Source organism: Pseudomonas sp. Root401, from assembly GCF_001425105.1.
Taxonomy (GTDB): domain Bacteria; phylum Pseudomonadota; class Gammaproteobacteria; order Pseudomonadales; family Pseudomonadaceae; genus Aquipseudomonas; species Aquipseudomonas brassicacearum.
Genome location: NZ_LMDO01000023.1, coordinates 300874 through 357726 on the forward strand (window position 1 = coordinate 300874; position 56853 = coordinate 357726).

Sequence of the window (56853 nt, forward strand, 5' to 3'; positions counted from 1 at the left end):
CTCCATGAACCGCTCGAGAAACGCCTGCCGGGGGGCTTCGCCCATGCCGCGTGATTGCGTCCAGAGCGCAATTTGCGGGTACCGCTCGGCAAACAGCCCAGCCACTTGCTGCAAGTAATCGAAGCTGCTGAAAAAAGCCAGGTAGTTGCCCGGGCGCTCGCTGAACTGGCGGGCCATCAACGCGGCAATGGGTTCCAGGGACGCCTGGCGATGGGCAAAACGGGTGGAAATGCGGCTGACAACCTGCACGTCCAGTTGTTCGGCCTTGAACGGCGATTCCACGTCGATCCATACCGTGTCGCCCGGCGTCCCCAACAAATCTGCGTAGTAGTGCCGGGGGCTCAGGGTCGCGGAAAACAGCACCGTGCTGCGGGCCGCCGTCAGCCTGGGCCGCAGGAACGCGGCCGGCACCACGTTGCGCAGGCACAGTGTCGACAGGCTGCGCTGACGACCGAGTTCGCGCTTGTGGATGTCGAACAGGAAGTGCTTGTCGAAGGCTTCCGCCACCCGGCCAAACTGCAACGCGTCGAAGTAAAACGTCTGCAATCCACTGTCCAGGCCCTGGGGGTTATCGTTGAGGTAATCGCCGATAGCCGTCGTGCAGGTGGCCAGGGCCTGGAGCAGTTTTTCCGGCAGTTTTTCATAGGCCTGATAGGCCGCTATCTGGGGCGTATGCAAGGCGTTCCACTGGCGATTGACCCTGTCCAGGGATTTCTTCAGCGGTTCGGGGGCGGTTTTGCGTACGCTGCTCAACGTGGCCTGATCGAGGGTCGCGCTGTACATCTGCCGCCCGCGCTCCACCAGGTTATGGGCTTCATCCACCAAGGTCGCGACAGTCCAGCCGTTGGCCTGGGCCAGGCCGAAGAGCAACGCGCTGAAGTCGAAGTAATAGTTGTAGTCGGCCACCACCACGTCGGCCCAGCGGGCCATTTCCTGGCTGAGGTAATACGGGCAGACCTCATGGGCCAGCGCAATCTCGCGCAACGCCGCCTGGTCGAGCAACGTGACCTGGCTCGCCGCTGCCCGGGCACCCGGCAAGCGGTCGTAGAAACCACGGGCCAGCGGGCAGGATTCGCCATGGCAGGCTTTGTCCGGGTGTTCGCAAGCCTTGTCCCGGGCGATCATTTCCAGCACCCGCAATGGCATCGACGGCGCGCTGCGGGTGATCACGCGCGCCGCATCCAGGGCCAGCTTGCGCCCCGGGGTTTTCGCCGTGAGGAAGTACACCTTGTCCAGTTGCTGCGGCGTCAAAGCCTTGAGCATTGGGAATAAGGTACCGACGGTCTTGCCGATGCCCGTGGGCGCCTGGGCCATCAGGCAGCGGCCGGTACTGACCGCTTTGAACACTGATTCGGCCAGGTGCCGTTGCCCCGGTCTGAAACCCGCATGGGGAAATACCAGCGATTGCGCGCCGAGGTTGCGCGTCTGTCGATGGGCCATTTCCTGTTCGGCCCAGGCCAGGAACAACGCGCATTGCGCTTCGAAGAAGGCTTGCAACTGCGCCGCTTCGAAACGTTGAGTGATGCAGGTTTCCTTTTCGCTGACGATGTCGAAATACACCAGGGCCACGTCGATGTGCGGCAACTGCAGTTTCTGGCACATCAGCCAGCCATAGATTTTCGCCTGGGCCCAATGCAATTGGCGATGGTTGGCCGGTTGTTTGCTCAGGTCGCCGCGGTAGGTTTTCACTTCTTCAAGGCACTGGCGGGCCGGATCGTAGCCGTCGGCCCGGCCTTTGACTTTCAGTGTCTGGTAATGACCGTCGAGGGCCACCTCGGCCTGATAACCCTCGTTGCGCCGCGAGGCGACGGTGCGATGGCCGGCGATGCCTTCCAAGGCTGTCGGCGAGGGGGTAAAACGCAGGTCAAGGTCGCCCACCTTGGCGGTGAACTCACACAGCGCCCGTACGGCGATGCTGTAGCTGGGTGCCGGGGTCATGGGGCCCCATCGCGAGCAAGCTCGCTCCCACATTTGATCTGTGGTGACTCATTCCCTGTGGGAGCGAGCTCGCTCGCGATGGCTGACTCTGCCCATTGCACATAACAAACGGCAACGGGCATCTGGTGTTCATGGCAGAACTCCAGCCAGCGCAGTTGGTTGTCTTGCAGGCGATCACCGGGGCCTTTGACTTCGATCATGCGGTAGGTCTTGCGCTGCGGCCAGAACTGGATCAGGTCCGGCATGCCGGCGCGGTTGGCCTTGATGTCCAGCAGCAGACGGTCAAACCAGTGCTTGAGATGCGTGGCCGGCAGGCAATCGAGGGCTTGCTCCAGCAAGGGCTCGGACAGCGCGCTCCAGAATACGAAAGGTGACTGCACGCCCCACTTTTCGGCATAGCGACGGCCGATGGTCTGCCGATAGCGGCCATCGTCCAACTCTGCCAGGCAGGCCGCAAACAGCTCGGCGCGACGGGCATGGAAATCTTCGTTGAGCAGGTCCACCGGCCCGCGTTGGAACGGGTGGAAAAACGCGCCCGGCAACGGCGCGAAGATCGCTGGCCAGCACAGCAGGCCGAACAGCGAATTGATCAGGCTGTTCTCGACGTAATGCACTGGCGCGGTGTCGTCGTGCAGGTGGGCCTGGACGTGGTACTCCACCGACAAGGTCGGATCGACGCGCGGCAGTTGCAGCTCCAGGCGCTCCACTTCCCGGGCCAGGCTCCGTGGCACCGGTGGCCCGCCCAACTTGCGTCGAAGACGGGGCACGATCCGCAGCAAGGCCTGGGTTTCAGCGGCACTTTGCGGTGCCTGCATCGCCGCCTCGCCCTGTTCAAGGGCCAGGGCGTATTCGCCGATGCGCTCCAGCACCCGGACCATCCGCAACCGCGCGCCCGGGTAAGCGCAATCGCGATAGATCCCCAAGGCCAAGGCGAAGTCGCCGATACGTTCGCCGTGCTGGCCAATCTGGAACAACAACTTGCCCCGGCGCCGCTCCAGCCACGGGTTGTCCAGAGACAGCTCGTTGACCTGGGCGACGATCTCTTCCAGGGGCTCGCCAGCTTCGAAGCGCTGCTGGCAGTCGTGCAGGAACAGGCAGGCATCGACGTCCTCGCGGCTGCGCAAGCCCCGTGACTCGGCGCTGAACTCTACGGTTTCGTAGGTGAAGATACCCAGGTCCGCCAGGACGAATTCCGACCAATCCTGGTAAAGGTTGCCGAAAAACATCAACCGCAGCCGGTCGCACAGACTCATGATCGTCAGGCTGTACAGCCGGTCGTCCAGCTGCGGGCACCAGACATCGAACGGCTGGGGCGGGTTGAGGCGTTCGTCCAAGGCCTGGAGCCATTCGGTCTTTTTCGCCTTCGGCTGTTCGATCAGATGGCCCAGGCACAGGAGGATTTCCGGCTTGAGCAGCACCTCGAACAGCTCGACGAGCCCGATGGGGGCCTGTTCATCGACCCAACCCAGCGCCAGCAGTGGCGCAACGGCGGCGCCGATGTCGCCAATTTCCGGGTAATGCAGCTTGCTATGGCGGAACCGAAGCCCCTTGCGCATCACCATCCGCACCAGCAAGCCTTGGGCGCCACGCGGCAGCGCGGCGAAGTGCTCGATGAAGCGCTGCTCGTCGGTGCTGAGCACATCGGCATAACGCTGCGTCAACCAAGCGAGCACCTGCTGGAAGTTGTTCAGGTAGTAAAACGGATCGTCGAGGGAACGGACTGCCACGGAAAGAACGCCAAGGATATCGGATACTGGTTATGCATACAGATAACAGCTGTAAACCAGCCAGGCAACAGCAAAAGATGAACGGTCTCCTATATTTAAGGTGAAATCCTTCAGCCAGCGATGAACTTTCCTACGACAAGCGAGACCAATGGCGGTTAGCTAATGTGATGGCGCGGTCGAATCAACTGCTCCGTGTCCTTTTGATTGAGAGGTTATGGTTATGAACATCAGGTTTCTGGGCCTGCCCATGGTCGCCGTGGCATTTCTGGCTCTGGCTGGCTGCGCGTCGCCAACCGTGGTGACCTTGCAGAACGGTACCCAGTATTTGACCAAGGACACCCCCAATACCCGCACCGCTGACGGTTTCTACGAGTTCGAGGATATTTCCGGCAGGAAAGTCCGGGTGCGCGCCGATGATGTGGCAACCATTCGCAAGGAAGACTGATTACCAGTGATTCGCCTGCCGCACCGCCATCGCGAGCAGGCTCGCTCCCACAAAGGCTCGGTGGTGAACACCAATCCAGTACACACCTGTGACCCACTGTGGGAGCGAGCTTGCTCGCGATAGTGGTGAGTCAGTAGCAGCGGGGTTGGATGTGCCGGCCCAATCGCGAGCAAGCTCGCTCCCACAAGGTTCGGTGGTGAATACAAATACTGCATACACCCGAGATCCATTGTGGGAGCGAGCCTGCTCGCGATGGCGATATCAGGCGAACACGATCCCTTCGCCCCCCACCTGACCCAGACCAACGCCCACCAGGGTCACGGAACTGTCGCCGACCTTGAGCAGTGTGTCATTGCCCACTTGTGACAGGTACTGGCTGTAGTCATGACCTTCCCCGGCGCCCGGCACGCCGAGGAACACCAGCTTGTCCCCCGCATCGTAACCGCTGATCCGGTCGTGGCCGAAGGCGCCGTTGAAGAGAAAGGTGTCAGTGCCGCCTCCCGCTTGCATCTGGTCATTGCCCGCACCACCGACGAAGGTGTCGTTACCCGCGCCGCCCACCAGCACATCGTTGCCGTCCTGGCCGAACAGCCAGTCACCCTTCGCTCCCGCCACCAGGGTGTCGTTGGCCGTGCTGCCCTTGATCGAGGAGGCATACGCCGTCAGGTTGGCGCCGGCCACCAGGCCATTGGCAGTGACGCTGTGGCTCACCTCATCCTTGAGCAGCCCCCAGAACAACCCGGACTCCTTACTGACCAACGTGCCGATGTCGCGGGTGATGCTGATCGCGCCATGAGCGTCGCGCATATACAGCGTCCCGGCCCCGTCATGGGCGAAACTGAAATCCTTCACCGACTGCTGCAATTGCAGGCTGTTGCTGCCCTGCCCGCCCAGGATCACGTTGTAGCCACCGCCATCGCGAAAGGTGTCATTGCCGGCGCGGCCTTCCAGGTAGTCGTTGCCCCGGCCGCCCTGGATCAGGTCATTGCTGTCGCTGCCGATGATGAACGTGCTGCCGGTGTGGGTTTCAGCATTGCGGTTGAGGTCTTGCACCCAGGTATTGGCGCGCGCAGGGTCAGACAGGTTCGCGACGATGATAGTGGAGTCTTTTTCGGTGAGGTCGTAGAACACCGAGCCCATGATCCGGCCCATGCCGTCGCCATAGCCGGTAGGCAGGTGGGAAATCCAGGTGGGGATGTTGAGAATGGAAAACGGCAACACGTTCCATGCCGTCGAAGCGTAGTGGTCGTTGAAGCTGACGATATTGTTAGTGGCCGATTCCTGTTGCCCATCGTGTACACCTACCGACGCGAGGTTGAACGTCGAGCCGTCCAGGGCGCGGAACACCGGATCGTTCTCGTAACCGATGTTCAAGACCTTGTCGGTACTGCTCTGGGTTGGCGAGGCGTAGGCGATGTAGTTGGCATCGGCGTAGAACCCTGACCATTGACTGGCGCTCAAATCCGCCAGGCTGTTGACCGCCAGCCCGCCCAGGCTGTGGCCACTGACCAGCACGTCGTTGCCCGTCAGGCCATGGGCCTGGGCGAACTTCGCGACGTCCCCCAGCAGGTTGCCAAAGGCTTCACCGGCGTAGTTTTTCGCATAGTCCTTGGGCCCCAGCGCGGCCATCAGGTCGTTGATCACGTCGCCGATGGAATCGCCAATCAGGTTTTCCCGAGGGCCGCTGGTGCCGCGAAACGACACGCCGATTTCCTGCAAGTGACCCTCGGCGTCGTACTTGCCGAGGATCTCTACCTGCGCGGTGGTATAGCCGGCCTTTTCACCGAAAAACGTCCCGCGGCCATCCACCTTGCCGGCGTAACCCAGTTGCGCGGCGCTGATGGGCGTCCAACCGGCCTTCTGGACTGCCTCCAAGGCCAGTTTTTCCGAGTCAGGGTTCCACGGCACGCCGGGAATCACCCCTTGGGAATCGGTGCTGCCCAGCAGCGCGGTCACCAGGGTCGCCGGCAGGCCGGCACCGAAGCCGTTGTGCTGGTAACCGGCGGCAAAGCCGTTGTCGAGGTTGTGGTAGGAATACAGCATGATCGCCATTGCGTCGCTGACCAGTGCCTTGGATTCGGTAGTGCCGAGGTTCTTGTAGTCGTAGATACCCATGGTTGTTGCTCTCTTTTTGTTGTTGGAATGCTAAAACCGGGTGGGCTGCGCCCTGTAGGAGCTGCCGAAGGCTGCGATCTTTTGATCTTTTGATCTTTCGCTTGAGACTCAAGTGAATGGGGAAAGATCGCAGCCTCGTTGCACTCGACAGCTCCTACACAGCTCCTACACAGCTCCTGCACAGCTGATACACAGCTGATACACAGCTGCTATGCGCCGCAGAAGTGCGTGTTGAGTTCCTCCTTTTGATCAGAACTGCCAATCCAGCGTCAGGCCCACGCCGTGGGTTTTATCCCGGGAGCCGATCAGGCCGTTGTAATCGAGATTGACCCGCACATCCTTGGCGACCGCGAGGCCGGCACGGGCACCGATCACGGCGGCGTTGCGGTCCATGGACACGCTCTGCACCGCGAAAGTGTTGCTGCTGCCGGCAAATGCCAGGTCCTGTTCGGACGTGGTACTGCTCAGGTTGTGCTGCCAGCCGAGGGAGCCGGACAGCTGCAGTTGCTGTTGATCCGACAGGGCCAGGGTATGGCTGGCCCGCACGCCCAGGGTCGAGAGCACGGCATCGCGACGGTCGTCGCCAGCGTGCAGGGCTGCGTTGTCGCCTTTCTCATGGAAACTGTCGCTGTCCAAGTGCACATAGGCCAGGTTGGCAAACGGCTCCAGGGCAACCGGTTGCAAGTCGAGGCGATACGCCGCTTCGGTGAAGAATTGGGTGGTCCGGGCATCGCGCTTGGTTTTCTCCCGGCCGCTGACGTCGCCCCATTGCAGGTCCCGCTTGACGTCGATGCGATGCCAGCTGTGGGCACCGCCGACGGTCAGGCGCAGCGCGTCGATTTCATGCCCCAGGTAGACGCCCAGGTGATAGCTGTCGGCCTTGGCCGAGGAATGGGTGCCGTCGCCCATGCTCAACGAACTGTCGCTGTAGCCAGTGACGAAGCCCAGTCGCGTCTGGTCGCTGATCAGGCCGTCGACACCGGCCAGCAGCCCGCCGATGGAGCTGGTCGTACCGGCGTGATCATGTCCGCCATCGCTTTGCCCCCAAGCTCCCAGCACCTTGAACCAGGCATTGCCGCTGGCATCGGTCGGCGTACCGGCGTCGTACAGTGCGCCCTGGCGCAGGCGATCCCCCACGGCGTCGCGCAATTGCCGGCTGTCGTTGATCAGCAGCGTGCCAATGGCCGGATGGATTTCACCAGACAGTTGCTGGAATGCCTGTTGCGCCACGGCGGCGCTGGGCGAAAGGAGCAAGGCTTCGTAGAGCCCGTTGCCCGCGCCCAGTTGTTCGGCGGCCGAGGCGACGGAACGCTGGTTAGGCGTCAGGCCGAGGCTGGCAAATGACGCATCGTTACGCTCGACCGCCAGTTGAATGCCGCTGGCGCTGTACGCCAGGTCGCCCCCCAGAAACGCATAGTTGGGCAAGACTTCAGCGAAGCGCCCGTCAATACCATCGGCGGCCTGCAGGATATTGAACTGCCTGCCCAGCAGGCTCTTCACGTCGCCGGCCGTCAGCAGCGTCGGACTGTTTTCCAGGGACAACGACACCGTCGCCCCGTCAATGGAGGCCTTGCCGCCGGCCACGATCAGGTCGCTGGAGGTCGGCGAGACTTCCACCGCGTAGTTCGAGCCGGGCTGGAACGTCACATCGCCGGCCACTTGCAAGGTGCCGATGGAGTTACCGGGTGCCACGCTGCCGCCGCGGTTGGCGGTGAGGCTGGCGATGCGCCCGTTGCCGCCGAGGATGCCGCCGTCATTGACGGTAACGGCCGAGACCAGCGAGCCATTGATTGCCAGTCGTCCTTGATTGACCAGGGTTGGCCCGCTGTAGGTGTTTGCGCCGGTGAGCACCAGGGTGCCGATGCCCTCCTTGGTCAGCCCACCGTGGCCGGCGATGTCGTTACGCCAAACGTCCAGGCCACATTGGATGCCACTGCACACCCGCTCCGTGGATTTGCCGGCATCGATGATCGCGCCAATACCCGGCAGGTCCGCCACGAACTGACCGGAGCCATAGGCGCCCTCGATGCGAAATTCCTCGGGGATGTCCTGTTCGGTCACCAGCATCGCTGGACCGTCGATGGCCTTGCCCAGGTTGATCATGCCCCAGCCATACAATGCATCGACACCCGGCGCCCCCATGTCGGTGGCGGTGGTGCGCAGAACACTGGCGACCTGGGCACCGGTCATGTACGGGAAACGCTCCATCAACACCGTCACGCTGCCGGCAACATGGGGCGCGGCCATGGAGGTGCCGCTCTTGTTGGCGTAGCCGACGGTCAGGTCGTCGGCACTGGTGCCGCCGATCACGGCGCTGTAGACCCGGGTGCCCGGTGCCGACACGCAGAAACTGGCGGTGTAGCCGCAGCGCGACGAGAAGGTGCTGATGGTGTACGGATCGGCGCTGGCGGTGTCGGGGTTGACTTGCAGCGCCGCCACGGTGAGCCAGTTCGGCGCAATCTCCGGCACAAAATACGCCAGGCCCGCGATGGCATCGGGGTTATTGAGGTTGTAGTCGTTGCCGGCGGCGAAGATCGTCACGATCCCGCTGCGAGCCGCGGCGATAGCGCCCTCGTAGGCGCCGCCGGGCTTGGTGCCCAGCAGCGGCTTGATCTGGTCGAATTGCAGTTGCGCGTCCTGCACGGTGAAGTGCGGGAACGCCGGATCGCGGCCGCCCTGGTCGAAACGATCGGTGATGCCGATGCCCCAACTGTTGTTGATGATGCGTGCGCCGCTGGCGATCAACGCGTCCCAACCCGCCTTGTACACCGCGCCATCGTTGCCCAGGATGATGCCATCCTCGGGGCCCGGGTCACCGTTGTCGGCGCTGATGATCTGCGCGTCGTACGCCACGCCGTGCATCGGGCTGCCATCGCGACTGCCGGCAGCGATTCCGCCGACATGGGTGCCGTGGGAACCCAGCTTGCCATCGGAGCCGACGGTGGGTGAGCCGTCGTAGCGGAACGCATCACCGGCCTTCACCGGAATGTAGGGGTCGGTGTACTCACGGATGCCGCTGGTGACCAGGGTCACGACTTTGCCGGTGCCGGAGAACTCCGGGTGCGCCGCATAGACCGGCTGGTCGAAGATCCCCAGCTTGACGCCCTTGCCGGTATACCCGGCGGCGTAGGCCTGCTGCGCGTTGATTGCCCCCAGCCCCCATTCGGCGTTGAATTCACTGCTGCGCCAACTGTCCGGGTTGCCCGCCCTGCCGCTCTCGACATAAGGCGCCGCCTGGGCCGTCCCCAAGGTCGCCAGGGCGCAGAGCACGGCGTGGCTGAGGGCCTTGAGCAGAAACACTCGGCCCGTCTGTCCGGGCTGTTTTTTGTTATCGACTTTCATCACGAACCATCCTTAGTAACGCGTTTTATGAATTGCTGAAAATACCTTCTGTGGCGAGGGGATTTATCTGTGGGAGCAAGGCTTGCAAATCCCCTCGCCACAAAGGCAACGCGCCGATCATTGAATTGGCGCCCGGGACACAAACGCCTCATCCACCTTCGCCAGGTCCTGCGGGCCGAGGGTGCCGGCGTAGTAATGCAGCTTGGTCCAGGCCATGAGGTAGTCGTAACGGGCCTGGGCCAGGTCGCGGCGGGTGGTGTAGAGCTGTTGCTCGGCATTGAGTGCATCGAGGTTGACCCGCTCGCCGCCAAGGATGCTTTGCCGGGTCGAGACCACCAACGCTTCAGCGGAGCTCAGGGCCTTCTGATAAGCGCGCAGTTTGTTCACCCCGGACACGCAGGCGCTGAACTGGCGGCGCAATTCGATCAGCGTCTCGCGGGTCTTGGCATCCAGCTCGTATTCGGCCTGTTCCATATTGCGGCTGGCCTGGCGGGTCGACGCCGAGACCCCGCCACCGGCGTACAGCGGCACACTGACTTCCAGGCCGATGGTGTTGGTGTCGTAGCGCTGGTTATAGGTATTGCCACTTTCCGATTCGTTCTGGCGCATCGTCGCGTAGGCGCTGACCTTGGGCAGGTGTCCGGCGCGGTTGCGCTCCACCTCGAAACGCGCCACGTCCACGGCTTGACGCTGGGACGCCAGGCTGGGGTTATTGCTCACCGCCAGCTCGTGCCAGGTGTCGAAACTGGCCGGCTGCAAGGCAAAGGTCTGGAAGGTGTCGTGCAACGGGGCCAGGTCGCCGATATCCAGGGCCGGGACGCCAATCAGCGAGCCCAGCTCACGCAAGGCGGCGTCCTGCTCATCGCGCGCCTCGATCTCTTCGGCGATTGCCAATTCATAGCGCGCCTGCGCCTCGAGGATGTCGGTGCGCGTACCTTCGCCCTGGCGAAACAGATGCTCGTTCTGGTGGAATTGCTGCTCGAACGCCTTTTTCTTGGCCAGGGCAATGTCGATCTGGTCCTGGGCGAACAGCGCCTGGGTGTAATAACTCAGCACCCGCACCAACAACTCCTGGCTCTTGCCACGAAAATTTTCGTCGGCGAACAGCGCCTGGGCCACGCCTTTTCGGTAAGCCGCATAAGCCTCGTAGTCGAGCAGCGGTTGTTGCAGCGTCAGGCTGGAGCCGTAGCTGCTGTAGTTGCGATCGTCATGCTGGCTGGCGCCGCTATCGTTGAGGTACGTGACCTTGGACTGGTTGCGCCCCTTGTTGTAGCTGTAGCCCAGCTGCGGCAACAGCCCGGCGCGGCCAATGGCGCGGTTTTCCAGGCCCGCATCGCGCTCCTTGATCGCGCCCAGGTAGACCGGGTCATTGCGCAGGGCCCGCTCGTAGAACTCGAAGGGCCCCATGGCCCAGGCGTTGTTGCCCACGGAAACGGCCAGCACGGCCACCCAATAGAAACGCTTCATACCGCCGGGCATCCTTATTCTTCGGTCAACGCAGAGCCGGCTCGGTCGAGCAGCGGTTTGAACAGGTAGTTGAGCAACGAGCGTTCGCCCGTGCGCACGAACATCTCGGCCGGCATGCCGGGCTTGATCACCAGGCCGTTGAGCTTGTCCATCGCCACGTCGCTGACGCTGCTGCGCAGGACGTAATACGGCGCACCGGTCTTCTCATCGATCATCTGGTCGGCGGAAATCAAACTGACTTCCCCCGGCACCCTTGGCGTGCGGTTCTGGTTGAAGGCGGTAAACAGGATGTCCACCGGCAAATGCGGGCCGACCTTGTCGATCAGGTGCACCGGCAAATGCCCTTCCACTTCCAACCGCGTGCCCTGGGGGACGATTTCCAGCAAGGTATCGCCCTGGCGCACCACCGCGCCCTCGGTGTGTACCCCCAGGTTGACGGCGATGCCATCGGCGGTGGCGAGGATTTCGCTGTGTCGCAGCTCGAAGCCGGCGGATTTCAGTTGCTCTTGCAGGGTTTCGCTCTTGAGCTGGGCGTCGGCCAATTGGCTGCGCACCTCTTTCTGGTATTCCTCGTTGTGCTGCTGCAGCTTCAAGCGCGACTCGACGATCCCCTGCTCCACTCGCCCGCTTTCGCCACTGTTCTGCGCCAGTTCCTGCTGCACTTGCGACAGCTGGCGTTGATAGTCCAGCAGGCGGTTGCGCGGGATGTAGCCGTTATCCGCCAAGGGCTGCAGGTTGCCCAGTTGCAGGCGCAGGGATTCGGCCTGGGCGGTCAAGTCGCCGCGGGCCCGACGCATGCCCGCCAATTGCGCCGTGGCACCCTCGATGCTGGCGCGCAACGCCGCCTGCTCCCGGGCGAAGGCTTCGCGGCGGCTGCTGAACAGTTGCCGCTGGCCTTCAAGCACCAGGGCCAGGCGTGGGTCGGGATCGCGACTCAGCTCAGCCGGGAAACTCACCTGCAACAGGTTGTCCCGCTCGCTTTGCCAACGCGCCAGGCTCGCCCAGGTCATCCGGTACTGCGCCTGCAGCGATTGCACATCGGCGGCGGCCTGTGTCTGGTCCAGGCGGAACAGCGGCTGGCCCTGCTTCACCACTTCGCCTTCGCGCACCAGAATCCGGCTGACCACGCCGCTGCTCATCGACTGCACCGCCTTGCGCTTGCCTGAAACCACCACGGTACCTTGCACCGGGATGCCCTGGTCCAGCGGTGCCAGGCTGGCCCAGGTGAAAAAACTGCCCGCGCCAACGAGCGCCAGTATCCAGCCCATGCGCGTAAAGAAACGGGCGTCGCGCTCCGGGTACTCAACGTCCTGAGAATGTTCGAGATTCATGTCGAGTTCCTTGCTCATGCGCCACCGGGTTTGCTGGCGGCCTGGTACTGGCGACTCATGCTCAGCCCGTTGGGGGTCACCTGGGGACTGTTCGGCGGTGAGCTGCGCGACGCGTTGTCCTGTGAGCCCGGCTGGCCGGAAAGCGCCCGCAACACTTGCTGGCTTGGGCCGAAGACTTGTAGCCGGCCTGCCTCGAGCACCAGCAACTTGTCAGCCTGGGCCAGTGCCGATGAACGATGAGTGATCAGCACGACGCTGGTACCCTGGGCCTTCATCTGCGCGATGGCACTGGCGAGCGCCGCTTCGCCAACCGTGTCGAGGTTGGAATTGGGTTCGTCGAGCACCACCAGGCTCGGCCGGTCATACATCGCCCGGGCCAGCGCAACCCGTTGTTTCTGCCCGCCGGATAAACCACCGCCGTCCTCCCCCAGCACCGTGTCATAGCCCTCGGGCAGGCGCAGGATCAGCTCATGGACCCCGGCCTGCTGCGCGGCGGCGACGATTTTTTGCGGATCGGCTTGGCGAAACCGGGCGATGTTCTCGGCAATGCTGCCGCTGAACAGCTCGATGTCCTGGGGCAGATAGCCGATGTGCGGGCCGAGTTGTTCGCGATTCCAACGATGAATGTCGGCGCCGTCGAGGCGCACCGTGCCCGCGAAGGTCGGCCACACACCCACCAGGACTCGGGCCAGGGTGGACTTGCCGGAACCGGACGCCCCCAGCACACCCAGCACTTCCCCGGCAGCCAAGCTGAAGCTGAGCTGCTGCAGCGTCGCGTTGCGTTGTCCTGGTGGTCCCGCGCTCACTTGTTCGAAGCTCACCTGGCCCTTGGGCGCCGGCAGCGTCATGCCGTCATCCTGGGGCGCAAACGCCTGCAACAACGCGTCGAGACGCCGATAAGCAAGCTTGGCGCCGCTCCACTGCTTCCACACGGCGATCAACTGGTCGATCGGACCCAATACCCGTCCCATCAGGATCGAGCCGGCAATCATCATCCCGGCGGTCATCTCGCCCTTGATCACCAGCAGTGCGCCCAAGCCCAACACCAGCGATTGCAGGCACAGGCGCAGGGTCTTGCTCAAGGAACTGATTACCGCGCCGGTGTCGCTGGCCTGGTTCTGCAGGCCGAGAAACCGTGAGTGCACGGAGAACCAGCGACTGCGCAGCGCGCCGAGCATGCCCATGGCCTGGATCGTCTCGGCGTTGTGCAAATGACTGGTAGCCAGTTGACTGGATTGTTGCGAGTAGACGCTGGCCTGCCCCAAGGCTCTTTTGGTCATGGCCTCGTTCAGGCAGGCCAGGCCGATCAGCAGCAGCGTGCCGACGGAGGCAAACACGCCGAGCCACACGTTGAACAGGTAGATCACCAGCAGATAGATGGGAAACCACGGTGCGTCGAAGAAAGCGAACAGCGCCGGCCCGGTGAGAAATTGGCGAATATGCGTGAGGTCGCCCAGGGATTGCCCGGCGTTGCCTTCACCCTGGCGCAGATTGCGCTCGAACGCGGCCTTGTAGACCTGGAGATTTAAACGTCTCTCCAACTGACTGCCGATGCGAATAACCACGAAGCTGCGGACCATTTCCAGCAGCCCGATGAATACGAAGAAGCCGACGACCATCAATGACAACATCGCCAGTGTGGTCTCGTTCTGTGATGTCAACCCGCGGTCATACACTTGGAGCATATAAATCGAAGGCGCGAGCATCAGGACATTAATCAACGCGGTAAAACATCCAACACTGATCAGAATATTTTTATAATCGCCCAGTGCTTTAAACAGCGGTGCCGCAGCAACGCTCCTTACTCTATTCATGATTGTCCTTGCTATTGGCTTCGCCAGCGAACGGGCCGTTATTCAACTTACCAATCTTTTTTTCGATTCGGTCCACACCGAAACGCACGCCTGCTTGAACAAGTACACTTCGATCAAGGCTCAATTATACTCATTCGTTAATGAGCACTCTGGGATTTATTCCGCTCAAACCTGAGTAGCATACCGGACTTCAACGTCATTTGATAATGACCTCCCTGACGCAGTCCCAAATGAGTCCTGGAGTCTTGTTTGCCAATCAGGGAAAGTCCGTCGGGTTCGGTGAACCAACGAACCGGCTCATCCCCCAGCCAGTGGCCCAGGCAATCGGTTTGCCCGCCCAGGGTCTGGTCCGCCTTGAGTTCGACCAGGCAACTGTTGGACGGTTTGTCCTGCATCGCCTGGGTTTGCGCATTGTCCTGAGGGCTCGACAAAACAGCCTGCCACTGACCGGCCAACTGCGAGGGTTCTGCTAACAACAGGCTGCGCGCCATGGCGACTTCTCCACAAAACATCATCAGCGTAGCGAGCAACCCGGCGGTTGCCTGAACGCTACTGGGCATGAATTTTCTACGCATTTTTTTCATCCTGGCCGGGATCCTGTAGGCGCTGTCGAGCGAAGCGAGGCTGCGATTTTTCCCCTACCACTTGAGTCTCAAGCGAAAAGATCGCAGCCTCGCTTCGCTCGACAGCTCCTACAGGGGTTTTGGCATTACGCCACGATATCCGAGACCGCTGCCTGGCCAACGGTGCTGACCAGGAAGTCAGCCACGCCGTGCCCGGAGAAGTCCACCGACAGCAGGCTGTTGCCACCCGATGTCGACAACACCGCGTCGCCCGCCACACCCGTGAATGCGCTCACGAAGTGCAGGCCCGCGCCCTTGGTGATACCGGTCAGGTCGATCTTGTCCAGGCCGCTGACGAAATCGAGGATCTGGTCCGTCGCTCCCGGCCGCGAATCGGAACTGGCGGCGAACACGAACGTGTCCGACCCCGAGCCACCCCAGAGCTTGTCTGCACCGCCGCCCCCCCAAAGGATATCGTTGCCCGCGCCGCCCTTGAGCTCGTTGGCCACCGTGTTGCCGATCAGCAGATCGCTGCCCGAGCCGCCGATGGCGTTTTCGATGATGGCACCCTTGGCGATGGAGACGTTACCTACCATGCCGCCAACGTCGGAGAACGAGGCATCATTGATGTTGATTTTCTGGTTCTGGGTGAAACCGGAAAAATCCAGGGTGTCGCGGCCGCCCGCATCCCATACCGAAAACACCACTTTGTCCGACGACGAAGACGCACTGAGAAAATCGCGACCAGTGTTGGAGTTGAAACCGTAGGTCGAATCGCCGGTACGAGTCGTGGTGTTGGCACCGTAGAGCTTCTGGATGGCCGCGATGTCATCCATCAGCGGACCGGAGGCGTAGGCTTCGACGCCACCCTTGCTGAAGTTCTGGTCGGTATTGCTTTCACTCCAGTAGCTCATGAGGCTGTAGCCACGGGTGTCCTGGCCATAAGTGGCGTCATCGTAGGTCGGGCTGCCTTCACCAGCGTTGTAGTCACCCGGGTGGGCCAGGCCGAGGGTGTGACCGATTTCGTGGGTCAGGGTCTGGCGACCGTAGTTGTTCAGGTCCGGGTTCTTGTTCTGGGTGTAGCTGCTGTTGATCAGGTACCAGGAGGTCCCGTCATAACCGGCACCCGTCCCCGGCAGATAAGCGAATGCCGCCGCGCCATCCTGGCCGCCGCTGTAGTTGCCGAAGGTCATGTGACCGTCGCCGCCGCTGGCTTTTTCGGTGAAGGTGACATTGGCCACGTCTGCCCAGGATTGCATGGCCAGGGCCGCCTGGCCTTTCTGCTGTGCACTGAACTGGCTGAAGCCGCTGATCCCATGCTTGTTCATGGTGCTGGAAGAGGCGGAAGTCAGGAAGGTGTAGGTCAGCTCGATCTTGCCGCTGCCGTCCCGGTCCTGGTACGCCGCGCCGTCGCGCAGCAACTGAGTGGCCGCCTCGTCGACAGAGTACGACGGTTTGCCGTTGACGGTCAGGTTACCGCCCCGGTCGTATTGATGGCTGAAACTATTGATCTGGTTGAACGCACTACTGGCAGCCGCCAATGATTGCGGCGCCCAGAGGAGTTGCTCGGCAGAATCAATAGCGCTGCTTTTGACTTTCGACATAAACATACTTCCTTGTTTGCAATGGAACAGTTTTAGTCAGACAGACAATCTCTGGCGAGATCGTCCTATCACTCGCCCAATGAGGACGTAAGAAACCTGACACAATTGGAAATCAAACGTCTAGCAATTTTTTTCGTTCAATTTCACGCCCCACCGTTAACACCCATAAACAATAGGGTTCCGCCTCGTTAGTGCCTACGTTCAATTACCCGAGTTGCGGATTGTCGGACAAAATTCTATTTAAATATTAAATATCGATAATTAGCAATTTGCGCACGGCGTCGCACTTTCGCCAACTAAGTGCCAGCGAAATGCTATTAATGAATATCTACTAAATCTCTAGGTTTACGTACACATACTTCCCGCAGACAACCCCGAAGCCAACGATGCACAGGATCGGCGTCCATCCGCGGATGCCAGAGCATGGCAATCGTGAATCCAGGCACGGGAAACGGCAGCGTAAAACTGTGCAGGCCGGCCCGCAGGCTCGCGGTGTAGCGCTCAGGTACGCTGGCGATCAGGTCACTGGAGCGGGCCAGTCCCAGCGCCGAGGAAAAGCCCGGCACGGTGGTGACGATTTCCCGGGACAGGTTCAGAGCCGCCAGGGCCTGGTCGATGAGGCCATGATCCAAGCCGCGCATCGACACACCGACATGCCCACCTGCGGCATAACCGGCCGCGCTCACCGTTGCCTGGCTCAGCGGGTGTCCCGCGCGCACCACGCCGATCAAGCGGTCGCTGAACAACGCCTGGGTTCGCAGTTCCGGGCTGGTGTCCTTGTCCACGACGGCGGTCTCCAGGTCCACGGTGCCTTCGCGAAGCGCCGTGCTGTCGCGGTCGGTCTTTTCCACAAAGCGTAGCCGCACACCGGGCGCTTGCTCGTGGAGGCGAGCGATCAGGTCGATGGCAAAGTTTTCCACGAACCCTTCGCGGGTGCGCAGCGTGAAAGTGCGGCTCAAGCGGCCAAGATCCGGGGTCGTCACTGGCCGCAGCACCGCCTGGGCCTGCTGCACCAGGTGGCTGACCTGTTCGCGCAACTCCAGCGCACGAGGTGTCGGCACCAGCCCTCGCCCGGCCCGAACCAACAGCGGGTCACCAGTGGTTTCACGCAACCGCGCCAGTGCCCGGCTCATTGCCGACGGACTGAGCTGCAAGCGCCGGGCGGCCCGGGCCACGCTGCCTTCCGAGAGCAGCACGTCAAGGGTGACGAGCAGATTGAGGTCAGGCGAGGACATAGCGGTATCTCGATTGGAATAGATGGCGTTTGCTGCAGCTATAACGTGCAAATGCTGCGTCTTCCGCCATGTTATGCCCAGGCATAACGTTCTGACAGCTCCGTTTCGAGCGCCACGGATACAGGTGATACGATGAGACCCGTCAACACGCAACAAAACCGGCCGGCAACCGCGCCCGTACATCGGCTTCTTTCACCCCGCTGGGCCCTGGCCAGTCTTGCGCTCTCGACGCTGCTGGCCTCCCTTGGCGCCAGTGTGGCTGCGGTGGCGCTGCCGACGCTGGCCCAGGCGCTCGGAGCCTCTTTCCAGCAGGTCCAATGGGTGGTGCTGGCCTATCTGCTGGCAATCACCACGCTGATTGTCAGTGTCGGTCGCTTGGGAGACTTGATAGGCCGGCGCAAGTTGCTATTGACCGGTATCGCCCTGTTCACCTTGGCATCGGCGGTATGCGGCCTGGCCCCCTCGCTTTGGTTGCTGGTCGCAGGTCGGGCGCTGCAAGGCCTGGGGGCGGCCATCATGATGACGCTGACCCTGGCGCTGGTTGGCGAAACGGTCGATCAGGAAAAAACCGGCAGCGCCATGGGGCTGCTGGCAACGCTGTCGGCAGTGGGCACAGCCCTTGGACCGTCCTTTGGCGGCATGTTGATCAGCGGGTTCGGTTGGCCGGCCTTGTTCCTGGTCAACATCCCCCTCGGCCTGCTGGCGCTAGGGCTGGCGTGGTACTCGCTACCGGTGCGTGAAGTGCCGCCGAAGCCCGAAGGAGCCCGCTTCGATGTGACCGGTACATTGCTGTTGGCAATGACGCTCGCCGCCTATGCCTTGGCCATGACCTCCGGACGCGGAAGCTTTGGCGGATTGAATCTTGCGCTACTGCTGATCGCGCTCGTGGGCGGCGGACTGTTCATTCGGGCCCAGTCCCGGGCCTTATCGCCGCTGATTCCCTTGGCAGTCTTTCGCGACAAGTCATTGGTATCAGGCCTGGCGACGAGCGCCCTGGTCGCGACGGTCATGATGGCGACGCTTCTGGTCGGGCCTTTTTACTTGTCCATCACCCTCGGACTGCCGGCGGCCCTCGGGGGGCTGGCGCTGGCCGCAGGCCCATCTGTCGCGGCGTTGGCCGGAGTGCCTGCAGGACGCCTGGCGGATCGCTTTGGCGTGCAGCCCATGCGGCTCGCCGGCCTGGCGACCATGGTCCTCGGCTGCCTGATGCTGTCACTGGTTCCCCCTGCCCTTGGCACCGTCGGCTACCTCACGGCTATCGTGGTGACGACCCTCGGCTACGCATTCTTCCAGACGGCCAACAACACGGCAGTCATGGCTGATGTAGCTGCCCAGAGGCGAGGCGTCATCGCCGGGCTGCTCAACCTGTCGCGCAACCTGGGGTTCTTCACCGGAGCCTCCGTGCTCGGCGCGGTGTTTGCGGCCGCGACGACGACGAATGACATCACCCGCGCCAGCCCTGCGGCCGTGACGAACGGTCTGCACATGACCTTCGCCGTCGCCTTGGCGATGATGACCCTGGCCCTGCTCATCGCCTGGAAAAGCCGCGTGCCAGAGCCATTGCCCAAGCCTCGGGACAACCCCGGCCAAGCGTGATGGCACTCTGGAGATTGCCGCTTAAGTCGTGATCCAGATCAAAAAAAGTGAACCAATCGCAAAACGGACTGAAAAAATCCACATGAGCTTCATTTTCAGGTGCTATTTTTAGTTCTCACTGGTAGAGCCATGATGGCTCTTCCTTCCTGACATGAGCAAAAGGAAGCGCTCGATTGAAGAAGGCGGGCAACACATGAATAAAGGATCTTTCAGCAAGGTTACGTTCCCCAACGCTTGCCAGTTGATGCGCTGGCACTTCCATCCCATGGGATTCGAAGCGAGCATGGATGCGCCTGGCAGCATGGTTGCCCGGCTGTTTGACCGTGCCAGCGGCGAGACCATGATCGCCATTGCGGGTATCCCCTGCGCAACTGTGATGAATGCCCCGGATGTTGAACGAATAATCGAGGCGGTGGAGGCGGAGCTGGAAGCCTTTGTGCCACCGGTGGGGTTGCGGCGGTTTGCCTCTTAAGTCCACTTCATGTGGCAATACCGTTCACCCAGGCTCCAAAAGCGGCACCTCCCTTTCTCCAAGGGGAGGTGCCGTTTTTTTTTGAGGGGGCTCGGGATTTACTTGCTTTGGTGTGTATATCCGTTTTTGCGGTAACGGCGGCTTATGGTTCCGCCCTTACGGCGGGTCACTTTCGAAAAGCCCGGAAGCCGGCCCAGTCGAAAGTAACCAAAGCGCTCATGCCCCACCACTCGGTGCCTCGCTTAGGCTCAGCATGCCCACTCCACAATGCCTGCGTTCGGCCATCGTGGTTAACGGGGCTCCGAGATCAACGTCCACGCCGAGGCGGCCTAACAGCCGACCTGGTTCTTGGTGATCGCGTTTCTCCTGTGGGAACTTCTCCTGTGGGAGCGAGCTTGCTCGCGAAGGCGGTGGGTCAGTTACAGGGATGTGGGGCTGCGGGCCTCATCGCGAGCAAGCTCGCTCCCACAAAGGAACACCGGGAGCACACGAATATTGTGTCTGCCGAAGATCCAATGTGGGAGCGAGCCTGCTCGCGATAGCGGTGACTCAGTCACATGGATGCCGTACATGCCCCATGCCCCGCTCTTGCTTTGCTTTGGATCTTGATCTTGATCTGAGAGCCCCGTTAAACCACGCTGGCCGGAGTGAGGGCATGCCGAGCCTAGGCGAGGCATCGAGTGGTGGGGCAAAAGCGTTTTGCTTACTTTTGACTGGGCCGGCTCCCGGGCTTTTCAAAAGTGAGCCGCCGTCAGGGCGGAACCCTAAGCAGCCGTTACCGCAGAAACGGATATGCCCTCCAAAAAAATGCACCTAAAAACGAAAAAAAACGGCGCCTTTCATTTCTGAAAAAACGCCGTTGTTTGTATGTGAACAGCATCACGCCGAAGCGGGCTTCTCACCCATCACGAATGCAATCAGTCGTCACGCCCCATCAGGCCGAACAGCTGCAGCAGGCTGACGAACAGGTTGTAGATCGATACATACAGGCTGATGGTGGCCATGATGTAGTTACGCTCGCCGCCGTGGATGATAGCGCTGGTCTGGTACAGAATGCAGACCGACGAGAACAGCACGAAGCCGGCGCTGATCGCCAGTTGCAGGCCGCTGATCTGGAAGAAGAAGCTGGCCAGCGTCGCCCCCAGCAACACGAAGAAACCTGCGGTGATGAAGCCACCCAGGAAGCTCATGTCCTTGCGGGAAATCAACACATAGGCCGACAGGCCACCAAATACCAGCGCAGTCATTGCGAAGGCCGAGCTGACCACTTCGGCGCCGCCCTGCATTTGCAGGTAGCGATTGAGGATCGGGCCGAGCAAAAAGCCCATGAAGCCGGTCAGGGCGAAAGCGGACACCAGGCCCCAGGCCGAATCACGGAGTTTGTTGGTGAGGAAGAAAAGGCCGTAGAAACCGATCAGCACGACGAAGATGTTCGGGTAACCCACCCGCATCTGTTGTGCGACGTAGGCCATCACACCGCTGAAAGCGAGTGTGAGGGCCAGCAAGCCATAAGTGTTGCGCAGGACGCGGCTAACCTCTAGCTGCTCAGCCTGCACGCTGTTGTTCACTGCGTAATCCTGTTCGCGCATGGCGACACTCCTCCGGTTTTGAAACATTCAGTGGCAAGGATCATAACAGACGCTCTGTAACAAGCTACGTAGAGAGTTTGACAGTGTGTTTCATTCGGGTATTATGGCGCCCGCAACGCAATACGGAGGTGTGGCCGAGTGGTTTAAGGCAACGGTCTTGAAAACCGTCGACTGTAACAGGTCCATGAGTTCGAATCCCATCGCCTCCGCCATCTTCTAACGTAAAAGCCCTGATTATTCAGGGCTTTTTCGTGTCTGGCATTCAGAATGCCGATTGCAGCTTCAACAATGGACACAGCTATGGCAAACCCTCCCCAGCCAATCAAGGAAAGAAAAGTGACCAGTAAAACCATCGGCTCCATCGTTGCTGCAATCGCGGGCATCGTCCTGCTGTGCGTGTTCTTTGGCAGTTGGTACACGATCGACGAAACCGAGCGTGGCGTGCTGCTGCGAAACGGGGCGCTGGTCGGCGTCATTGAACCGGGACTGTCCTTCAAGACGCCATTTATCGAGTCGGTGCGACTGATCAGCGTCCAGAGCCAAGTGACGGCTTATGAAGACCTCCAGGCCTACAGCAAGGACCAGCAGTCCGCCCAGCTCAAGGTGTCCGTGTCCTGGCATATCGCGCCTTCCGATGTCGCGAAGGTCTATACCCAGTTCAAGGACCTTGAAGGTATCCGCGACCGGATGATCAGCCGCCAAGTGCCTACCCAGGTGGAAAACGTATTCGGCAAGTTCAACGCCGTGGCTGCAGTGCAGAACCGCGTCCAACTGGTCAACGATATTTCCACCGCCATCAAGGCCACCATTACCGGCCCCGTGATCATCGACAGCGTCCAGGTCGAGAACATTGACTTCAGTGATGCCTACGAAAAAGCCATCGAAGCGCGCATGGCTGCGGAAGTCCAGGTCAAGACCCGCGAACAACAGCTCGCCACCGAGCAGGTGCAAGCACAGATTCGCGTGACTCAGGCCCAGGCGGAGGCCGATTCGCAAGTGGCGCAGGCCAAGGCAGACGCACTGGCGACCGAGTTGCGCGGCAAAGCCGAAGCCGAAGCCATCAAGGCACGGGCCCAGGCCCTGGCCAGCAACCAGAACCTGGTGGAACTGACCAAGGCCGAGCGCTGGAATGGCGTCTTGCCGACTACCGTGCTACCAAACGGTGCCCTGCCCTTCATCGACATCAAGTAACGCCACGGGCGCGGCCTGCCCGGCCGCGCCTGCCCCAGCAGCATCGCCCCTCTCGTTAGCGCTACACTCCCATGAACCCGATGTTCATCGTTAGCAGGGAGCTCAACGTGCACCCAGGCCACAGCAAACCGGCACACCAACCCGCACGGCGTTTACCTTTTCCCCCTTTCGGCTTCCCCCTCGAGCCTCCCTCCCCCCTCGGGAATTCACCGACTCCTTCGATAAGTGCCCTGAACAGGAGAATAGCGTGACCACTATTATCAAAAAATATAAATGGCCTGCCCTATTGGCCGTCGCGCTTGTCGTGTTTTCCGCACTGGTATTCTTTTTAATCAAGTCCTACACGTACGACTCATCGACCTACTTCGAATCCCGCGACTTCATTCGCCAGCTCAAGCAGGCCGACGCTAACTGGAACGTCAAGATCCTCAGGAAAAAGATCGGCGTGAACAATAACCTGTCGCTGGCGCCGCCGCTTGAGGCCAACAGTCGATGGGAGCAGTTGGAGCAGCTCAATAATGCTGGCCCCCTGGCGACTCTTTGGGCATCCAGACGCAACGGCTATATGGATGCGGTCAAGAACAAAACGGTACTGGTCGATCAATTCCAACAACACAACGCCAATCTACGCACCGCCCTGGATGCGTTGCCGATGGTCGAGGACGGTATTCAAACTTTGCTAGCCGAGATGAGCACCGAAAGCTCTACGGAACGCCTGGCAAAAGCCTCCAATGTTCGTGAGCTGACACTGACAACGCTGGAGTACGCACTTTATGTCACCTCAGACAAAGCCGAGGAAGTGCAGCGCCAATTGAGTGATCTGGAAAAATACGTCGACCAACTGCCCGCGACCAGCCGGCCCCTCTTCATTGCCCTGACCCAGCACGTCAAATCCGTTATCCAGGAACAACCGATCGTCAATGATCTGCTGGACCGCATCAGCGTGATTCCGGTGGCCCAGGAACTGGACAGCATCAACGAACTATTGAACGAGACACAGCGCAGGACAGCCGCTGCGGACCGTCAATATCATATCTACCTGGCTGTGTGCGCCAGTCTGATGGCACTGTTGCTGATCTACCTGGCGGTGCGGCTGGTTCGCAGTTACGCCGTCATCAACCAGATCAACCAGCAGCTGCAAACGTCCAATGAACGGCTCGAGGAACGCGTGCAGGAGCGCACCCGAGAGCTGATGGAGGCCGAGCGCGAACTGGTGGATGCGGCCCGAATGGCGGGCATGGCCGAAATAGCCACGAATGTGTTGCACAACGTCGGGAATGTGCTCAACAGCGTGAACATTTCAGCCGAGCTCGTGACCCGCAAGCTGAGGAGCAGCAAGACGATCGGGCTCACCAAGGCGGTCAAAATGATGAATGAACACGCCGAGGATCTTGGCCAGTTCATCACCCTTGATGAAAAAGGCCGGTTGCTGCCGCGTTATTTCAACGAACTGGTCGACTCCATCGCCGCGGAACAGGCAGTGCTTATCGATGAGCTGGCGCAGCTGACCAAGAGCATCGATCACATCAAGGAAATCGTCACCACTCAACAAACCTATGCAGGGGCCGCCAGGCTGATCGAACCGCTCAATGTCAGCGATCTGTTCGAAGATGCACTACGTATGAACTCGGGCGCGCTCAGTCGGCATCACGTCACCGTCATCAAGGAATATCAAGACGTTCCTGCGATCATGGGGGACAAGCACAGGTTGCTGCTGATCCTGATCAACCTGATCAGCAACGCCAAATTCGCGATGTCGCACATCAGTGAGCACCCAAGGGAAATGACCCTGGGAATCCGCATCCTCGACGAAACGACACTGAGCCTGAGCGTCAAGGACCGGGGCGAAGGCATTTCCCCGGAGAACCTGGCCCGCATCTTCAATCACGGTTTCACGACCCGCAAGGACGGCCATGGGTTTGGCTTGCACAGCTGCGCCCTGGCGGCGGTTGAAATGAATGGCCGCCTCTATGTCCATAGCGACGGACCGGGGCAAGGCGCTCTGTTCACCCTGGAAGTCCCGCTGGAATTGGCCCGTATCTGATTAGCGTGACGGGCGCAGGCTGCCCCGCGGCCATCGCGAGCAAGCTCCCACAGGGAATTATTGGTGAATACCCGGAAAAACTGTGGGAGCTTGCTCGCGATAGCGGTCTACCTGTCACCGAGAGGTTGGCTGTACCGCCCCCCACCTATTTCGTGTTTACAGGCCGGCCGCTACGAGCTCTTCGGGTCGGCAACGCGGCGGCATAGGCCAGCGCTTCCTCACGGGAAGCAAAGGAACCCAAGCGGTCAGCCTGGGTACAGACCCTCCACGGGCCGCTGTTTACGCTAAGCACGTCATAACCGTTGATGTGCATTTTCGTCAGCATCGCAGTACTCATTGGTCACCTCCGACTTTAACCAAGGGTGCACGGCCTACCATACACGCTGATTACGCCGGGCGGCCAACCGAACGTCGCGACACCCGCCGCATTCATGGCGCCCTCAGTGGGAATCCGAATCCCACAACCAGTCCCACAGCCCCGGCAAATGCACGGGCTCGGTGCTGTGATCGACCGTCCGAGCCAAGGCCGCTCGCTCCAGCCCCTGGTGGTCATCATAGAACGGCTTGGCGTCGGTCCTCACCCCGGTAGCCTTGGCACTGTCGAGCAGGATCTGCAGGTATTCGCGAGCATGCCGGGCGGTATAACGATTGATGTCGTGAAACGTCACCACCACCGGAATAACCCCATCCACCGCTGGCAGTTGCCCGGCTGCGATGCGCTCGCGCACTTCGGAAAGTTGCCGGGTCAGGTTGATCCGCCGCCGCGGGCTCATCGTGATGCCCCATACTTTGCCGTCATTTGCACTCAGGTCGGTCAACAGAATGTGCAGGCCGTGCTGTCGGTAGGCGGCCGCGGTGCGCTTGTCGAAGCTCCAGAATGGCGGTCTCACCAAGATCGGTGCCGCACCGCTAATGGCAGCGATATCGCTCCCACCATTGCCGAGCGATTGCTCCAGCTCATCAGGACTCAGCGACCGGTGATTGGTGTGCCAGTAGGTCGCCGTATGAAAGGCCAGCACATGGCCTTCCTGCTGTTCACGGCGCATTACCGACCGACCAATACCACTGCCACCGGCGCGTGGTGAGCGGGTCTGCAGGAAAAACACCGCCTTGATGCCGGGCTGTACCGGATTGTCTGCGAGTGCGTCGAGCACCTCCAGGCTAGGGTTCCAGATAGACGAGGCGCTGGGCCCATCATCGAATGTCAGCAGGAAACGGATCGGGGGTTGTTCGCGCAAGCGTTGCTCGGTTTGCGGCGTCAGTTCGATGGGGGCGCCAATGCAGCCTGACAAACCGATGGCGAGGGCTGCGATGAACAGCACCCTGGCGATGTTTTTCATGTTTTGCCTTTTGTTGATGCCGCACTGCGTCGCCTTTGATCCCTGGCCTAATGTGTTGAAGCTCACCTTGGAGAAGGGTAACCGGGTTTGGTTCCTTGCCGTGAGTTCCAGCTGTTTTGCCGTTGCTCGGTGCACGGGCCTGAGCGGTATTAATTTGACCGTCTGGAAATTCGATGGAATTTTCCGAATGCCTTTGTATCCATCCGTATAGGACTAATTAGGGAGGATTTATGGGCGGGCCATCGCTTTACATCATTGACTACATACTCCATGGCGAACCCAAGTCATTCATTATTCGCGCGGAAGTGATGAATAACTCCGAGGCTTGGCATTGGGCCAGTTGCGACGCGGGGGTCGGGCGCATACCGAAATTCGGGAGAGAAAAGGTCAAGCGGGTCTCCAAGCCCCTTGCTGAAAAATACGGTATTACCGACGTACGCTGGCGGGCAAGCGTCACGCCGTCCTGGGTCAAGGAGTCCAGCTGACACTACTCGCATTGTTTCCGGCGCACCGGCTGTCTAGCCGGACGCCGGATTCTTCGACAGACCTGAAATAACTCAACTACGCTTAAACCACGGCGCAGCCCGCCCCCTGGCGGGTTTTGTGCTGCCTCATCAACCCCTGAATGGAGGTGTGACATGTCCGAAAAAGAGTCCATCACCACCCTGCTCACCTTGCTCGAATCGCGTCAAGCCAGGCTCACGGCAGCCTGCAAGGAAATCGCCGACTGGGTCGACCACCAAGGCGGGCATCCCACCGCAGTGCGCATCCGGGACCGGCTCAACGACATCGATAAGGACGCTCCGTCGATCCAAAGCGCGCTAACGTCGCTCAAGCCTACTGAACCCCCTCTGCCAAAGTTTCGCTGACGCGCTGCGCCAGACCCGTTTCTCCCTGAGTTCTACCGGTTGGAAAACTGATGGAACGTGGGCTTTTTTTGCACCTCGAAATTGATAGGCACCGGTGCAGAAACCGCAAAGGGAGAAACTCATGAATGCCAGAATTCTGCTATTGATCGTTTGCGCAAGCCCCGCCGCCGTCTTGGCCCAAGGCTGCGACGTCATCACACGATCCCAGAGCCAAGCCGTTCCAGTGATCGAAAGCCACAGCTGCTACGAATACAAAGGCATGCCCGCCGAAGCCCTCGACTGGTCTTGCAGCAATGAAAGCAAGGGAACGCTCACGACCCAAAAGCGTAAAGTCGAGCGTTGTGCCGAGGGATACGTGGCGACATGCCAGGCGAAGCCGACCCAGGAAGCGTTGGCCAACCCGCACTCAACCAGCAAGGACAAGCGCGGTGGGTCGGCCACCCTTCCCGATAATGCAAAATTGACGTGGTACTACTATGGCGTCGAGCAGTTGCAGCAGGCCCAGGAAGACTGCGAAACCACTGGCGGCAATTGGATAAACCAGTGAGGCGGCTCCCACAGCCGCTTCCTGGCTAGCCCTTGCTGTGCTCCGGCGATGACGGACCTTCCTTGACCCCGCGTGGCCCAGCTACACCCCAGATGACCAGGCCCAGCACTGGCAAAATGATCAGCAGCAGGGCCCAGCCAGCCTTGGTGCCGGCCGACTTGTCGCTTCGAAAGACACTGACGATCGCCCACAAATCGACGAGCAGCAAAAGCACCGCAACAGCGATCCAGAAATAACTGGCTAATTCAGACATGGCCTAATCCTCTTGTCGGTTCAAGGATTAGGCAGAGCCGTTGAGGCGCCGTTCAAAGAATTTGCATCCACGGGACGCGCATTGGCAGCTATCCCCGCTCGTTCAGATAAGCGACCCACTGCTCATAAGCTTCATGCTGGCGCTGGACCGCCTCATCCCAAGTCGATCCACTCATTTGATGAACACATATGAGCTTCATCATTTCCGATGTTGCCGTATCGAGCTCTGGGATTTGATCTTGAAGTCTTCAACGGTGGTCATTTCTCGCTTCCTTCCCCTATCGGGGCCGGCCAATGCACCCAACATGGATTCATTTTTTTGAAGCTGATTCATTTGAGGCGATAACCGGTCGACAACCTAGTGCTAGCGGTCGCAGAGATGGAGTGAAGCGATGGCAGGCACAAATAAGCTCAGTGTTTTCCGCTCCGTCGCGGTCATAGTGGATAAGACCTTGAAAAACCCGACATTTGAACGAAGCAGCTAATGCCAGGCTCAAATATTGCAGTTATATTTCACTTTAATGACAGTCACAGATCGAGCAACGGCCATGAAAATTCGAGCGACCGTCATCTGCGAGGAAAATCGCCACATCCTCCTGGTTCGCAAAGCCAACAGCCGCTGGGCGTTGCCAGGCGGTACCGTCGAGCGCGGCGAAACCCACGCCGGGGCAGCCATCCGGGAATTGGCAGAGGAAACCGGCCTGGACGTCGAGAACCTGCTCTACTTGATGCGAATCAGTGACGGGCAGACCGAACATCATGTGTTCGAAGCATCGGTCAGCGACTCGACGGCGGCCAAGCCACAAAATGAAATCAGCGATTGCCTCTGGCATCCGCTGGACGCCATTGCCCAGTTGCAAATGAAAAAAGGGATGCGGGATATTCTCGAGGCGTTTCGGCGGCGGTTGTGAGGCACCGGCACTGACACCAATACCGAATAGATTGCATGAGATATATCATGCAACCTATTGTTTTATAAGTATTTAGATAGTCATAAAAGTGCCAGGAAAGCTGCCATCAAGCCGCTGGGGGCAACGGGCTCACTTTTTCTGCCAGGCGGTACTGATCGGATTGACCACGGTATTTTCTTCCTGCGTATAGGTCCCGTTCTGCTGGGCTATCGCCTCGCCGGTGTCGACAATTGCGTTCTGGATAAATACGTTTTGTGCATCACCTCGAATAAAGGTGAGCTGGTGATACGCCGTTTTATTGCCCCAGTCCGGGGAAGGCAGGGAGATGAACTTCACGGTGTATGTCTCGTCGGTGTGCTGGCCCTGCAAGACGTAGACACCGTAATGATTTTCTCCCTGAGAGATGATTTTGTACAAACCGTTGCTGTAGTAATAAATTTCCGCATCGGGAAAGGGCTTCTTATCGTACATTTTCCGATAGTGCAGAACCTGCTTGACGGTCGGCTCGCCAAAGTTCACGGCCAGCGTTTTCCCATCAAGGGAGGTTGTCTCCCCGGCGCATACAGCGCTGCTGCTCATCAAGGCCAACAGACTCATCGTTGCGATCGTTTTCACTCGTTACCTCTCCATGGTTAAAGGATTAGCGTACTGGGCAAGGGCCGGAGGACGTAACCCCCGGCCGCTCACCTTGCTAATCTCGACGCCGAGTGTAGAGGCTTGCGCTTGAAAATACCCGCAGGCTTGGACTCGTTTCTGCAGCAATTTTCAGAAGCGGAAACGAACAAGGGTTTGCATCAGCTTTCGCTCGCAAACCCTTGATTTTAGATGGTGCCCGAAGCCGGAATCGAACCGGCACGCCCTTACGAGCGGGGGATTTTAAGTCCCATGCGTCTACCAGTTTCGCCATTCGGGCGGTAGCGCGGTTAGCCATGGGAACGTCGGCAAAATCCAATGGCCGACGTTCTGGCTGGTGCAGCAAGAGGGGGAATATATACATCCCTCCCCGGCGAAGCAAGGTAGCTCATGTCCTTTTCAACACAAAAGCTTTCAATGCATCGTAAATAAAAAAGCTCCGTAAATCATAGATCTACAGAGCTTTTTAAAAGTGGAGGCCGAAGTCGGAATCGAACCGGCGTAGGTGGATTTGCAATCCACTGCATAACCATTTTGCTATTCGGCCTCAGAACGTTTGATGCAATGCTGCCACATCAACCGCGGTACAAACCTGATCAGGATACAGGGCATCCAGGTGCCGCTATCTCCTTGAAAACATTGAGATTTTTTACGTCCCAGTGCGTTCGATGGGCGCAATTATGTACTCATTTGCCTAGGCTGACAACCCCTTGATTTCAAAAAAAAATCGTCCAGCGGTCTCGGTGTGCCAGGCAGATATCAGAAGCCTTTTGGACTGCTGCGCAGCCCAGCGGGAGCAGGTGCCCTCGCCACGGGGATTTGCGGGGTTGTGGGGTCTTACAGTGCAACGCCCTAACCGGCTGTCGCAGCCCTGCACCATTATGGGTAACATACCGGCCCTCCCCGCAGCCCTTCTGCGACCTGCTAAATAAGCCTATTCCATGCCTTTTGAACTCAGCGTTGACCTCACTACCCTCGCTATCCTTGCTGTTGTCGCGTTCATTGCCGGTTTCATCGATGCCATTGCCGGTGGCGGTGGGTTGCTGACCACGCCAGCCCTGCTGACGGCAGGCTTGCCGCCTCATCTGGTCCTGGGGACCAACAAACTCAGCTCGACCTTCGGCTCGGCGACGGCCAGCTTCACCTTCTACAAGCGCAAGCTGTTCCACCCAAGGCAGTGGACTCATGCCCTCGTCGGCACCCTGGTCGGGGCCCTGACCGGCGCCATTGTCGCCCATTACTTGCCTGCCGAGTGGCTGAACAAGATGCTGCCGGTGATCGTCTTCGCCTGTGGCCTGTACCTGTTGTTCGGCGGCACGCCCAAGGCACCGCTGGACAGCGACGCACCGATCAAGAAGACATGGCAGTCGCCCCAAGGCTTCAGCCTGGGTTTCTATGACGGCGTGGCCGGGCCGGGTACGGGGGCGTTCTGGACTGTGAGCAGCCTGCTGCTCTACCCCATCGACCTGGTCAAGGCCAGCGGCGTGGCCCGTAGCATGAACTTCGTCAGCAACATCGCGGCGCTGTCGGTGTTCATCTTTTCCGGGCAAGTGGACTGGGTCATCGGCCTGAGCATGGGTGTGTCGGTGATGGTCGGTGCGTTCTTCGGCGCTCGCACCGCCATAAGCGGCGGCGCGAAGTTCATCCGACCGGTGTTCATCACCGTGGTGCTGGGATTGACCGTGCGCCTAGCCTGGCAGCACTGGTTCAGCGTGGCCTAAGCGCTGCGCCACATACAGGTCGATCAGGTAGCGGGCGATGGAGCGCGAGGCCGGCAACGGTGGCAGGTCATGGACGTTGAACCACTGGGCGTCCTCGATTTCATCTTCCTGGGGCACGATGTCGCCACCGGCATATTCAGCGTGGAAACCGAGCATCATCGAATGGGGAAACGGCCAGCACTGGCTGCCCATGTACTGGATGTTCTTCACCTCGATGCTGACTTCCTCGCGAACCTCGCGCACCAGGCAATCCTCGGCCGACTCGCCAGGCTCGGCAAACCCCGCCAGGGTGCTGTAGACGCCCGGGACGAAACGCGGCGAACGGGCCAGCAGGACCTCATCGCCGCGAGTGATCAACACGATCATGCTCGGTGAAATCCGCGGATAGTGCCGCAGCTCACAGGCATCGCAATACATGGCCCGTTCCAACGGAATCTGGCCCATGCGCTTGCCGCAACTGCCACAGAAACGATGCTCCCGGGCCCAGGTCCCGATCTGCGCGGCATAGCCCAACACTTTGTACAGCGTGTGGTCATCCTCGAGCATGAACGCCCGCAAGCCTTTCCAGTTACAGCCTGGGATGTCCAGCGAGCTGTGCAATTCCAGCAGATAGACCGGCTCGCCATCCAGGTGACCGATGCCGTGCTCGGCGAGGATCGACAGGTCTTGGCGCTTGAGCCACTCGCGGGGAAACAGCGCGCCGTTGTCATCGAACAGAAAGCCCTCAGGGCTGCGGGCGACGGCCCAGCCGCCAACAAGAGCGGTATCGAGTACTGCGGTGGTCCAGCGTGAAATCATGGTCAATCAATCCTGAAATTCAGGTTTCTGTTTGCTCATATGGGCGGCCATGGCCACGCGCAGGTCGGTCGATTGCAACATGGCGGCGTTCCAGGTGGCGACGTATTCCAAACCGTCGTCGATGCGGTGGTCGCGCATGTAGCTGATCATTTCCTTGGTGCCGGTCACGGCAATCGGCGACTTGGCGGCGATTTCCCGGGCGATGCCCATCACGCCGTCGAGCAGGCTGGCGGTGTCGCTGTAGACACGATTGACCAGGCCGATGCTGCGCGCTTCGTCGGCACCAAAAGTGCGCCCCGTATAAGCGAGTTCACGCAGCATGCCGTCCCCGATGATCCGGGGCAAGCGTTGCAATGTGCCAACATCGGCGGCCATGCCGATATCGATCTCCTTGATGGAGAATTGCGCGTCCTCGGCCGCGTAACGCATGTCGCAGGCGGCAATCAGGTCGATGGCCCCGCCCAGGCAGTAGCCCTGGATCGCGGCGAGCACGGGTTTGCGGCAGTTGTCCACGGCGTTGAACGAGGCTTGCAGTTGCAGGATCTTGCGCCGCAGCAGGCGTGCATTGCGCCCTACGTCCTTGCCCAACTCGTTGGCCACGCCCGCCAGCATCATCAGGTCTATCCCCGAGGAGAAATGCTTGCCGGCGCCGCTCAGCACCACCACCCGCGCGGCATCGGTGTCGTCGATCCATTGGAAGATCTCGATGATCTCGCTCCAGAACGCGGCGTTCATGGAGTTGATCTTTTCCGGGCGATTGATCTGCACATGGGCAATGTTGTCTGCAAGTTCGACGTTGAACGCTTGGTATTGCGACATGGCAGTGATCCTTTACCGGCTGAAAAGAGGCTTGAACTATAACAAGCCATCGCGACAGGACGTAGACAGTGCATCGGCCAAAAGCGGGACTGACTGCCGACATGACCAAGGAAAACTTTATGGAAAAGGGGGAACTCTGTGGGAGCAAGGCTTGCCCGCGAAACAGGCAACTCGATTCTTGAAAGACCGCATTGCCTTCATCGCGGGCAAGCCTTGCTCCCACTCACCCCGTCACAGTGATCAGGGCTTCTCGTCCGCCTGCAGCTGCCCGTCCCACCCCCCACCCAACGCGGCAATCAACTGCACGCTGGCGATCAGGCGGCTCTGTTGCAGGCTCAGCACACTGCGCTCATTGCTCAAGGCCGTGGCCTGGACGGTCACCACGTCGAGGTAGGCAATCAACCCTGCCTTGTACTGGTTCTGCGTCAGGCGCAGGGATTCCCGGGCGGCGTCCAGGGCTTCCTGGCGCACGCGGGCTTCGTCTTCCAGCACCTTGAGCTGGATCATGTAGTTTTCCACCTCGCGCAAGCCGTCGAGCACGGTCTGGCGATAGGTGGCGACGGTCTGGTCATACGCCGCGACGGTACGGTCGACCTCTGCCGAACGCTGTCCACCATCGAACAGCGTCATTGCCAGTTGTGGCCCTACCGACCAGAAGCGGTTCGGCACGCTCACCCAGTTGTCGTAGGTACTGCTGCTGTAGCCGCCACTGAGGCTCAAGGTCAGGTCCGGGTAGTACGCGGCCTTGGCGACCCCGATGTTGGCGTTGGCGGCCATCACCGAGCGTTCTGCCGAGGCGATATCCGGTCGGCGTTCGAGCAACTGCGACGGCAGCGCCACCGGAATTTGCGGCAATGACGGGATGTCCTGGGTCTCGGCCAGATTGAATTCGGCGGGCGGCAGGCCGATCAGCACGGCGATGGCGTTTTCAAACTGGGCCCGTTGCCAGATCAGGTCGATCAGGTCGCCCTGGGTGGTCTTGAGCTGGGTTTGCGCCTGGGCCACCGCATCCTTGCCGGACACCCCGGCGCGGTACTGGTTTTCGGTCATTTTCAGGGAGCGCTGATAGTTGTCGACGGTGGTCTGCAACAGGCGCTTCTGTTCATCGATCACCCGCAACTGCAAGTAGTTCTGCACCAGTTCCGATTGCTGGCTCAGGCGCATCGCCGCCAGGTCGGCAAAACTGGCTTGGGCGCTCGCCTCGTCGGCTTCCAGGGTGCGGCGCAGCTTGCCCCACACGTCCGCCTCCCAACTGACGCCGGCCTGGGCGCTGTAGGTGTCGCGAATGCCGCTGGACGAACTGCTCAGGCTCGAACTGCTGCTGCCGGTGCCCTGACTGGAGCGCGTCTTGCCAACGGTCAGGTCCACGGTGGGGAAAAATGCGCCACGGGCATTGCGCACCAGTGCCCGGGCCTGCCGATACTGGGCGTCTGCCTGGGCCACGGTCTGGTTGGACGCATTGAGCTGGTTCACCAGGCCATTGAGTTGCGCATCGCCGTACAGCTCCCACCAGGCGCCCCTGGCCATCGCATCGCTGGGATTGGCCTGGCGCCAGCCCTGGGCCTCCTTGTATTGCACCGGGGCGGCAGCCTGGGGACGTTGATAATCCGGGCCGACGGCGCAGGCACTGAGCATCGCCACGCACAGCACCAGGCTCAGCACCCGCGAGCCACGGGCGGTCGCCAGCGTTGCGGCAAGATTGAAAGGCGAACGGTCGGTCATAGCGGAGTTTCCAGGGCAGCATCAGTGCGCACGCCGCGCCAGCGATTGAAGCGATGGCGCAGTTTGTCGAGATAAAGGTAAACCACCGGGGTGGTGTAGAGCGTCAGTACCTGGCTGAACACCAACCCACCGATGATGGTCAGGCCCAATGGCCGGCGCATTTCCGAGCCCTCGGCAGCGCCGAGCAGCAGCGGCAAGGCGCCAAGGATCGCCGCCAGCGTGGTCATCAGGATTGGCCGCAAGCGCAGCAGGCAAGCGCTGCGGATCGACTCCAGCGGCGTCTGCCCGGCACGTTCCAGTTGCAGCGCCAGATCGATCATCAGGATGGCGTTTTTCTTCACCACGCCGATCAGCAGGAACAGTCCCAACAGCGAGATCAGGCTGAACTCGCCACCCAGCGCGTAGATCGACAGCAACGCGCCGACCCCGGCCGATGGCAACGTAGACAGGATGGTCAGCGGATGGATGTAGCTTTCATAGAGCACACCCAACACCAGGTACACCGCCAGCAACGCCCCGAGGATCATGAACGGCTGGCTCTTCTGGGTGGCGGCGAACGCATCGGCGGTGCCGGCCATTTTCGCGATGACGTCCTCGGGCATCCCAAGCTTGGCAAGTGCCCGCTCGATGGCCGCGGTGCCCTGCTCCACCGTGACGCCTTCGGCCATGTCGAAGGAAATGCCCTCGGACGCGAACTGGCCTTCATGGCTGACCCGGTCATCCTCCAGGCTGTTCTCGTAGTGGGCAATGGCCGACAGCGGTACGCGCGCGCCATCGGCGGTGATCACCTGGACCTGCTCGAGGGTGCTCGGGTCCTGGGCGTACTTGGGATTGACCTCCATCACCACTTGATACTGGTTGAGGCTGTCGTAGATGGTGGATATCTGCCGCTGGCTGTAGGCGTTGTTGAGCACCGCGGTGACCATGTCCATGTCGATGCCCAGGCGCTTGGCCTGGTCGCGGTCCACCACCAGCGTCACCTGCTGCGCCCCACCACCGTCGCGGGCATCGATGGCGGTGAGTTCCGGCAAGGCCCGGAAGGCCGCCACGACCTTGGGGTACCAGGTGCGCAGCGACGCCAGGTCGGCGCTTTGCAGGATGTAGGAATATTGCGAGGTGGTCTGCTCGCGACCGCCACCGAACTGCAGGTCCTGGTCGGCCATCAACATCAACTGAGCGCCGGGGACCTTGGGCATTTCTTTACGAAGGCGCTCGATGACCTTTTGCGCAGAAATATTACGCTCCTTGATCGGCTTGAGGCGCACCAGCATGAAGGCGTTGTTGGTGCCGTTGTTGCCACCGATGAAACCGGCGACGCTTTGCACCGCCTCGTCCTTGAGCACGGCGCGGCGGAAGATTTCCATCTTCGGCTGCATCACGTTGAACGACAGCCCGTCGTCGCCACGCACGAAACCGATCAACTGGCCGGTGTCCTGCTGCGGCATGAAGGTTTTCGGCACCACCACGTACAACGCGACGTTCACGCCGATAGTCACCAGCAGGCTCAACAAGGTCAGGCGTCGATGGCGCAGCACCCAGTCCAGGCTGATGGCGTAACCTCGGACCATGCGCTCATTGAGCCGCAGGCTCCAGCGCTGCAAGCGGTTTTCCTGCCCCGGCACGTGAGGCTTGAGCCAACGTGCGCAGAGCATCGGCGTGAGGGTCAGCGAGACCACCAGCGAAACCACGATGGACGCCGCCAGGGTGATGGAAAATTCGCGAAACAGGCTTTCGATGATCCCGCCCATGAACAGGATCGACAGGAACACCGCCACCAGCGAGACGTTCATCGACAACAGGGTAAAGCCCACCTCTTCGGCCCCCCTATACGCCGCTGTCATAGGAGGGACGCCTTCGTCGATATGCCGGGAGATGTTCTCCAGCACCACGATGGCATCGTCCACCACCAGCCCGGTCGCGAGGATCAAGGCCATCAACGACAGGTTGTTCAGGGAGAAACCGTACAGGTACATCACCGCAAACGTGCCCACCAGCGACACCGGCACCGCCAAGGTCGGAATCAGCGAGGCGCGGAAATTGCCGAGGAACAGGAACACCACCAGCACCACCAGGGCCACGGCGATCAGCAAGGTCATTTCCGCTTCATGCAGGGTGGCCTTGATCACCGGCGAGCGGTCCATCGCCAGGTTCAGTTTGACGCTGGCCGGGAGCACGGCCTGCAATGCCGGCAGTTGCGCCTTGATCTCGTTGACCGTCTCGATGATGTTGGCCCCGGCCTGGCGGTTGATCACCAGCAACACGGCGGCATCGTTATTGAAGAAACCGCTGTTGTAGCGATCCTCGACGCTGTCGGTGACTTTCGCCACGTCCTTGAGCCGCAGTACCGAGCCATCCTGGTAACGGATGATCAGCGTTTCGTAGTCCTTGGCCTTCTCCAGTTGATCGTTGGCCTGGACCTGCCACATGCGCTGATCGTCTTCCACCGACCCCTTGGGCCGGCGCACGTTGCTATCGGCAACAGCAGTGCGCACGTCATCGAGGGCCACGCCGTACTGGTTGAGCAGATGTGGCTCCAGTTCGATGCGCACCGCCGGCAACGAGCTGCCGCCGATCTGTACCTCGCCGACGCCCGAGACCTGGGACAGGCTCTGGGACAGGATGGTCGAAGCCAGGTCGTAGAGCTGGCCTTTTTTCAACACATCCGAGGTCAGCGACAGCACCATGATCGGCGCCTGGGACGGGTTGACCTTCTTATAGGTCGGCATACTGCGCATGCCGCTGGGCAACAGGTTGCGCGACGCATTGATGGCCGCCTGCACTTCCCGGGCGGCACCGTTGATGTCACGGTCCAGGTCGAATTGCAGGATGACGCGGGTAGAGCCCTGGCTGGAACGGCTGCTCATGGTGTTGACCCCGGCGATGGCGCCGAAGGAACGCTCCAGGGGCGTAGCCACCGTCGACGCCATCACCTCGGGGCTGGCCCCTGGCAGGTTGGCCTGGACCACGATCACCGGGAAATCCATTTGCGGCAGCGGCGAAACCGGCAGCAGGCCGAAGCTCACACCACCGAGCAGCATGATGGCGAAGCTCAGGAGCATGGTCGCGACCGGACGCTTGATGAATGGACCGGACAGGTTCATCGGCACAAGCTCCGGACTTCATATGACAAACCGAGAGTAGTAGCTGGGCTTTTGTAGTGAGGGGATTTATCCCCGCCATGTGGGAGCAAGGCTTGCCCGCGATGAGGGCGATGCGGTCCTGCAGAATCGAGGCGCCTGTTTCGCGAGCAAGCTTTGCTCCCACATAGCGGGAGCAAGCTCCCTCGCCACGAAAAGCGCTGCACCGCCGTCATACCCGCACCTCTTTCCCATCAGGCCTGGCAAACCGGCGCCCCAGTCGATCGAAATACAGGTAGATCACCGGGGTGGTGAACAACGTCAATACCTGGCTCACCAACAACCCACCGACCATCACCAAGCCCAGGGGCTGGCGCAGTTCGGCGCCGGAACCGGTGGCGAACATCAGCGGTATTGCACCGAACAAGGCCGCCAGGGTGGTCATCAGGATCGGGCGGAAGCGCAGCAATGCAGCCTGGTAGATCGCTGTCTGCGGGTCCATGCCCTGGTTGCGCTCGGCGTCGAGGGCGAAGTCGATCATCATGATCGCGTTCTTCTTGACGATACCGATCAGCAGAATGATGCCGATGATCGCGATCATGCCCAGGTCATTGCCACTGAGGATCAAGGCCAGCAAGGCACCGATGGCCGCCGAGGGCAAGGTGGAAAGAATGGTGATCGGGTGGATGTAGCTTTCGTACAGCACGCCCAGCACGATGTACATGGTCACCACCGCTGCCAGGATCAGCAGCAAGGTACTCGACAGCGACGCCTGGAATGCCTGGGCCGCGCCCTGGAACTCGGTCTGCACGCCCACCGGCATGCCGATGTCCTGCTGGACCTTTTCGATCACGTCCACCGCATGCCCCAGGGCCACGCCCGGCGCCAGGTTGAACGACATCATCACCGCCGGGAACTGGCCAATGTGGGCGATCGCCAGTTGCGCCTGGCGTTCTTCGACCCGGGCCAGGCTCGACAGCCGCACCTGCCCGCCGTCGGTGGTCTTGACGTGAATCTGGTCCAGCGCCTGGGGCCCGATCCGTTCCCCGGCCTGGGCCTGCAACACCACGCGGTACTGGCTGGCCTGGGTGTAGATGGTGGAGATCTGCCGCTGACCGAAGGCGTCATAGAGCGCATCGGTGATGTTCGACACCGAGACGCCCAGGCGAGAGGCTGCGTCGCGGTCGATCACCAGGTAGACCTGCAACCCCTTGTCCTGCAGGTCGCTGGCCACATCGGTCAGCTCCGCCTGTTGGGCCAGGGCTTCGACCAGGCGCCCGCTCCAGAGGCTGAGCAATTCGGCGTCCGGCGACGACAGGCTGAATTGGTACTGGGTCCGGCTGACCCGGTCTTCAATGGTCAGGTCCTGCACCGGTTGCATGAACAAGCGAATGCCCACCAGCCGATCCAGTTGCGGCTGCAAGCGGGCGATGATCTCGCTGGCGCTATCACCCCGTTCGCTGTGGGGCTTGAGGTTGATCAGCAGGCGACCGCTATTGAGCGTGGCATTGTCGCCGTCCACGCCGATGTAGGACGACAGGCTCTCCACCGCCGGGTCCGCCAGGATCACTTTCGCCAGTTGCTGCTGGCGCTCGCTCATGGCGGCAAAGGAGATCGATTGCGGCGCCTCGGAAATGCCCTGGATCACCCCGGTGTCCTGCACCGGAAAGAACCCCTTGGGCACGGCCAGGTACAGCACCACCGTCAGTACCAAGCTACCCACCGCCACCAACAGGGTCAGCGGCTGGTGTTTGAGCACCCATTGCAACTTGCGTCCGTAGGCGGCGATCAACCAGTCGATCCAGGCGCCGCTGGCGCGGTAGAAACGGCCCTGCTCTGCTTCCTTGGGCTCACGCTTGAGCAAGCGGGCGCACATCATCGGCGTCAGGGTCAGGGACACCACCAGGGAAATCAGGATCGCCACCGCCAGGGTGATGGCGAACTCGCGAAACAGCCGTCCCACGACATCGGCCATGAACAGCAGCGGAATCAGCACGGCGATCAGCGACAGCGTCAGGGATATCAGCGTGAAGCCGATCTGCTTCGCGCCCTTGAGCGCGGCCTGCAGCGGGCTGTCGCCCTCCTCGATGAAACGAGCGATGTTCTCCAGCATGACGATGGCATCGTCCACCACGAAACCGGTGGCAATCGTCAGGGCCATCAGGGTCAGGTTGTTGATGGAGAAACCGGCCAGGTACATCACGCCGAAGGTGCCGATCAGCGACAGTGGCACGGCCACCGACGGAATGATGGTGGCGCTGACACGACGCAGGAACAGGAACGTCACCATGACCACCAGCACGATGGCGATCAGCAATTCATGCTGCACGTCGGTGACCGATGCTCGGATGGTCTGGGTGCGGTCGGTCAGCACGGTGACATCCAGGCCGGCCGGCAAGTTATCGGTAATGCTCGGCAGCAGGGCCTTGATCCGGTCCACCACTTCGATGACGTTGGCCCCCGGCTGACGCTGGATGTTCAGCAGCACGGCCTGGTTTTCGTTGGCCCAGGCGGCAAGGCGTTCGTTTTCGGCGCCGTCGACGATCTGTGCCACGTCCTTGAGCCGCAACGGCGCGCCGTTGGCGTAGGCCAGGATCAGTTCGGCGTAGTCCTTGGGCGAGGTCAACTGGTCGTTGGCGTCGAGCATCGAGACCCGGGTCGGGCCGTCGAAGTTGCCCTTGGGCTGGTTGACGTTGGAAGCGCCGATCAATGTGCGCACGTCTGCCAGGTTCAGGCCATTGGCCGCCAGGGCCTCGGGATTGACCTTGATGCGCACGGCCTGGCGCTGGCCACCGGCGATGGTGACCATGCCGACGCCGCTGATCTGGGCGATTTTCTGCGCCATGCGGGTGTCCACCAAGTCATTGAGCTTGGGCAGCAGCATGGTCTTGGAGGTGATAGCCAGGGTCAGCACCGGGGTGTCGGCCGGGTTGACCTTGTTGTACACCGGCGGTGCCGGCAGGTCCTTGGGCAGCAGGTTGGTGGCCGCATTGATCGCGGCCTGCACCTGCTGCTCGGCGACGTCCATGTTGATGTCGAGGTTGAAGCGCAGCGTAAGCACCGATGCACCACCGGAACTGGTGGAGGCCATCTGCGTCAGGCCCGGCATCTGTCCGAACTGGCGCTCCAGGGGCGCGGTCACCGCGCTGGTCATTACATCGGGACTGGCGCCCGGGTACAGGGTCATCACGCGGATGGTCGGGTAATCGACCTGGGGCAATGCCGACACCGGCAGCAGCCGATAGGCGATCAGGCCGGCCAGGATGATCGCCAGCATGCTCAGGGTGGTGGCGACCGGGCGAAGGATGAACAGCCGCGAGAGATTCATGCGCCGCCCTTTTTCGCCTTGTCGGCCGCAACCGGCTCAGCGGGCACCGCTGCGGACTTGCCCTGCAGGTGCTCGGTCGGCGTGGTGGGCACTTCCTGGCTGTCGCTGACCACTTCCACTTCACTGCCTTCCTTCAGGCGATCGGTGCCTTCGAGCACCACCCGGTCACCGGCGACCAGGCCTTCGGTGACCACGGTGTTCGCACCGTCGCTGGCGCCGATCTTCAGCTTTTTGATGGTGACCTTCTTGTCGCCATCCAGGGCATAGACGAAGGTGCCATTGGTGCCGAACTGAATGGCCGCCGTCGGCGCCAGGGTCACGCCTTTGAGGGTGTCGGCCAGCAGGTGGACATTGACGAACTGGTTGGGGAACAGCGACTGGTCGCGGTTCTCGTAGCGGGCCTTGAACTTCAAGGTGCCGGTGGTGACATCGATCTGGTTGTCCAGGCTTTGCAGCACGCCGCTGGCCTGCAGCTTCACATCGCCCCGGTCCCAGGCTTCGACGGGCAGTTTCGCCCCGCTGCGGTAACGGGCGAGCACCGTGTCAAGGTTGTTTTCCGGCAAGGTGAACACGACGCTGATGGGTTGGGTCTGGGTGATGACTGCCAGGGCCGTGGTGTCGTTGGCCGCCACCAGGTTGCCGATATCCAGTTGCCGCAAGCCGACCCGCCCGGAGATAGGCGCGCGGATCTTGGTGAATTCGAGGTTGAGCTTGGCGTCGTTGACCGCCGCCTGGTTGGTCTTGACCGTGCCCTGGTACTGGCCCACCAGCGCCGCGGCGGTGTCGAGGGTCTGCTTGGCAATACTGTCTTCAGCGTACAGGCCGCGATACCGCTCAAAGTCTACCTGGGCATTTTTCAACTGGGCCTGGTTCTGCAACAGCGTGCCTTCGGCCTGGAGCAAGGCGTTCTGGTATGGACGCGGGTCGATCTCGGCCAGCAGGTCCCCGGCCTTGACCATCTGCCCTTCTTCGAAAGCGATCTTGACCAGTTCGCCACCCACGCGGCTGCGCACGTTGATGGTATTGAGGGCCGTGACCGTGCCCAACGCCTTGTAGTACAGCGGGAAATCCCCGGTCACCGCCGGCGCCACCCGCACCGGAATCGGCCCCGTCGCCCCACCGAACCCTGGCCGCATGCCACCCGAACGCCCCATGTGCCCCGCCGCGGCTTTATCCCCTGCCCCAGGCTTCTGCGCCGAGCCACTGGGCCAGAACTTCCAGGCCAGCGCCGCGACCACTAATACGATAAACAGGCCGAACAGCCAGCGACGGGAATTGCGGGAAACAGAGGATTGCATGGAGTGATCAACCATTGGGCGCGTGGACTTCTTTTACGGGAGGCTGAACGATAAGCACTGGCGGGTGTTTAGCAAAGCGCCTTTACCGGCAATTTACGTTGGGCTTACCTGGCACATAGTCGGCTAACGCCTTGAAGCACAAAAGAAAACGGCCTGGACAGGGCCAGGCCGTTAACAATTGTAATAAATACCTTATTTCAGAACGGCCAACGCAGCGTCGTAGTTTGGCTCTTCACCGATTTCCTTGACCAGCTCGCTGTGCAGCACGGTGTCGTTTTCGTCCAGCACCACCACCGCACGGGCGGTCAGACCTTTCAGCGGGCCATCAGCGATTGCCACGCCGTAGTCCTGGATGAACTCGGCACCGCGCAGGGTCGACAGGTTCTGGACGTTTTCCAGGCCTTCGGCGCCGCAGAAACGCGCCTGGGCAAACGGCAGGTCGGCGGAGATGCACAGCACCACAGTGTTGGTCAGGCCGTTGGCCTGGGCATTGAACTTGCGCACGGAGGTGGCGCAGGTCGGCGTGTCGACACTTGGGAAAATGTTCAGCACTTTACGCTTGCCGGCAAAGTCCTTCAGGGAAACGTCCGACAGATTGCCGGCAACCAGAGAAAAGGCTGGTGCCTTGGAACCGGCTTGTGGCAACTGGCCGTTGACTTGGACCGGGTTGCCTTTGAGAGTGACTTGAGCCATGAACGGATTCCTTCTGACAGGTTTGAAAATGGTGAGGCCGGAGTTAACCACGAAATGCTTGCGCGACCTACCGCTGGACATAAAAAGACATGGTGTCGCCATCCTGTGTGGGAGCTGCGAAGCCTGCGATCTTTTGATCTTTTGATCTTTTGATCTTTCGCTTGAGATTCAAGTGTATTGGGAAAGATCGCAGCCTCGTTGCACTCGACAGCTCCACAGCTCCTACATGGCTCCTACATGGCTCCTACATGCTCCTACGCAGTTCTCATAGGGGTATTCGAGGCTATTTAGCCTTGAATTTCAGAAACGACTGGTGCAAATCCGACGCCCAGCCATCGATGACCCCTTTGACGTCATCGGGCTTCATGACTTGGGACTCGTTGGACAACGGCTTGCCCGTACCTTTGCGCACCACCTGGGCGACCACCGCGTTGTTGCCACCGTCGAGAAAAACCGCTTCGGTGCCCAGGTTGGTTTCCTGGTCGCGAATGCCGCTGGCAGTGCTGACAGCGGCCGCCACCAGCGCAATCGGGATCACCTCATAAGGTTTCAAGCCTTCGGTCTTGCTGCTGACCGCCGTGATGGCCGCCCGCATCACCAATACACCCGGCCCAGGAGCTGTCGCCAGGGGCAAGGATTTGCCCGCTTCCCGCTTGAGGGCCTGATCGTAATAAGCGGTGATGCCAGACAGTGTGCCCTGGGGGATCTTCACGGTCGGCTGTGGCTTGGGATAAAGCTGCGTCGGCTCGATATAAATACTGGTGTACTTGCCCGGGTCGATCTTCGGATCGACCCAACGCATGACCTCGGCCCCCGACGGCGACTTCTCTTCCTTGAGCCGGCTGTAATCACCCAGGAACCCGGAGTACTCATCCGGCTGGGTGACTTTGCTGGAGCAACCCGCCAAGGCGAGCGAGGCAATGCAAACAGTGCCGATCATCGACGAAAACTTCATGCTGTCACTCCTGTAAGCCACACGAGACGGGGCCGGAACTACAGGTATAGCCAATGGACAGGTTTTTGCCTGCACTGAGAAGCGCGTGCGTGATTCAGCCGCGTTCGCGCGGTATCAGGCTCTGCAACTGTTGTGCGAGGAAGTTGGCATCGAACGCAAACGTGTCGGGGTCCTTCAAGCCGTTGGTCCGACGCCATTGCCATTGCACCGATGGCGGTTGGCAAACCAGGGAAATACTGCCGTGACGGGTCGCCGCCAGGCCAATGATCGACAAAGAAATCTGCCCACCCACGCCCATCACCTCCGGCACGAATTCCACCGGTCTGCCGGTAATGGTCAAGGTCAGTTTTTCAGTCTTGAAACCAGACGTCTCTACCGGGACGCTCGGCCCGTGCGCCACATACGTCTCTCGGCTCAGTTCCAGCAGGCCGAGCGCCATGACGGGCGCCAGCCATTGCTCGATTTGCCCGTACAACGCCTTGATCTGTTCGGCCCAGACCGTTGCCTGGGCCTGGTGTAGTTGTTTCTTGTGCGCTTCGCTGTCGGCGTAGTGACGAAGCATCTCGCCCAATTGCTGTACATCGTCCATGGGCCGGTCCTCGATTAAGGGAGTACTGCGAAGCGCGATGATGACAGGTTCAAGACGTTGGCGTACGTAAAAGCCCTCTTTGCCTGCGCGTTGGGCTCTTCAGCGCAACCGCGCCATCGCCAGTGTGTCCACCCAGCGACCGTCACGCACGGCATAGTCGCGCATCAGGCCTTCGGTTTCGAAGCCGAACTTGCGGTACAGCCCGATGGCCGCTTCGTTGTCGGCGTACACCGTCAACTCGACCCGCCGCAGGTTCATCCAGTTGTCCGCGACGTCCAGCGCGGCGGCCAGCAGCATCGACCCCACGCCCTTGCCCTGCCAGGCAACAGCCACGCCCATGCCGAGGCTACCGCAATGGGCACGACGCACGCGTAAGAACTGCTCCAGCCCCAGGTTGCCGATGACTTCACCCTGGTGCAGGGCCACCAGTTTCAATGAACGCTCGTCGTCCATTGCCAGGCGTTTGCGCCAGACTTCGGTGGACTGGAAAGGCATTTGCAGCACCTGGCGAGTCACCGCCGGGTCGCTGTAGAGCGCGGTGACACCGGCAATGTGGGCTTCAGTGAAGCGTACGAGGGTGATCGATGATTCGGACATGCGGCTCCTCCCTGGAGACGTGACGAGGCCGATCACTATACGCCGCGCCTGGCTGTGTGGGGAACCTGTGGGAGCGAGCTTGCTCGCGATGAGGCCCTTTCAACCGGCATCGATGTTGAATGGACGACCGCTATCGCGAGCAAGCTCGCTCCCACAAAGGGCCTACTTCCTATTTTGGGTTATGCCTGAAACCAATCCCGGCGCTCATCCAGCGTGCGATGGATCAGCTCACGAAGCATCTGCACCTCTGGCGAGCCTTCGGCCTGGGCATTGACGGCCATCCACAAGTGCCGCTGCATCGACAGGCCGAACACTTGCGGCAATGCCACCAGGCCTCGGTCGAAACGGCTCATGTACTGCGGCAACAGACCGATGCAGGCGCTGCAGCGAATCATTTCCAGCATCAATTCGTAGGATTGCACCTGCACCACACCGGCCCGGCGCTGTTCTATCAGGGCGTTCCACGGGGCGAAGCCATCCACGTGTCGGTCCGCCTGCCATTGCACCAGCATGTAGTCGTTCAGATCGTCCAGGCAATCCGGGCGCGTGGCCGGTCGCGAGTAGCGCTTGGCGATGTGCGGCACATAGTCCAACCGCGCCAGTCGATCCGCGGGCAACGTGGCGAAACTCGGCCCTGGCACCGACACCTGGGCATCACTCAACCAGAGCACCAGGTCGGCGCTGACGGCTTGCAGTGCCAGTTCACTGTCCAGGGTGATGATCTGCAGTCGCACGCTGGCGTTGCGCCGCAGCAACGAGATCAGGTCGCGTCCCAGGATGTCATGCAGAATCGACTCGGCCACGGCGAGGCGAATCAAGGGTTGATCGTTCAGCGGCGGCGCGCTTTCGTGGGCCAGGGTGATCAATCGCGCCTGCAACTGCCGGCCTTCACGAGTGAGGGTCAAGGTGCTGCCCTGGAAGCTGAACAGCGAGCGTTGCAGCCGCGTCTCCAACTGCGCCAACTGCTTGCGCAGCCAGGTTGCCTTGACGTTTAGACTACGGGCCGCTTGCATGAAGCAGCCGCAACGGGCACTGACCAGGAAACACTGCGCCACCTGCGGTTCAATACCGCCGGCCAATGTCAGCCAGGGATCGGGGACACGCAACGGCGTGCGGTATGCGGTGACAGCCTGGCGTCCTGCTGGCTCGGTGAAGGTCATGGGTGACTCCCTGTCGGTTTACGAATACGTGGGGCAAATAACACAATCGCTGTGGCCAGAGATTGCTCCCGCAGGTCTGTAGGAGCTGACGAGCGAAGCGAGGCTGCGATCTTTTCACTGCCAATTGAGTCCGGAGCGAAAGATCAAAAGATCGCAGGCTTCGCCAGCTCCTACAGAGCCCAGCGGGAGCAGGCTCCCTAGCCACGGGGGAGACCCGCCTAAAGCCCCTCCTCCAGCACCTTGCTCAACTGCGCGCCATCGATGCTCAACGTGGCCGTGTCGAGCATGCCGTCCAGGTAGGCCTTGGCGATCTGTTCCTGGCGCTGGCCGCGCAGGGCCTGGGTCAGGCGTTCGCGGACGTCGTCCAGGGTCGCCTCCCGGGCCGGCTGTTGTTCGGTGAGCTTGATGACATGGAACCCCGCCGGGCTCTGCACCGGGTCCGACACCGCGCCGACCTTCAGGCGCGCCACCGCCTCACGCACCGGCGGGACCAGTTGCTGCAAGGGCTGGAAACCACTGTCACCGCCGCGCTCGGCACTGGTGCGGTCCTGGGAAAAACGGCTGGCCAGGGCGCCGAATTCAGCGGGCGAGGCCTGGGCTTTCTTGCTCAACTCCAGCGCTTGCCGGCGCACCGCCTCTACGGTTTGCGGCTCGGTGGCCGCCAGGAAAATCTGGCTGACGCGGTACAACGCCGGTGCGGTCCAGTTGGCTTTCCCGGCGTCATAAGCCTGCTTCAACTCGTCTTCACTGGGATACCCGGCGGGCACCTGGCTGACCGACTGCAAGTAGTCGCGAAACACAATCTGCTCAGTCGCCGCCCGCGTCTGCCGCTCCACCTCGGGCCGCTCGCGCCAACCCTGGGCGTCGGCCTGCTCCAACACGGCTTTTTCCGCCAGGCGGGCACGGATCCAGCCTTCCAGCGCAGCCCGATTGCCACGCATTTGCTGGCGAACTTCAGGAGCCAGTGCGGCCAGCAACGCCTTGAGTTCATCGGGGCTGACCTGCTGGTTGCCCAAGCGCGCCAGGCTCGGCGAGTCGGGCGTAGCAACGCTGACGGCCTGTACCGCGGCGACCGGATCGCTTCCCGGCCGCAGGCCCAGCACCAGCGCCACGGCGAGCAGGCCCAGCGCGGCGGCGCTGATGACGAAGGTCGGTTTTTTCACGATACGACGGCCTCCTCCGATGGCGCCTCGACCGGCTCGGCCGGGGTTTGCATACGCGCCGCGTTCTGGCTGTACTCCCGCAGGTAGACAATGAACTCCTGCAACAGGCGATCCCACAGTTCCAGGTGGCTGCGCAAATGATCGGCGCTCACGCCTGCCGCGACCACCACGTCCATTTCCATCACCAGGAACTCACCCTGCAGCGACAACCGGGCAAAGCGGCGCGAGGCGTTCCACAACTCCACCAACCCAGTTGGTAACTCGCCCTGTACCCGCAAGGCACAGCTGAAGGTGAAGTCCAGGTATTGGCCCGCTGTCGGCGCAGGATTACCCAAGCGCACCGCAAAGCCGATGCCCTGGCTGGCGCTGAGCAGTTGCACGATGCCGTTCTGCTCGGTTTCGTTGACCCGATAGCCCGCGGCCTGCAACCACTCGGTCAGGGATTTTGCACCGACGTATTCAATCATTGAGGTCATGCTCGCTTCTTCCTTGTTCTGTTCAGTGAGTGATCGAGGCCTGGGGCGCATCGAAACGATTCTTGTAGAGATCATCGCCAAAGCCCTGGGCCAGCTCTTCGAAACGCACCCGGGCCTTGGCCGCGAACGGCTGGCGGATCTTCATGATGTCGGTCACATCAATGGTTTCGTAGGCATGCAGCAACGTCTTGGCGACTTCGTACATTTGCTGATTCTTGACCGAACATTGCTGCACTTGTGTGTCACGCTCGGTCAATTGCGCCTCCAGGCGGGCGCGCTCGGTCTCTTTGCCACGGGCCAGGGTCAATAATTCCTCGTAGGCTTTCTTGAATTTGCCGATTTGCTCGTTGCTCGCCGCCACCTGGGCCTGGGCCTGGCTTTGCAGGTTTTGCTGGTGCCCGGCCAGTTGCTCGTTCAGGGCCTGGGCCTTGCTCAGTTGCGCGGTCAACTGCTTGATCTGCGCCTGGGCTTCCTTGGCCTGGCTCTCGGCAGCCTGACGAGCGGCGCTGGCCTGGGCCTGCTCGCTTTGCAGGGCTTGCAACTGGGCGGTGGTGCTGCGCAGCTGTGTCCGCAGCCGCTCTTCCAGGCCTTCGCCGTGCGCCACGCCACTGAGCAGCAGGCCCAGCATCAGCAACGCAGCCGGACATGGGTATTTGGCTCGCCTTTTCATGAGGCCTCCCTGCGCTTAGAAGCGCGTGTTGATTTCAAGCTGCAAGACATCGATGTCGTACGGCGCGCCGTACACCGCTTCGGAACTCAACCAGCGACCGGTGGCGAAGACGTTGCTCGCCAGGCCATAGTTGCCGCCCAGGAAATAGCCCTTGGCGTTGGTGCCACCCAGATGGAATGACGAATCGTTGAAGCCGTCCGGCAAGGCATCCGGCTGGATGTACTTGTAGCCGGCGAAAAGGTTCCAGTCGCCTTCGCGCTTGAGCTCCAGCGAGTTGCCGAGGGTGAACTGGAGCATCCAGGCGTTGGCGCCGCTTTCCACCTCGCCATCGCTGTCCAGATTGTTGGCGAACTGACCGGCGGAGCGCTTGCGCATCTCGCCTTCGTCGTAGCCCAGGTTGTGGACGTAGTGGGCCTGGCTGCGCAGTTTCAGGTCTTCAGGCAGATCGGTGTCCCAGGCCAGATTCAGGTCCAGCAGGTTGAATTCCGAGGCCAGGCCGACGTATTGCGGCTGTGGCGTGGTGGACGGGTTGAGAGGATTGGGCGCGATGTCGCGCAGCAGGAACACGGTGTTGCCCTTTTGCATGAACGCCACGCGTGAGCCGTCGCTGTCGCTGTCGCAGCCTGGATCACCGGCCCAAGGCTGGCACGACGAAGAGCGCTGGCCTTCGATGTCGTCGAAGCGGTAATAGGCCATGGCCCCCTTGATCCGGTTGCTGTCGTTGATGGCCCAATTGGCCCCCAGTTGCGCACCGTACAGCCACTTGTTGTCGCTCTCCTCCTTGTCGCTGCCGTTGCTGGTGCTGGTGTCGTTGGTGTACTCCACCGGGAACGCGCCAACAGTACCGAACACGCCCCAGTCCTGATTGAGCTTGTGGTTGAAGTTCGCCGCCACACCGTCGAAGTTCAGGTCACCGGAATACAACAGATCGGTGGAGAAAAACGGGTTGGCGAAACGCCCGCCGGTCAGGGTCAACTCGTCCGAGGGTTTCCAGGTCAGGTAACCCTGGTCGAGCCAGATGTCTTTCTTGCCAAAACCGCCACCGAGGGTCTGGGTGGTGGACACCGGATTGTTGTCCGAGCCGGTACCGATGCGGATGCCCGCGGTCCATTGCGGGGCAATCACGGCCTTCATGCCCAGGCGTGCGCGCAGGCGGAACAGGTTCTCGCGGTCTTCGCGGGTGTTGAGCAACGGCGGCAGGCTGGAGCTGCTGTTGGGATTGACGTCGTAGGGGCCCTTGTCATTGAGCCGGGCGAAGTCGACGATTTCGTTGCTGTTGGTGCCCGAGTAATAGCGCGACTCATCCCGCAGGCGAATGTCGCCATCGAAACTGATGCGCGAGACCCAATCCGGGAAGGTGTTGGGCTGGGCCCAGTTTTCCTGCTTGGCAGTGGCCATGACTTCAGCCTTGACCTGGTCGCGGATCTGCTCACGCACGATGTTCGGCACGTATTGCACCCGCACGTCCCCCGGCGCGCCGGCCGGCGCTGCGGCAACCGCCGTGGCTGCCTGGCGGGCCTGCACGGCTTCCCGTTCTGCCTGGGCGATCAAGCCATCGGCCTGATCCTGTTTCAACACGCCCTGCTGCACCAGCAGGCGGATCAGATTGATCGTGGCGTTTTCCGAGGGCGCCGGGGCGGCGGCCGCGTGCCCGGCCAGGCTCAGGACCACCAGGCCGATCGCCCACGATAATCGATTCACATTGGAAATCATCTGCACACAACTCCTTTGGCAAACTTTCAAATAGTCGGTTAACCCGGCCGCCGTCCCTGCAAGGACAAGCGCACGGGTAAAGTCAGGGAGGCCGGTGGCCGTTCACTCAAATGGGGCGCGGCACGCAGGGCGGAAATCACTTGTTCGTCCACTTGCGGGTTGCCGCTGGACTTGACCAGCTCGACCCGGGTGATTTCGCCCACGGCACTGAGCCAGACATCGGCCTGCAGCGAGAACGCCAGGCTGCGCAAGTCGGGGTTTTCTCGCAGCAAGCGCTGAAAGGTGAACGCCAGGAACTGGCTGTAAGTGCCATTGCCGAGGCGCCCGCCCCCTGCCCCGGCCATGCCGCCGCCCTTGCCGGCGCCGATGTTGAAGGCGTCGTTACCGGACTGGGCATCGCCGTCCATCTGCATCGGGTTCGCCAGGTCATCGACTGGCGACGGCGGCGCCTCTTCCTCGGGCTTGACCTCTTCAGGCTCGGGGGTCGGTTCTGGCTCGACCACCTTCTCCTCGACCTGGGGTTCCGGCTCCTTGGGTTTCTCCGGCGGTGGTGGGGGTGGAGGCGGCAGCGGGATAATGGTCGGCACCTTGGGTGCTTCGCGGCGCACGCCACTCATGTCGTTGGCCCACTGCCACAGCAGCCAGGCCGCCACGGCGCCCAGCGCCAGGCCGGCGGCCCACTTGAGCAGGCGCAACGGCGAGGTCTTCACCGGGGGCGGATCGATGGGAAGTCTGGCGGTCATGGTCAGCCCTGGCTCGGTTTGCCGGTCACCAGACCGACCTGGGACAGTTCCAGACGCCGCAGCAGGTCCAGCACTTCAATGACTTTCTGGTACTGCACCGTCGCGTCGCCGCGCACGATCACCGGGAAGTCCGGGCTCTGGGCCTTTTCGATGCGCAGGCGCTCTTCCAGCTCGGCCAGGGTCACCGGATAGGCATCAAGGAAGACCTGCCCGCCGTCGTTCACCGAAATCGCCTTGGTCTTGGCTTCGGACAACGACACCGAGGCACTGGCCTTGGGCAGGTTGATCTGGATACCCGACACCTGGGCCGTGGCCGTGAGGATGAACATCACCAGCACCACCATGAGCACATCCACCAGCGGCGTGATGTTGATGCTGTCAACCGCCGCGTCATCGTCGTCATCGTGTGAAGCGTTTACGCTAGCCATGGCGATTTCCTCAGGCCGGTACGGACGATTGGGCGTGATGATTACGGCGATGCGCCGCTTCACCGGACTGGCCTTCACCGTGCATCTCCGCCAGGCGCGTGATGAACTCGTCGACGAAGACCCGCATGTCGGCGCTGACTTCCTTGTTGCGGGTGATCAGGCGGTTGTAGCCAAACAGCGCCGGGATCGCGACGAACAGGCCCATGGCGGTGGCGAGCAATGCCGCGGCCATGCCCGGGGCGATGGCGTTGATGTTCACGTCACCGGCCATGGCCGTGCCGAGGAACACCACCATGATCCCCAGCACGGTGCCGAGCAGGCCGATGTACGGACCGCCGGCGATGGCGTTGGACAGGGTCGAGAGCTTCGAACTCAGTGCTTGGTTTTCCCGGGTGCGCACGCCGTCCATGGAACAGCGGATCGCTTCGATGGTGGCCGCCGACACCGACGAAGTGTCAGCGCCCTGCTCGCGGCGGGTGCGGATCTCCTTGACGGCCACCAGGTACAAACGCCACAGCGACGAGTGTTGCAGGCGCTGGCCGAGGCCCTGGTCGTCGGCGAACATTTCCAGGCGTGTGCCGATCTGGGCGAACTGTTCACGGAAGGCTTCGTTGGCCGCGCTGAGACGGCTGACCATGCGGTTCTTGCGGATCATGATGATCCACGACTGGAACATCATCAGCACCAGTACCCCGATGATCACCCAAGCGTCCATCGGCACGGCCTTGAGCAGGAAGCCCAGGCTGCCGAAACCGAAGCCGGACTGCTCTTCATCGACCCCGTAGGCCAGCAGTTTCGACTCGGCGCCCTGGGCATTGGCGTCAGCCAACAACAGCGGCGCCGGACGGGCGACCTTGGACAGGCGCGCTTCGTCCATGGCCCCGCCAAATGGCGCGAAGGCACCTTCGGAAAGGTCGGCCCCCAGGGCTATCGGCGAATTGAACGCGGGCATCGCCACCGCCAGGCTCGCGGTTTCACGCCCGTTGACGTACAGCACGACCCGATCGCCCGAGGCGGTCAAGGCCAGGTGTTGCCACTGGCCAGGGTTCAGCGGCTGGGTCGAGACCGCACGCTGGTCATTGATCGCTACGAACGGCACACCCTGGTTGACGCCAACCAACAGGCTGGTGGCGGCTTCGCGACGAGCAAGGATGACTTGCTCGCCACTGGCCTGGTCCTGGCGCAGCCAGGTGCTGAAGGTGAACGCCGCACCGGCACTGTGTTGCAACGAAGGGCTGGCCGGCAACAACAGCGGCTGGCCGTTGAACTGCAAGGCACGCCCGATCACGCCGTCGATGCTCGCGCCGGCCGCGCCCTGGGCATTGTTGCCGTAGGCCGTGGTGTCCCGGGGCGGTACGCCGGTGGCGCCGTCAAAGTGGTACAACGCGGTGTAGTCCGGGTCGAAGGTCAACTGGCCGCTGCCCGTGGCCGGTGCCTTCTGGTTGCCGTAATACATCCACACGTCCTGACGCTGGCCGCCCTCCACGCTCGGCACATCGACCCAGATCAACGCCATGCCCATCAGCGGGTCGAAGCTTTCGATCTGGTGATTGAGCACGGTCTTGTCGTCGGCACTGACGAAACGCAGGTCCGAGCCGTCGTCCTTGACGCCGTCGAAAGTGAAGTTGCCGGTGTGCAGGCGCACCAGCAGCGCGGTGCGGCCCAAGGCCTGGGCGATGGCGGCGCCCTGGGGCGTGGTGTCCACCGAAATCTGTTTGCGGTAGTGCCAATCGTCCTGCCACCAGGCGTTGGCGGTCGCCGGAAGCACCAGCCCCAGGCAGATAAACAGGGATAACAATAAGCGTTGCATGGACATGACTCCTGGGTTCAAAACGTCGCTTGCAGGTTGAAATGCAGGCGCGATTCCTGTTTCGAGGTGTTCGGCCCTTCGAGCAGCGGATAGCCCCAGTCGAGGCTGCCGGATAACCATTTGCTCAGGCTGGCGCGGGTGCCGAGGCCGACGCTGGCGAGGCTGTAGTCGGCCTCCTGGTCGGGCAGTTCGTCGCGCAGGTACAACTGCGCGCCTTCGGCGAAGGCATAGAAGCGCCACTCCTGGACATAACTGCCGAGAAACTTCGCCAGGGACGGGGTGCGCAGCTCCTGGGACAGCAGGTAGCCATCATCACTGGTGCGCTCGGCGGCCAGGTAGCCACGTACCGAGGTGGCACCACCGGCAGAGAATTGTTCGTTGGAAACCAGCGGCCCGGAGGCGAGTTGGAAGGCCGCCTTGGAGGCGGTCTGCCAATCATTGCCGAAGGTGAAGGTGTAATTGCCGTCACCCTTGAGCACGGCGAAGCTGGGGCTGGCGCGATAGCGCTTGTAGTCGAATTCTTCGTCGGAGCTGCCGTAACCCAGCAGGCTACGAGTACCCGCCACCAGGCTCAGGCCGAGGCCCAACTGGCTGTGTTCGGTGTAGCGAAAGCCGTTGTAGGCAAAGGTGAACGGCGCGTACTTGAGCGGTGCCTTGTCGCTGGCGCCACCGAGGTTGAGCTCTTCTTCGAAATCCTTGAAATCCACCCCGACCGAAAAGCTGTTGGCCCACGCCCCGCTGGACGGCAGACTGTAGATCGCCGACACCCCGTAGGAATGACCTTTACCCAACACGTTGCTGCCGCCAACCGTCGCTACGTTGCTGTCGGATTGGTAACCCGAGAACTGCACACTCCAGCGTTCGTTCAGCGGCGCGGTATAGGAGCCCGACCAGACCTTGGCGTTTTCGGTGTCCTGGGGCGCGGTGAAGAAGGTCAGCGAAACGCTGTGGCCCAGTTGCCAGAGGTTGTTGTAGCCCAGGCTGGCGACCGTGCGCAGCTTTTCGGTGTCGGCACTGTAGTCGTTGTTCAGCCCCAGGCTGGCTTGCCAGGGGTCTCGGTCTTCGACCTGCAAATCCACGTCCATCGTCCCGGGGCGCTGGCCTTCGCGCACCAGCGGCATGACCTGGCGCCCCGGGGTTTTGTTCAGCAGTGCCAGTTCTGCCTGGACCTGGGCGAAATCGGGCACCTCGCCTTCCTTGAGCGCCGGCACGTCATCACGGATTTCGACAGGGGAATAATGCTTGGCCCCCACCACCCGGACCCGGCCGATCTTGGTCTCGCTGACTTGGAGATAGACGATGCCGTCTTCGACTTTCTGCTCTGGCAACTCAACGAACACCGATTGATAACCCCGGGCCTGATAGACCTTTTGCAAGGCCTCCCGGGCGCCTTCGATGTCGCTCAAGGCCTTTTGCGGACCGAGGAACGGGTACACCGCTTCCTCGATGGCCCGGGCGTCGAGCACGGTGTTGCCCCGCACGAAATACTCGTTCACGTCCACCAGGCGAGCCGGCGCCGCTTCGGCCTCCTGCCCTCCTTCTGCGGCGAATGCCGACGGCCCCCCGACCGCCAGCAGCAACCAGCCCCACAGCGCCGGCCGCGATTTGAAGAAATGCTCCACACCACCCCCTGAATTCAAAATACGGCTCAATTGCTTGCGGTCGATGTCGTGGCGTGCCGGGCCAGCCAGGTGTGCAGCAGCGCGAAGTTCAAGGAGAACTCCGGCATTTGCAGCAAGGCGCCACAGAACACTTCACCGATGATTTTCTGGATGAGCCGCACCGCCCGCGCGTCGCCCAGCAGTGTGGCGAGGTCTTTGCTCAGGACGTTGAAGCTCCAGACCTTCTGGTTCAGGTCCAGGCCGACGAACCAGCGGAACAGCAGGTTGTAATTGAGTTGTTCGTAGAGTTGCTGCTCGCTGGGCACCGAATAGAGCAGTTGCAGCAGGAGGATATGCATGGCGGTTTGCGGTGCGATCAGCATCTGGGCACCGGCATTGAGGCCCTGCAGCACATCGCGATGGTCATCCAGCAGGTCGTCGATCTGCGGACGCAGCAAGACCAGTGAATGGCCTTGCGGAATGTAGCTTGACACTTCCTTGAGCGCGCCTTGCCAGTCATCCTGGGAAACGATCCAGACCCACGGCGCGCCGTAGCGATACACCGAGACCGGCTGCTTGCGCGCCGCCTCGACGATCTTCGACAGCCGCTGGTCAAGCTCCTGCATGCCCACTTTCGAATAACGTTCCATAGTCCCCATCGCCTCACTCCCGGCTTCGCGCCCCGGCTCCAAAACGACCTTGCAGGCCCCCTTGAACACGTCACACAGGCATGACGGGAATGGCGATGTGCTACCGAACTTTTGTCATGAAAGCTTCATTTTGGAGAGACCAGGGAGATGCCCAGACTTGGGGCGACTGGCGGATTTTTTGTGGGAGCGAGCCTGCTCGCGAAGACGGTGGGTCAGTTTGCATTGATGTCGGATGGGCTGCCGCCATCGCCGGCAAGCCTTGCTCCCACATCTATGGTTACCCCCTTTTCTGCAATACTGTTCTTGATGCGTGTTTGGCTTGCTTTCATCTATCCGGCGTCTGAGTGGGGTATAGGCCCCNTGCGACATAGATCTCCTGTGGGAGCGAGCYTGCTCGCGATTGCGGTGGTTCAGTCACATGGATGTTGAAYKTGCTGGCCTCTTCGCGAGCAGGCTCGCTCCCACATCTATGGTTACCCCCTTTTCTGCAATACTGTTCTTGATGCGTGTTTGGCTTGCTTTCATCTATCCGGCGTCTGAGTGGGGTATAGGCCCCGCGCCTCGATGAGAATTCGATGCCCGACGATCCTTATTAGGGGAGCGGCCTTACAGCCGTGTGGGAGCCCAGGGTTGTCGTCAGGCCGGGTGGCCGTTCACGTCATCTGTTATCCAGCATCGCAAAACCAGGTGGGTGGTGCTCGGGTGACAGCAGGGTCAGGCGTTCGTCGCGCTTGGCCTTGCATCAAATTCTGTATGGTTTGCCGCAATCGCCCAGGCGATTCTCGCCATTTTATTGGCCAGCGCGCAGGCCACGTGGTTGCTGTGGTGGCGGGCCAATAGCTGCCGGACCCAGTCAGCTAGCCAGCCTGTTTGTTTGTCCAGATGAATCATGTAAGTCCGGGCACATTGGACGAACAGGCGCCTCTGGTTTCGATCACCGCGCTTGCTGATGCCTAGAAGTGTCGTATTGCCGCCTGTGGAATGTTGTTTGGGGACCACCCCGATCGAGGCCGCGTAGCATCGACCGCATTTGAACTGCTTGCCATCGCCTATTTCAGCAGCCAGGACGGTGGAGGTGATCGGGCCCATACCGGGCATCGTCATCAAACGCTTCGCCAGATCATCTTCAGCGGCCTGGCAATCCACTTCCTTATCCAGCGTCGTGACCTGCTTATCCAAATACATAAAATGCTCATACTGCTTGGTCAGCATTTTTTGGGTGAGGGCCGGAAATGAGCTCGACTCCAGCAGTACGGGAAGACTTCTGATGTGTTTAAACCCCCGGTCCAGGCTGATACCGAACTCCAGAAGGGCTGCGTGAATCCGATTGGCAGTCGCGGTGCGGTCCTTGATGAACGAGTCACGGGTTGAGTTGAGCAGCGCCAGCGCCTGCCGAGATTGGGTCTTGTAGGGCACAAAACGCATGCTCGGGCGAGTCGCCGCCTCACAGATGGCCTCGGCATCAGCGAAGTCGTTCTTGTTGCTTTTCAGGTAAGGGCGTACGAGATGAGGGGCTATGAGCTTGGGCGTATGGTCTAGCTTGGCCACCTCTTGCGCCATGAAATGCGCTCCACCGCAGGCTTCCATCACTACAGTGCAAGGTTCAAGCTTCGCCAAGTGTTGGATGAGCGCGACTCGGTTGAATTTTTTGTGGTAAAGCTCATGACCATGATCATCCTGCGCATGCAGGTGAAAAGAGTGTTTTCCCAGGTCGATGGCGGCAATAGCTACTTTGTTCATGGCAATGGTCTCCGATAGGCCCCCTGCGAAAGCTTAGTGGGCAATCGCAGGGGGCGGCGGGGGTAGCCATTTCATTA

The 56853-nt window shown here is 61.1% G+C and carries 46 protein-coding genes and 3 tRNA genes (1 of these 49 only partly in view); 11 read left to right on the forward strand and 38 right to left on the reverse strand.

Annotation, left to right across the window (positions count from 1 at the left end; translation table 11 throughout):
* Window positions 1–1938, reverse strand: partial view of an ATP-dependent DNA helicase gene (locus tag ASC85_RS18425; protein ID WP_057450812.1) — the 5' portion only. Its footprint begins 378 nt before the window's first position; only the first 1938 of its 2316 coding nucleotides appear in the window; it begins with the start codon at window positions 1936–1938; its stop codon lies off the left edge, out of view.
* A complete protein-coding gene (locus tag ASC85_RS18430) occupies window positions 1935–3665 on the reverse strand; it encodes a VRR-NUC domain-containing protein (RefSeq protein ID WP_057450813.1) in 1731 nt (576 codons plus the stop codon). Before ASC85_RS18430 ends, ASC85_RS18425 begins: the two co-directional genes overlap by 4 nt.
* Before the next feature lie 220 nt (window positions 3666–3885).
* Between ASC85_RS18430 and ASC85_RS18435 the strand changes: the two genes are divergently transcribed.
* A complete protein-coding gene (locus tag ASC85_RS18435) occupies window positions 3886–4110 on the forward strand; it encodes a YgdI/YgdR family lipoprotein (RefSeq protein WP_003201785.1) in 225 nt (74 codons plus the stop codon).
* A gap of 261 nt (window positions 4111–4371) precedes the next feature.
* On the opposite strand, the gene ASC85_RS18440 is transcribed toward ASC85_RS18435, so the two are convergent.
* From ASC85_RS18440 to ASC85_RS18475, 8 genes are all read right to left on the reverse strand, one after another.
* Window positions 4372–6225: a polyurethane esterase gene (locus ASC85_RS18440; protein WP_057450814.1), complete on the reverse strand. Its 1854-nt coding sequence runs from the start codon at window positions 6223–6225 to the stop codon at window positions 4372–4374.
* A 249-nt stretch (window positions 6226–6474) separates the two neighbouring features.
* Window positions 6475–9567 (reverse strand): autotransporter serine protease, encoded by a 3093-nt coding sequence (locus ASC85_RS18445; protein WP_057450815.1) that lies wholly within the window; start codon window positions 9565–9567, stop codon window positions 6475–6477.
* A gap of 117 nt (window positions 9568–9684) precedes the next feature.
* On the reverse strand, window positions 9685–11034 hold the full coding sequence (locus ASC85_RS18450) for a TolC family outer membrane protein (RefSeq protein ID WP_057450816.1): 1350 nt from the start codon (window positions 11032–11034) through the stop codon (window positions 9685–9687).
* 14 nt (window positions 11035–11048) lie between these two features.
* Window positions 11049–12383 carry an HlyD family type I secretion periplasmic adaptor subunit gene (locus tag ASC85_RS18455; RefSeq protein WP_057450817.1) on the reverse strand — a complete coding sequence of 445 codons (1335 nt, stop codon included), beginning with the start codon at window positions 12381–12383 and terminating at the stop codon, window positions 11049–11051.
* On the reverse strand, window positions 12380–14179 hold the full coding sequence (locus ASC85_RS18460; RefSeq protein WP_057450818.1) for a type I secretion system permease/ATPase: 1800 nt from the start codon (window positions 14177–14179) through the stop codon (window positions 12380–12382). Before ASC85_RS18460 ends, ASC85_RS18455 begins: the two co-directional genes overlap by 4 nt.
* Before the next feature lie 137 nt (window positions 14180–14316).
* Window positions 14317–14763, reverse strand: a complete 447-nt coding sequence (locus tag ASC85_RS18465) for an AprI/Inh family metalloprotease inhibitor (protein WP_236712376.1) — start codon at window positions 14761–14763, stop codon at window positions 14317–14319.
* A 125-nt stretch (window positions 14764–14888) separates the two neighbouring features.
* A complete protein-coding gene (locus ASC85_RS18470) occupies window positions 14889–16346 on the reverse strand; it encodes a serralysin family metalloprotease (RefSeq protein ID WP_057450819.1) in 1458 nt (485 codons plus the stop codon).
* A 317-nt stretch (window positions 16347–16663) separates the two neighbouring features.
* Window positions 16664–17581: a LysR family transcriptional regulator gene (locus ASC85_RS18475; RefSeq protein WP_057450820.1), complete on the reverse strand. Its 918-nt coding sequence runs from the start codon at window positions 17579–17581 to the stop codon at window positions 16664–16666.
* Window positions 17582–17713: 132 nt separating this feature from the next.
* Here ASC85_RS18475 and ASC85_RS18480 point away from each other — a divergent pair, with 132 nt between their 5' ends.
* Both ASC85_RS18480 and ASC85_RS18485 read left to right on the forward strand, forming a co-directional pair.
* Window positions 17714–19177, forward strand: a complete 1464-nt coding sequence (locus ASC85_RS18480; protein ID WP_057450821.1) for an MFS transporter — start codon at window positions 17714–17716, stop codon at window positions 19175–19177.
* 193 nt (window positions 19178–19370) lie between these two features.
* Entirely contained in the window at window positions 19371–19649 is a 279-nt protein-coding gene (locus tag ASC85_RS18485) for a DUF1652 domain-containing protein (protein WP_003201764.1), read from the forward strand.
* Between the two features lie 917 nt (window positions 19650–20566).
* Here the strand turns inward: ASC85_RS18485 and ASC85_RS18490 are convergent.
* Window positions 20567–21238, reverse strand: coding sequence for a Bax inhibitor-1/YccA family protein (locus ASC85_RS18490; protein WP_003201763.1), 672 nt, complete (start codon window positions 21236–21238; stop codon window positions 20567–20569).
* Between the two features lie 124 nt (window positions 21239–21362).
* Here ASC85_RS18490 and ASC85_RS18495 point away from each other — a divergent pair.
* The 3 genes from ASC85_RS18495 to ASC85_RS18505 all read left to right on the forward strand — a co-directional run bounded on the left by ASC85_RS18495 (window position 21363) and on the right by ASC85_RS18505 (window position 24473).
* Window positions 21363–21450: transfer RNA gene (locus ASC85_RS18495), tRNA-Ser, on the forward strand.
* 124 nt (window positions 21451–21574) lie between these two features.
* The gene (locus tag ASC85_RS18500) at window positions 21575–22429 is read left to right on the forward strand and encodes a prohibitin family protein (RefSeq protein ID WP_003201760.1); all 855 of its coding nucleotides are present in this window, start codon (window positions 21575–21577) and stop codon (window positions 22427–22429) included.
* Window positions 22430–22676: 247 nt separating this feature from the next.
* Window positions 22677–24473, forward strand: a complete 1797-nt coding sequence (locus ASC85_RS18505) for a DAHL domain-containing protein (RefSeq protein ID WP_057450822.1) — start codon at window positions 22677–22679, stop codon at window positions 24471–24473.
* A 145-nt stretch (window positions 24474–24618) separates the two neighbouring features.
* Here the strand turns inward: ASC85_RS18505 and ASC85_RS33200 are convergent, their stop codons facing one another.
* Together ASC85_RS33200 and ASC85_RS18510 are read right to left on the reverse strand one after the other, a co-directional pair.
* Window positions 24619–24810: a hypothetical protein gene (locus ASC85_RS33200; RefSeq protein WP_013693334.1), complete on the reverse strand. Its 192-nt coding sequence runs from the start codon at window positions 24808–24810 to the stop codon at window positions 24619–24621.
* 103 nt (window positions 24811–24913) lie between these two features.
* Window positions 24914–25813: a polysaccharide deacetylase family protein gene (locus ASC85_RS18510; RefSeq protein WP_057450823.1), complete on the reverse strand. Its 900-nt coding sequence runs from the start codon at window positions 25811–25813 to the stop codon at window positions 24914–24916.
* A 230-nt stretch (window positions 25814–26043) separates the two neighbouring features.
* On the opposite strand from ASC85_RS18510, the gene ASC85_RS18515 reads away from it, so the two are divergent.
* The 3 genes from ASC85_RS18515 to ASC85_RS18525 all read left to right on the forward strand — a co-directional run bounded on the left by ASC85_RS18515 (window position 26044) and on the right by ASC85_RS18525 (window position 27229).
* Window positions 26044–26298: a DUF6555 family protein gene (locus tag ASC85_RS18515; RefSeq protein ID WP_003201754.1), complete on the forward strand. Its 255-nt coding sequence runs from the start codon at window positions 26044–26046 to the stop codon at window positions 26296–26298.
* Between the two features lie 153 nt (window positions 26299–26451).
* Window positions 26452–26682 carry a hypothetical protein gene (locus tag ASC85_RS18520; protein WP_057450824.1) on the forward strand — a complete coding sequence of 77 codons (231 nt, stop codon included), beginning with the start codon at window positions 26452–26454 and terminating at the stop codon, window positions 26680–26682.
* A gap of 121 nt (window positions 26683–26803) precedes the next feature.
* The gene (locus tag ASC85_RS18525; RefSeq protein ID WP_057450825.1) at window positions 26804–27229 is read left to right on the forward strand and encodes a hypothetical protein; all 426 of its coding nucleotides are present in this window, start codon (window positions 26804–26806) and stop codon (window positions 27227–27229) included.
* A 25-nt stretch (window positions 27230–27254) separates the two neighbouring features.
* On the opposite strand, the gene ASC85_RS18530 is transcribed toward ASC85_RS18525, so the two are convergent.
* Window positions 27255–27482, reverse strand: coding sequence for a PLD nuclease N-terminal domain-containing protein (locus tag ASC85_RS18530; protein WP_014338117.1), 228 nt, complete (start codon window positions 27480–27482; stop codon window positions 27255–27257).
* Window positions 27483–28029: 547 nt separating this feature from the next.
* On the opposite strand from ASC85_RS18530, the gene ASC85_RS18535 reads away from it, so the two are divergent.
* Window positions 28030–28392: an NUDIX hydrolase gene (locus tag ASC85_RS18535; protein ID WP_057450826.1), complete on the forward strand. Its 363-nt coding sequence runs from the start codon at window positions 28030–28032 to the stop codon at window positions 28390–28392.
* A 129-nt stretch (window positions 28393–28521) separates the two neighbouring features.
* On the opposite strand, the gene ASC85_RS18540 is transcribed toward ASC85_RS18535, so the two are convergent.
* From ASC85_RS18540 to ASC85_RS18550, 3 genes are all read right to left on the reverse strand, one after another.
* The gene (locus ASC85_RS18540; RefSeq protein ID WP_057450856.1) at window positions 28522–28989 is read right to left on the reverse strand and encodes a hypothetical protein; all 468 of its coding nucleotides are present in this window, start codon (window positions 28987–28989) and stop codon (window positions 28522–28524) included.
* A 229-nt stretch (window positions 28990–29218) separates the two neighbouring features.
* Window positions 29219–29305: transfer RNA gene (locus tag ASC85_RS18545), tRNA-Leu, on the reverse strand.
* A gap of 193 nt (window positions 29306–29498) precedes the next feature.
* Window positions 29499–29572, reverse strand: a tRNA-Cys gene (locus ASC85_RS18550).
* A 394-nt stretch (window positions 29573–29966) separates the two neighbouring features.
* Here ASC85_RS18550 and ASC85_RS18555 point away from each other — a divergent pair.
* Window positions 29967–30746 (forward strand): TSUP family transporter, encoded by a 780-nt coding sequence (locus tag ASC85_RS18555; RefSeq protein ID WP_003201742.1) that lies wholly within the window; start codon window positions 29967–29969, stop codon window positions 30744–30746.
* On the opposite strand, the gene nudC is transcribed toward ASC85_RS18555, so the two are convergent.
* From nudC to ASC85_RS18660, 21 genes are all read right to left on the reverse strand, one after another.
* Window positions 30714–31544, reverse strand: a complete 831-nt coding sequence (nudC, locus tag ASC85_RS18560; RefSeq protein ID WP_057450827.1) for an NAD(+) diphosphatase — start codon at window positions 31542–31544, stop codon at window positions 30714–30716. The genes ASC85_RS18555 and nudC overlap by 33 nt on opposite strands.
* 6 nt (window positions 31545–31550) lie before the next feature.
* The gene (locus ASC85_RS18565) at window positions 31551–32363 is read right to left on the reverse strand and encodes a crotonase/enoyl-CoA hydratase family protein (protein ID WP_003201737.1); all 813 of its coding nucleotides are present in this window, start codon (window positions 32361–32363) and stop codon (window positions 31551–31553) included.
* Window positions 32364–32603: 240 nt separating this feature from the next.
* Window positions 32604–34085 (reverse strand): efflux transporter outer membrane subunit, encoded by a 1482-nt coding sequence (locus ASC85_RS18570; RefSeq protein WP_057450828.1) that lies wholly within the window; start codon window positions 34083–34085, stop codon window positions 32604–32606.
* Window positions 34082–37186, reverse strand: a complete 3105-nt coding sequence (locus tag ASC85_RS18575) for an efflux RND transporter permease subunit (RefSeq protein WP_057450829.1) — start codon at window positions 37184–37186, stop codon at window positions 34082–34084. The genes ASC85_RS18570 and ASC85_RS18575 overlap by 4 nt, the downstream gene beginning before the upstream one ends.
* A 208-nt stretch (window positions 37187–37394) precedes the next feature.
* Window positions 37395–40490, reverse strand: coding sequence for an MdtB/MuxB family multidrug efflux RND transporter permease subunit (locus ASC85_RS18580; RefSeq protein ID WP_057450830.1), 3096 nt, complete (start codon window positions 40488–40490; stop codon window positions 37395–37397).
* Window positions 40487–41803, reverse strand: coding sequence for an MdtA/MuxA family multidrug efflux RND transporter periplasmic adaptor subunit (locus tag ASC85_RS18585; RefSeq protein ID WP_057450831.1), 1317 nt, complete (start codon window positions 41801–41803; stop codon window positions 40487–40489). Before ASC85_RS18585 ends, ASC85_RS18580 begins: the two co-directional genes overlap by 4 nt.
* A 177-nt stretch (window positions 41804–41980) precedes the next feature.
* Window positions 41981–42481 carry a thiol peroxidase gene (gene tpx, locus ASC85_RS18590; protein WP_013693326.1) on the reverse strand — a complete coding sequence of 167 codons (501 nt, stop codon included), beginning with the start codon at window positions 42479–42481 and terminating at the stop codon, window positions 41981–41983.
* Between the two features lie 283 nt (window positions 42482–42764).
* Window positions 42765–43436 carry a DUF3313 domain-containing protein gene (locus tag ASC85_RS18595; protein WP_057450832.1) on the reverse strand — a complete coding sequence of 224 codons (672 nt, stop codon included), beginning with the start codon at window positions 43434–43436 and terminating at the stop codon, window positions 42765–42767.
* A gap of 94 nt (window positions 43437–43530) precedes the next feature.
* A complete protein-coding gene (locus tag ASC85_RS18600) occupies window positions 43531–44025 on the reverse strand; it encodes a hypothetical protein (protein WP_057450833.1) in 495 nt (164 codons plus the stop codon).
* Window positions 44026–44124: 99 nt separating this feature from the next.
* A complete protein-coding gene (locus tag ASC85_RS18605; RefSeq protein ID WP_057450834.1) occupies window positions 44125–44622 on the reverse strand; it encodes a GNAT family N-acetyltransferase in 498 nt (165 codons plus the stop codon).
* A gap of 179 nt (window positions 44623–44801) precedes the next feature.
* Complete coding sequence (locus tag ASC85_RS18610; protein WP_057450835.1) at window positions 44802–45782, reverse strand: LysR family transcriptional regulator; 981 nt, start codon at window positions 45780–45782, stop codon at window positions 44802–44804.
* A 218-nt stretch (window positions 45783–46000) separates the two neighbouring features.
* On the reverse strand, window positions 46001–46945 hold the full coding sequence (locus ASC85_RS18615; RefSeq protein WP_057450836.1) for a peptidylprolyl isomerase: 945 nt from the start codon (window positions 46943–46945) through the stop codon (window positions 46001–46003).
* The gene (locus tag ASC85_RS18620; RefSeq protein ID WP_057450837.1) at window positions 46942–47421 is read right to left on the reverse strand and encodes a YbjN domain-containing protein; all 480 of its coding nucleotides are present in this window, start codon (window positions 47419–47421) and stop codon (window positions 46942–46944) included. Before ASC85_RS18620 ends, ASC85_RS18615 begins: the two co-directional genes overlap by 4 nt.
* Window positions 47422–47443: 22 nt before the next feature.
* Window positions 47444–48091: a hypothetical protein gene (locus tag ASC85_RS18625; RefSeq protein ID WP_057450838.1), complete on the reverse strand. Its 648-nt coding sequence runs from the start codon at window positions 48089–48091 to the stop codon at window positions 47444–47446.
* 15 nt (window positions 48092–48106) lie between these two features.
* A complete protein-coding gene (locus ASC85_RS18630; protein WP_057450839.1) occupies window positions 48107–49804 on the reverse strand; it encodes a putative porin in 1698 nt (565 codons plus the stop codon).
* A gap of 38 nt (window positions 49805–49842) precedes the next feature.
* Window positions 49843–50547 carry an energy transducer TonB family protein gene (locus ASC85_RS18635; RefSeq protein WP_003201712.1) on the reverse strand — a complete coding sequence of 235 codons (705 nt, stop codon included), beginning with the start codon at window positions 50545–50547 and terminating at the stop codon, window positions 49843–49845.
* Between the two features lie 2 nt (window positions 50548–50549).
* Entirely contained in the window at window positions 50550–50975 is a 426-nt protein-coding gene (locus ASC85_RS18640; protein WP_003201710.1) for an ExbD/TolR family protein, read from the reverse strand.
* Window positions 50976–50985: 10 nt separating this feature from the next.
* Window positions 50986–52785 (reverse strand): DUF2341 domain-containing protein, encoded by a 1800-nt coding sequence (locus ASC85_RS18645; protein WP_057450840.1) that lies wholly within the window; start codon window positions 52783–52785, stop codon window positions 50986–50988.
* 17 nt (window positions 52786–52802) lie between these two features.
* Entirely contained in the window at window positions 52803–54365 is a 1563-nt protein-coding gene (locus ASC85_RS18650; RefSeq protein ID WP_430458906.1) for a ShlB/FhaC/HecB family hemolysin secretion/activation protein, read from the reverse strand.
* A 68-nt stretch (window positions 54366–54433) separates the two neighbouring features.
* Window positions 54434–55036: a transposase gene (locus ASC85_RS33900; protein ID WP_014338096.1), complete on the reverse strand. Its 603-nt coding sequence runs from the start codon at window positions 55034–55036 to the stop codon at window positions 54434–54436.
* Window positions 55037–55750: 714 nt separating this feature from the next.
* Window positions 55751–56776, reverse strand: coding sequence for an IS110 family transposase (locus ASC85_RS18660; RefSeq protein WP_057450842.1), 1026 nt, complete (start codon window positions 56774–56776; stop codon window positions 55751–55753).
* Window positions 56777–56853: the final 77 nt, after the last annotated feature.

What these genes read in the sequence shown, in the direction of transcription:
- ASC85_RS18565 (WP_003201737.1), bottom strand. Translation starts at nt 32,363, where the DNA reads ATGTCGCAATACCAAGCGTTCAACGTCGAACTTGCAGACAACATTGCC.
- ASC85_RS18535 (WP_057450826.1), top strand. Translation starts at nt 28,030, where the DNA reads ATGAAAATTCGAGCGACCGTCATCTGCGAGGAAAATCGCCACATCCTC.
- ASC85_RS18635 (WP_003201712.1), bottom strand. Translation starts at nt 50,547, where the DNA reads ATGACCGCCAGACTTCCCATCGATCCGCCCCCGGTGAAGACCTCGCCG.
- ASC85_RS18610 (WP_057450835.1), bottom strand. Translation starts at nt 45,782, where the DNA reads ATGACCTTCACCGAGCCAGCAGGACGCCAGGCTGTCACCGCATACCGC.
- ASC85_RS18470 (WP_057450819.1), bottom strand. Translation starts at nt 16,346, where the DNA reads ATGTCGAAAGTCAAAAGCAGCGCTATTGATTCTGCCGAGCAACTCCTC.
- ASC85_RS18510 (WP_057450823.1), bottom strand. Translation starts at nt 25,813, where the DNA reads ATGAAAAACATCGCCAGGGTGCTGTTCATCGCAGCCCTCGCCATCGGT.
- ASC85_RS18465 (WP_236712376.1), bottom strand. Translation starts at nt 14,763, where the DNA reads ATGAAAAAAATGCGTAGAAAATTCATGCCCAGTAGCGTTCAGGCAACC.
- ASC85_RS18480 (WP_057450821.1), top strand. Translation starts at nt 17,714, where the DNA reads ATGAGACCCGTCAACACGCAACAAAACCGGCCGGCAACCGCGCCCGTA.
- ASC85_RS18455 (WP_057450817.1), bottom strand. Translation starts at nt 12,383, where the DNA reads ATGAGCAAGGAACTCGACATGAATCTCGAACATTCTCAGGACGTTGAG.
- ASC85_RS18445 (WP_057450815.1), bottom strand. Translation starts at nt 9,567, where the DNA reads ATGAAAGTCGATAACAAAAAACAGCCCGGACAGACGGGCCGAGTGTTT.
- ASC85_RS18540 (WP_057450856.1), bottom strand. Translation starts at nt 28,989, where the DNA reads ATGAGTCTGTTGGCCTTGATGAGCAGCAGCGCTGTATGCGCCGGGGAG.
- ASC85_RS18600 (WP_057450833.1), bottom strand. Translation starts at nt 44,025, where the DNA reads ATGGACGATGTACAGCAATTGGGCGAGATGCTTCGTCACTACGCCGAC.
- ASC85_RS18585 (WP_057450831.1), bottom strand. Translation starts at nt 41,803, where the DNA reads ATGGTTGATCACTCCATGCAATCCTCTGTTTCCCGCAATTCCCGTCGC.
- ASC85_RS18460 (WP_057450818.1), bottom strand. Translation starts at nt 14,179, where the DNA reads ATGAATAGAGTAAGGAGCGTTGCTGCGGCACCGCTGTTTAAAGCACTG.
- ASC85_RS18475 (WP_057450820.1), bottom strand. Translation starts at nt 17,581, where the DNA reads ATGTCCTCGCCTGACCTCAATCTGCTCGTCACCCTTGACGTGCTGCTC.
- tpx (WP_013693326.1), bottom strand. Translation starts at nt 42,481, where the DNA reads ATGGCTCAAGTCACTCTCAAAGGCAACCCGGTCCAAGTCAACGGCCAG.
- ASC85_RS18595 (WP_057450832.1), bottom strand. Translation starts at nt 43,436, where the DNA reads ATGAAGTTTTCGTCGATGATCGGCACTGTTTGCATTGCCTCGCTCGCC.
- ASC85_RS18630 (WP_057450839.1), bottom strand. Translation starts at nt 49,804, where the DNA reads ATGATTTCCAATGTGAATCGATTATCGTGGGCGATCGGCCTGGTGGTC.
- ASC85_RS33900 (WP_014338096.1), bottom strand. Translation starts at nt 55,036, where the DNA reads ATGGAACGTTATTCGAAAGTGGGCATGCAGGAGCTTGACCAGCGGCTG.
- ASC85_RS18515 (WP_003201754.1), top strand. Translation starts at nt 26,044, where the DNA reads ATGGGCGGGCCATCGCTTTACATCATTGACTACATACTCCATGGCGAA.
- ASC85_RS33200 (WP_013693334.1), bottom strand. Translation starts at nt 24,810, where the DNA reads ATGAGTACTGCGATGCTGACGAAAATGCACATCAACGGTTATGACGTG.
- ASC85_RS18640 (WP_003201710.1), bottom strand. Translation starts at nt 50,975, where the DNA reads ATGGCTAGCGTAAACGCTTCACACGATGACGACGATGACGCGGCGGTT.
- nudC (WP_057450827.1), bottom strand. Translation starts at nt 31,544, where the DNA reads ATGATTTCACGCTGGACCACCGCAGTACTCGATACCGCTCTTGTTGGC.
- ASC85_RS18555 (WP_003201742.1), top strand. Translation starts at nt 29,967, where the DNA reads ATGCCTTTTGAACTCAGCGTTGACCTCACTACCCTCGCTATCCTTGCT.
- ASC85_RS18605 (WP_057450834.1), bottom strand. Translation starts at nt 44,622, where the DNA reads ATGTCCGAATCATCGATCACCCTCGTACGCTTCACTGAAGCCCACATT.
- ASC85_RS18490 (WP_003201763.1), bottom strand. Translation starts at nt 21,238, where the DNA reads ATGCGCGAACAGGATTACGCAGTGAACAACAGCGTGCAGGCTGAGCAG.
- ASC85_RS18485 (WP_003201764.1), top strand. Translation starts at nt 19,371, where the DNA reads ATGAATAAAGGATCTTTCAGCAAGGTTACGTTCCCCAACGCTTGCCAG.
- ASC85_RS18530 (WP_014338117.1), bottom strand. Translation starts at nt 27,482, where the DNA reads ATGTCTGAATTAGCCAGTTATTTCTGGATCGCTGTTGCGGTGCTTTTG.
- ASC85_RS18580 (WP_057450830.1), bottom strand. Translation starts at nt 40,490, where the DNA reads ATGAATCTCTCGCGGCTGTTCATCCTTCGCCCGGTCGCCACCACCCTG.
- ASC85_RS18570 (WP_057450828.1), bottom strand. Translation starts at nt 34,085, where the DNA reads ATGACCGACCGTTCGCCTTTCAATCTTGCCGCAACGCTGGCGACCGCC.
- ASC85_RS18520 (WP_057450824.1), top strand. Translation starts at nt 26,452, where the DNA reads ATGTCCGAAAAAGAGTCCATCACCACCCTGCTCACCTTGCTCGAATCG.
- ASC85_RS18440 (WP_057450814.1), bottom strand. Translation starts at nt 6,225, where the DNA reads ATGGGTATCTACGACTACAAGAACCTCGGCACTACCGAATCCAAGGCA.
- ASC85_RS18435 (WP_003201785.1), top strand. Translation starts at nt 3,886, where the DNA reads ATGAACATCAGGTTTCTGGGCCTGCCCATGGTCGCCGTGGCATTTCTG.
- ASC85_RS18660 (WP_057450842.1), bottom strand. Translation starts at nt 56,776, where the DNA reads ATGAACAAAGTAGCTATTGCCGCCATCGACCTGGGAAAACACTCTTTT.
- ASC85_RS18620 (WP_057450837.1), bottom strand. Translation starts at nt 47,421, where the DNA reads ATGACCTCAATGATTGAATACGTCGGTGCAAAATCCCTGACCGAGTGG.
- ASC85_RS18575 (WP_057450829.1), bottom strand. Translation starts at nt 37,186, where the DNA reads ATGAACCTGTCCGGTCCATTCATCAAGCGTCCGGTCGCGACCATGCTC.
- ASC85_RS18525 (WP_057450825.1), top strand. Translation starts at nt 26,804, where the DNA reads ATGAATGCCAGAATTCTGCTATTGATCGTTTGCGCAAGCCCCGCCGCC.
- ASC85_RS18645 (WP_057450840.1), bottom strand. Translation starts at nt 52,785, where the DNA reads ATGCAACGCTTATTGTTATCCCTGTTTATCTGCCTGGGGCTGGTGCTT.
- ASC85_RS18625 (WP_057450838.1), bottom strand. Translation starts at nt 48,091, where the DNA reads ATGAAAAGGCGAGCCAAATACCCATGTCCGGCTGCGTTGCTGATGCTG.
- ASC85_RS18450 (WP_057450816.1), bottom strand. Translation starts at nt 11,034, where the DNA reads ATGAAGCGTTTCTATTGGGTGGCCGTGCTGGCCGTTTCCGTGGGCAAC.